At 42.1% G+C, this 57,505-nt stretch carries 50 protein-coding genes and 1 pseudogene; 30 read left to right on the top strand and 21 right to left on the bottom strand.

Translation table 11 applies throughout. The features are described 5' to 3' along the window. The 5 genes from traN to BN35_RS09880 form a co-directional block, all read left to right on the top strand. The coding region (gene traN, locus BN35_RS09900; protein ID WP_044071475.1) for a conjugative transposon protein TraN at positions 1 to 584 on the top strand (584 nt) is incomplete at its 5' end. Between the two features lie 2 nt (positions 585 to 586). Then, complete coding sequence (locus BN35_RS09895; protein WP_004371731.1) at positions 587 to 1,162, top strand: conjugal transfer protein TraO; 576 nt, start codon at positions 587 to 589, stop codon at positions 1,160 to 1,162. Positions 1,163 to 1,169: 7 nt separating this feature from the next. Next, complete coding sequence (locus BN35_RS09890) at positions 1,170 to 2,072, top strand: toprim domain-containing protein (RefSeq protein WP_004371733.1); 903 nt, start codon at positions 1,170 to 1,172, stop codon at positions 2,070 to 2,072. Beyond that, entirely contained in the window at positions 2,069 to 2,572 is a 504-nt protein-coding gene (locus BN35_RS09885) for a DUF3872 domain-containing protein (RefSeq protein WP_004371735.1), read from the top strand. The genes BN35_RS09890 and BN35_RS09885 overlap by 4 nt, the downstream gene beginning before the upstream one ends. Then, positions 2,569 to 3,096: a glycoside hydrolase family protein gene (locus BN35_RS09880; protein WP_004371737.1), complete on the top strand. Its 528-nt coding sequence runs from the start codon at positions 2,569 to 2,571 to the stop codon at positions 3,094 to 3,096. Before BN35_RS09885 ends, BN35_RS09880 begins: the two co-directional genes overlap by 4 nt. Before the next feature lie 51 nt (positions 3,097 to 3,147). On the opposite strand, the gene BN35_RS09875 is transcribed toward BN35_RS09880, so the two are convergent. The 9 genes from BN35_RS09875 to BN35_RS13240 form a co-directional block, all read right to left on the bottom strand. Beyond that, positions 3,148 to 3,369, bottom strand: coding sequence for a DUF7688 family protein (locus tag BN35_RS09875; protein WP_004371739.1), 222 nt, complete (start codon positions 3,367 to 3,369; stop codon positions 3,148 to 3,150). A 117-nt stretch (positions 3,370 to 3,486) separates the two neighbouring features. Then, the gene (locus tag BN35_RS09870) at positions 3,487 to 3,795 is read right to left on the bottom strand and encodes a hypothetical protein (protein WP_004371741.1); all 309 of its coding nucleotides are present in this window, start codon (positions 3,793 to 3,795) and stop codon (positions 3,487 to 3,489) included. A 54-nt stretch (positions 3,796 to 3,849) separates the two neighbouring features. After that, positions 3,850 to 4,095: a DUF6956 domain-containing protein gene (locus tag BN35_RS09865; protein ID WP_008126028.1), complete on the bottom strand. Its 246-nt coding sequence runs from the start codon at positions 4,093 to 4,095 to the stop codon at positions 3,850 to 3,852. Then, the gene (locus BN35_RS13245) at positions 4,092 to 4,322 is read right to left on the bottom strand and encodes a DUF3873 domain-containing protein (RefSeq protein WP_004293898.1); all 231 of its coding nucleotides are present in this window, start codon (positions 4,320 to 4,322) and stop codon (positions 4,092 to 4,094) included. Before BN35_RS13245 ends, BN35_RS09865 begins: the two co-directional genes overlap by 4 nt. A 19-nt stretch (positions 4,323 to 4,341) precedes the next feature. Continuing rightward, positions 4,342 to 4,599, bottom strand: a complete 258-nt coding sequence (locus BN35_RS09860) for a hypothetical protein (protein WP_004371745.1) — start codon at positions 4,597 to 4,599, stop codon at positions 4,342 to 4,344. A 24-nt stretch (positions 4,600 to 4,623) separates the two neighbouring features. Then, on the bottom strand, positions 4,624 to 5,955 hold the full coding sequence (locus BN35_RS09855) for a PcfJ domain-containing protein (RefSeq protein WP_028900990.1): 1,332 nt from the start codon (positions 5,953 to 5,955) through the stop codon (positions 4,624 to 4,626). After that, positions 5,952 to 6,368: a PcfK-like family protein gene (locus tag BN35_RS09850; protein WP_004371748.1), complete on the bottom strand. Its 417-nt coding sequence runs from the start codon at positions 6,366 to 6,368 to the stop codon at positions 5,952 to 5,954. The genes BN35_RS09855 and BN35_RS09850 overlap by 4 nt, the downstream gene beginning before the upstream one ends. A 13-nt stretch (positions 6,369 to 6,381) precedes the next feature. Continuing rightward, entirely contained in the window at positions 6,382 to 6,603 is a 222-nt protein-coding gene (locus tag BN35_RS09845) for a hypothetical protein (protein WP_004371749.1), read from the bottom strand. A gap of 11 nt (positions 6,604 to 6,614) precedes the next feature. Beyond that, positions 6,615 to 6,830, bottom strand: coding sequence for a hypothetical protein (locus tag BN35_RS13240; RefSeq protein ID WP_008126037.1), 216 nt, complete (start codon positions 6,828 to 6,830; stop codon positions 6,615 to 6,617). Between the two features lie 1,198 nt (positions 6,831 to 8,028). Here BN35_RS13240 and BN35_RS09835 point away from each other — a divergent pair. Further along, positions 8,029 to 10,272, top strand: coding sequence for an inorganic phosphate transporter (locus BN35_RS09835; protein ID WP_025072103.1), 2,244 nt, complete (start codon positions 8,029 to 8,031; stop codon positions 10,270 to 10,272). 422 nt (positions 10,273 to 10,694) lie between these two features. Here BN35_RS09835 and BN35_RS09830 read toward each other — a convergent pair whose 3' ends face one another. The 5 genes from BN35_RS09830 to BN35_RS09810 all read right to left on the bottom strand — a co-directional run bounded on the left by BN35_RS09830 (position 10,695) and on the right by BN35_RS09810 (position 14,076). Then, complete coding sequence (locus BN35_RS09830) at positions 10,695 to 11,480, bottom strand: outer membrane beta-barrel protein (protein ID WP_036893323.1); 786 nt, start codon at positions 11,478 to 11,480, stop codon at positions 10,695 to 10,697. A 157-nt stretch (positions 11,481 to 11,637) separates the two neighbouring features. After that, positions 11,638 to 12,474: a phosphatase PAP2 family protein gene (locus BN35_RS09825; protein ID WP_025072101.1), complete on the bottom strand. Its 837-nt coding sequence runs from the start codon at positions 12,472 to 12,474 to the stop codon at positions 11,638 to 11,640. Beyond that, positions 12,475 to 13,113, bottom strand: a complete 639-nt coding sequence (locus BN35_RS09820) for a CDP-alcohol phosphatidyltransferase family protein (protein ID WP_028900991.1) — start codon at positions 13,111 to 13,113, stop codon at positions 12,475 to 12,477. 31 nt (positions 13,114 to 13,144) lie between these two features. Next, complete coding sequence (locus BN35_RS09815; protein WP_025072100.1) at positions 13,145 to 13,618, bottom strand: GtrA family protein; 474 nt, start codon at positions 13,616 to 13,618, stop codon at positions 13,145 to 13,147. Further along, entirely contained in the window at positions 13,606 to 14,076 is a 471-nt protein-coding gene (locus tag BN35_RS09810) for a phosphatidylglycerophosphatase A family protein (RefSeq protein WP_025072099.1), read from the bottom strand. The genes BN35_RS09815 and BN35_RS09810 overlap by 13 nt, the downstream gene beginning before the upstream one ends. A 258-nt stretch (positions 14,077 to 14,334) precedes the next feature. Here BN35_RS09810 and BN35_RS09805 point away from each other — a divergent pair, with 258 nt between their 5' ends. Then, a complete protein-coding gene (locus BN35_RS09805) occupies positions 14,335 to 16,881 on the top strand; it encodes a DUF5686 family protein (RefSeq protein WP_174362021.1) in 2,547 nt (848 codons plus the stop codon). A gap of 3 nt (positions 16,882 to 16,884) precedes the next feature. Here BN35_RS09805 and BN35_RS09800 read toward each other — a convergent pair whose 3' ends face one another. Beyond that, the gene (locus tag BN35_RS09800) at positions 16,885 to 17,532 is read right to left on the bottom strand and encodes a DUF4230 domain-containing protein (protein ID WP_169337614.1); all 648 of its coding nucleotides are present in this window, start codon (positions 17,530 to 17,532) and stop codon (positions 16,885 to 16,887) included. Next, positions 17,513 to 18,190 carry a DUF4230 domain-containing protein gene (locus BN35_RS09795; RefSeq protein ID WP_025072096.1) on the bottom strand — a complete coding sequence of 226 codons (678 nt, stop codon included), beginning with the start codon at positions 18,188 to 18,190 and terminating at the stop codon, positions 17,513 to 17,515. Before BN35_RS09795 ends, BN35_RS09800 begins: the two co-directional genes overlap by 20 nt. Positions 18,191 to 18,488: 298 nt before the next feature. On the opposite strand from BN35_RS09795, the gene BN35_RS09790 reads away from it, so the two are divergent. The 8 genes from BN35_RS09790 to BN35_RS09750 all read left to right on the top strand — a co-directional run bounded on the left by BN35_RS09790 (position 18,489) and on the right by BN35_RS09750 (position 30,373). After that, the gene (locus BN35_RS09790; protein WP_025072095.1) at positions 18,489 to 20,051 is read left to right on the top strand and encodes a phosphatase PAP2 family protein; all 1,563 of its coding nucleotides are present in this window, start codon (positions 18,489 to 18,491) and stop codon (positions 20,049 to 20,051) included. An 823-nt stretch (positions 20,052 to 20,874) separates the two neighbouring features. Continuing rightward, positions 20,875 to 21,462 carry a DUF4738 domain-containing protein gene (locus BN35_RS09780; RefSeq protein ID WP_025072094.1) on the top strand — a complete coding sequence of 196 codons (588 nt, stop codon included), beginning with the start codon at positions 20,875 to 20,877 and terminating at the stop codon, positions 21,460 to 21,462. A 321-nt stretch (positions 21,463 to 21,783) separates the two neighbouring features. Further along, on the top strand, positions 21,784 to 23,277 hold the full coding sequence (locus BN35_RS09775; protein WP_025072093.1) for a hypothetical protein: 1,494 nt from the start codon (positions 21,784 to 21,786) through the stop codon (positions 23,275 to 23,277). Positions 23,278 to 23,351: 74 nt separating this feature from the next. Next, positions 23,352 to 23,798, top strand: a complete 447-nt coding sequence (locus tag BN35_RS09770; protein ID WP_025072092.1) for a hypothetical protein — start codon at positions 23,352 to 23,354, stop codon at positions 23,796 to 23,798. 104 nt (positions 23,799 to 23,902) lie between these two features. Next, on the top strand, positions 23,903 to 25,387 hold the full coding sequence (locus BN35_RS09765) for a hypothetical protein (protein ID WP_028900995.1): 1,485 nt from the start codon (positions 23,903 to 23,905) through the stop codon (positions 25,385 to 25,387). Positions 25,388 to 25,421: 34 nt separating this feature from the next. Then, complete coding sequence (locus tag BN35_RS09760) at positions 25,422 to 28,895, top strand: hypothetical protein (RefSeq protein WP_028900996.1); 3,474 nt, start codon at positions 25,422 to 25,424, stop codon at positions 28,893 to 28,895. A 27-nt stretch (positions 28,896 to 28,922) separates the two neighbouring features. Beyond that, positions 28,923 to 29,489, top strand: a complete 567-nt coding sequence (locus tag BN35_RS09755) for a hypothetical protein (RefSeq protein ID WP_036893317.1) — start codon at positions 28,923 to 28,925, stop codon at positions 29,487 to 29,489. Between the two features lie 29 nt (positions 29,490 to 29,518). Continuing rightward, positions 29,519 to 30,373: a hypothetical protein gene (locus BN35_RS09750; protein ID WP_025072090.1), complete on the top strand. Its 855-nt coding sequence runs from the start codon at positions 29,519 to 29,521 to the stop codon at positions 30,371 to 30,373. A 209-nt stretch (positions 30,374 to 30,582) separates the two neighbouring features. Here the strand turns inward: BN35_RS09750 and bcp are convergent, their stop codons facing one another. Further along, on the bottom strand, positions 30,583 to 31,032 hold the full coding sequence (bcp, locus tag BN35_RS09745) for a thioredoxin-dependent thiol peroxidase (protein ID WP_025072089.1): 450 nt from the start codon (positions 31,030 to 31,032) through the stop codon (positions 30,583 to 30,585). 821 nt (positions 31,033 to 31,853) lie between these two features. On the opposite strand from bcp, the gene BN35_RS09740 reads away from it, so the two are divergent. The 5 genes from BN35_RS09740 to BN35_RS09720 are packed head-to-tail and all read left to right on the top strand — an operon-like array spanning position 31,854 to position 37,759. After that, complete coding sequence (locus BN35_RS09740; protein WP_025072088.1) at positions 31,854 to 32,726, top strand: hypothetical protein; 873 nt, start codon at positions 31,854 to 31,856, stop codon at positions 32,724 to 32,726. A gap of 18 nt (positions 32,727 to 32,744) precedes the next feature. Beyond that, positions 32,745 to 34,232, top strand: coding sequence for a TolC family protein (locus BN35_RS09735; RefSeq protein WP_025072087.1), 1,488 nt, complete (start codon positions 32,745 to 32,747; stop codon positions 34,230 to 34,232). Positions 34,233 to 34,239: 7 nt separating this feature from the next. Next, positions 34,240 to 35,229, top strand: coding sequence for an HlyD family secretion protein (locus BN35_RS09730; protein ID WP_025072086.1), 990 nt, complete (start codon positions 34,240 to 34,242; stop codon positions 35,227 to 35,229). A gap of 45 nt (positions 35,230 to 35,274) precedes the next feature. Next, the gene (locus BN35_RS09725; protein WP_025072085.1) at positions 35,275 to 36,438 is read left to right on the top strand and encodes an ABC transporter permease; all 1,164 of its coding nucleotides are present in this window, start codon (positions 35,275 to 35,277) and stop codon (positions 36,436 to 36,438) included. Positions 36,439 to 36,496: 58 nt separating this feature from the next. Next, positions 36,497 to 37,759 carry an ABC transporter permease gene (locus BN35_RS09720; protein ID WP_025072084.1) on the top strand — a complete coding sequence of 421 codons (1,263 nt, stop codon included), beginning with the start codon at positions 36,497 to 36,499 and terminating at the stop codon, positions 37,757 to 37,759. 217 nt (positions 37,760 to 37,976) lie between these two features. Here BN35_RS09720 and BN35_RS09715 read toward each other — a convergent pair whose 3' ends face one another. The 3 genes from BN35_RS09715 to xseB form a co-directional block, all read right to left on the bottom strand. After that, positions 37,977 to 39,074, bottom strand: a complete 1,098-nt coding sequence (locus tag BN35_RS09715; protein ID WP_025072083.1) for an Mrp/NBP35 family ATP-binding protein — start codon at positions 39,072 to 39,074, stop codon at positions 37,977 to 37,979. Between the two features lie 37 nt (positions 39,075 to 39,111). Next, on the bottom strand, positions 39,112 to 39,882 hold the full coding sequence (trmB, locus tag BN35_RS09710) for a tRNA (guanosine(46)-N7)-methyltransferase TrmB (protein ID WP_025072082.1): 771 nt from the start codon (positions 39,880 to 39,882) through the stop codon (positions 39,112 to 39,114). Between the two features lie 256 nt (positions 39,883 to 40,138). After that, a complete protein-coding gene (gene xseB / locus BN35_RS09705) occupies positions 40,139 to 40,333 on the bottom strand; it encodes an exodeoxyribonuclease VII small subunit (protein ID WP_008124297.1) in 195 nt (64 codons plus the stop codon). Between the two features lie 891 nt (positions 40,334 to 41,224). On the opposite strand from xseB, the gene BN35_RS12850 reads away from it, so the two are divergent. The 3 genes from BN35_RS12850 (at position 41,225) to BN35_RS09690 (ending at position 44,945) form a co-directional block, all read left to right on the top strand. Then, a complete protein-coding gene (locus BN35_RS12850; protein ID WP_051275179.1) occupies positions 41,225 to 43,324 on the top strand; it encodes an ATP-binding protein in 2,100 nt (699 codons plus the stop codon). Positions 43,325 to 43,432: 108 nt separating this feature from the next. Beyond that, positions 43,433 to 44,392 (top strand): helix-turn-helix transcriptional regulator, encoded by a 960-nt coding sequence (locus BN35_RS09695; RefSeq protein ID WP_025072081.1) that lies wholly within the window; start codon positions 43,433 to 43,435, stop codon positions 44,390 to 44,392. Position 44,393: 1 nt separating this feature from the next. Continuing rightward, a complete protein-coding gene (locus BN35_RS09690; protein WP_008124289.1) occupies positions 44,394 to 44,945 on the top strand; it encodes a 3'-5' exonuclease in 552 nt (183 codons plus the stop codon). Positions 44,946 to 45,051: 106 nt separating this feature from the next. Here BN35_RS09690 and xseA read toward each other — a convergent pair whose 3' ends face one another. Continuing rightward, positions 45,052 to 46,347: an exodeoxyribonuclease VII large subunit gene (xseA, locus tag BN35_RS09685; protein ID WP_025072080.1), complete on the bottom strand. Its 1,296-nt coding sequence runs from the start codon at positions 46,345 to 46,347 to the stop codon at positions 45,052 to 45,054. 282 nt (positions 46,348 to 46,629) lie between these two features. Between xseA and BN35_RS09680 the strand changes: the two genes are divergently transcribed. The 7 genes and pseudogenes from BN35_RS09680 to BN35_RS09650 form a co-directional block, all read left to right on the top strand. Next, positions 46,630 to 47,529, top strand: coding sequence for a sirohydrochlorin chelatase (locus BN35_RS09680; RefSeq protein ID WP_025072079.1), 900 nt, complete (start codon positions 46,630 to 46,632; stop codon positions 47,527 to 47,529). An 87-nt stretch (positions 47,530 to 47,616) separates the two neighbouring features. Next, positions 47,617 to 50,688, top strand: coding sequence for a SusC/RagA family TonB-linked outer membrane protein (locus BN35_RS09675; protein ID WP_051275182.1), 3,072 nt, complete (start codon positions 47,617 to 47,619; stop codon positions 50,686 to 50,688). A gap of 4 nt (positions 50,689 to 50,692) precedes the next feature. Further along, positions 50,693 to 52,102, top strand: a complete 1,410-nt coding sequence (locus BN35_RS09670; protein ID WP_036893320.1) for a RagB/SusD family nutrient uptake outer membrane protein — start codon at positions 50,693 to 50,695, stop codon at positions 52,100 to 52,102. 102 nt (positions 52,103 to 52,204) lie between these two features. After that, positions 52,205 to 53,422 (top strand): DUF4929 family protein, encoded by a 1,218-nt coding sequence (locus tag BN35_RS09665; RefSeq protein ID WP_025072077.1) that lies wholly within the window; start codon positions 52,205 to 52,207, stop codon positions 53,420 to 53,422. A gap of 94 nt (positions 53,423 to 53,516) precedes the next feature. Continuing rightward, positions 53,517 to 56,360, top strand: coding sequence for a M16 family metallopeptidase (locus tag BN35_RS09660; protein WP_025072076.1), 2,844 nt, complete (start codon positions 53,517 to 53,519; stop codon positions 56,358 to 56,360). Beyond that, positions 56,344 to 57,237: a ChaN family lipoprotein gene (locus BN35_RS09655; RefSeq protein ID WP_025072075.1), complete on the top strand. Its 894-nt coding sequence runs from the start codon at positions 56,344 to 56,346 to the stop codon at positions 57,235 to 57,237. Before BN35_RS09660 ends, BN35_RS09655 begins: the two co-directional genes overlap by 17 nt. Before the next feature lie 34 nt (positions 57,238 to 57,271). Beyond that, positions 57,272 to 57,505 (top strand): annotated as a pseudogene (locus BN35_RS09650) (hypothetical protein); the annotation flags it as partial.

Genomic DNA, 57,505 nt, shown 5'->3' with positions numbered 1-57,505 from the left:
ACGTGAAGTACGCCGCCGAACCGCTGTTGCTCAATGTGGAGATGTGCGACTTCATCCATGACGGCAGCACGGTGAACCGCCCGAATAACGCACAGGAAATCTATCTGAAAGAGCTGGGCAGCGAAAGCCCGATGCTGGTGCGACTTATCATGAAGTCCATCCACAAACAGAACAAGCGCGAGGTGAAGCATATCGGCTGCAAGCGTTTCGGCATCCAGTATCTTCTCAAAGGCATCTACACGCACAACGGATTGCTCTATTTCCACACGGAGATAAAGAACCAGAGCAACGTGCCTTTCGATGTGGACTACATCACTTGGAAAATCGTGGACAAGAAGGTGGCGAAGCGTACCGCCGTGCAGGAGCAGATCATCCTGCCGCTCCGCGCGCAGAACTACGCCACCCTCGTGCCGGGCAAAAAGAGCGAGCGCACGGTCTTCACGATGGCGAAGTTCACCATCCCCGATGACAAGTGCCTCGTGGTGGAGCTGAACGAGAAGAACGGCGGCCGTCACCAGTCCTTCGTGATTGAGAACGAGGATTTGGTACGTGCGGGTACCATCAACGAACTTCAAGTGCGCTGACCATGAGAAAGTACATCGCAATAATCATCGCGTCGCTTGCCCTTTTTACAGGGCAGGCGCACGCCCAGCGGTGTCTGCCGAAGATGCAGGGCATCGAGGTGAGGGCGGACATGGCGGACGGCTTCAATCCCGGCGGCAAGGACGGCGGGTACAGTTTCGGGGCGGCTCTCTCCACTTACACGAAGAGGGGGAACAAGTGGGTGTTCGGTGGCGAATACCTCCTGAAAAACAATCCCTACAAGGATACCAAGATACCCGTGGCGCAGTTCACGGCGGAGGGCGGATATTACTTCAAGATACTGTCGGACGCCCGAAAAATCGTGTTCGTCTATGCCGGGGCTTCGGCTCTCGCCGGATATGAATCGGTGAATTGGGGGAATAAGGTGCTGCATGACGGCTCCACGCTGCACGACCGGGACGCCTTCATCTACGGCGGTGCGCTGACGCTCGATGTGGAGTGCTACGTGACAGACCGTATCGCCCTGCTTGCCAACCTGCGTGAGCGTTGCCTGTGGGGTGGCGACACGCGGAAGTTCCACACGCAGTTCGGGGTCGGCGTCAAGTTCATCATCAACTGACACGGGCATGGAACGGACGGAAATAGATGCTATCAGAAGGATGCCGCTTGCGGATTTTCTCGCACGGTTGGGGCATGAGCCTGTCAGAAGGAGCGGTAACGAGCTGTGGTATATCGCCCCGTACAGGGGCGAGCGCACCCCCTCTTTCCGTGTGAACGTGGCGAAACAGCTTTGGTACGACTTCGGTTTGGGCAAGGGCGGTGACATCTTCACGCTTGCCGGGGAGTTTCTGCAAAGCGATGACTTCATGAAGCAAGCGAAGTTCATAGCGGAAGCCGCCAATATGACGGTTGCCGGATGGGAAAAGCCCGCCTATCTCCCGAAGCCGACCGAACCTGTCTTTGAGGATGTGGAGGTCGCTCCGCTGTTTCGTTCACCGCTGACGGAGTATTTAGAGGAACGAGGCATACCAATCGGAGTAGCATCCCGCCACTGTTGCCGCCTGAACTACAGTGTGCGTGGAAAACGGTATTTCGCTGTCGGTTTCCTGAATATGGCAGGTGGATATGAAGTCCGAAGCCGATATTTCAAGGGGTGCATCCCGCCAAAAGATGTGTCTTTGGCAAGGACGAAGGAAATCCCGGCTGACGAGTGCCTCGTGTTTGAGGGCTTCATGGACTTTCTCTCCGCCGTGACGCTTGGCGTAACCGGTAACGCTGACTGCCTTGTACTGAACTCTGTCGCCAACGTGGAGAAGGCGGCGGGATTGCTGGACGGCTACGGGCGCATCGGATGCTTCCTTGACCGTGACGAAGCCGGACGGCGGACGCTTGACGCTCTTGCCAAACGGTATGGGGCGCATGTCGCCGACCGTTCCTCCCTCTATGGCGGTTGCAAGGACTTGAACGAGTATCTGCAACAGACAACGAAAAAACAGAAAAACAACCATCTAAAAATCGAAGAAAAATGAACATACTGAACAACAGAAACAAGAGAACAAATATCTTTAAGGTGGTGGCGTTATGCCTGATAGCCGCTGTGTCATTCACCATCGTGTCGTGCGATGACGACATGGACATCCAGCAGTCCTATCCCTTCACGGTGGAGGTCATGCCCGTGCCGAACAAGGTGACGAAGGGGCAGACGGTGGAAATCCGCTGTGAGCTGAAAAAGGAGGGCGACTTCGCTAACACGCTTTACACCATCCGCTATTTTCAGTTTGAGGGAGAAGGAAAGTTGAAAATGGATAACGGCATCACCTTCCTGCCTAACGACCGCTACCTGCTGGAGAACGAAAAGTTCCGCCTGTACTACACGGCGGAGGGCGAAGAGGCGCACAACTTTATTGTGGTGGTGGAGGACAACTTCGGCAACTCTTTCGAGTTGGAATTTGACTTCAACAACCGGAATGCAAAGGATGACGGTTTGACCATCGTTCCCATCGGCAACTTCAGCCCCTTGCTAAAATGATGCGTGTATTCATGACAATGCTCTGTTCGCTTCTGACGGTCTGTTTTGTGTCCGCACAGATCAGCCGCCAAGAGGGAACGGACGGGCAGGCGGCAATCTACCGGCTGTCTCTATTCGAGAGGGCGGTACGATGCACGAAGTATTTTGAGGGATGGCACTCGGAAAAGCACCACCCATACGTGGGTTGGGGTCACAAGATTTTGCCGGGCGAAAGGTACTCGGCACGAACCATGACGAAGCGGCAGGCGGACGCGCTCCTGCGGAAAGACCTGCGGAAGTTCTGCGCGATGTTCCGGCAGTTCGGGAAGGATAGTCTTTTACTTGCCACGCTTGCTTACAACGTGGGTCCATACCGGCTTTTGGGTAGCAAGACAATCCCTAAAAGCACCTTGATAAAGAAGCTGGAGGCTGGCGACAGGAACATCTACCGGGAGTATGTAGCCTTCTGCAACTACAAAGGAAAACGCCACGCCATGCTGCTCAAACGGAGAAAGGCGGAGTTTGCACTGCTGTATATCCCGTGACTGTAAATGAAAATCCGATGAAGCCGCCAACTTCATCGGATTTTCCGCTTTTCATACATTCGGGATTGTACCCGTATCTATCACGTCACCATCCCTGCAAAATTCGATGCTTCCGGGTGTAAATCCCATGCTCCCGATTGCGATGTGACGGATATAGTCCGCATACTCCCTACCTTGAAAATTCTTTCCCGTAAGGTTTTTGAAAATCATCTTTATGCTTATGCCGTCGTTGCCGTGCAAGATGATTTTTCCGTCCTGCCTGATTGTTTCCATAATAAAAACTTGTTTTTGTGAATAATATCGCAGATTGGCACAGAGGTTTCTTTGCTACTTTCTTTGTCCGCCATCATGCTCACCGAAAGAAAGTAGGGCGGCTCTCGCCGCCGCAACTCAAAAGCGTGTGTAAAGTCCCGTCACCATCGTGAATATTTCTTCCAGCATATCAAAATAGATGCCCTCGTGTACGGCAATGTACTTTTCCTTGCACTCGAAAGTCTTTTTGCTGAATGTCCTGCGGTAGAACCGCATATTGTAGAGGTCTGCCCCCGCATCATAGATGATGTCAAGGCGGTTGGCACTTGTCTTGTTCCGTGTAAGGCTCATCCGTAAGCCGTTGCCCATGTCGATGAAATCACGGCTACCCGTCATGGCGGTAAATCTTCTTCCGCCTATCTGCTGTAATATCGTCTGTGCTATCATTAACCGTTGTTTTTAGGGTTTTAAGTGTTGGCGGTGTCCGCACCGCCAACTTGTTCAAAATTCTCGCATCTCGGCAATGGGTGTCTGCCGTTGCAGCCACTCTTTCACACATTCCATATTATACTCGCTCGTGATGACTGCCGTATGGCTGTCGGTGGCGGTGAAACGTGTGCTTTCGTAATCATCTATCCACCCTTTGAGGGTGTCAGTTCCCCACGCTTGGGCATCGTCAAAGATACCGTCCAATGCCGTGATAGGTTCGCTGAATTTGACTATCAGCGTTTGATAGGTCGTGTTCATCGGTTGCCCTCCTTTCCCTGCTTTGCGTTCAGCCACTTGTCCCTTGCGGTTCGGCACTCGTCCAATGTGGTTTTTACACAAGCGAACAATTCTCCGTCCGTGTGGCGGTAGTCGTATTGCACAAGTGTCCGCCTGCGTCTGCCGATACCCGATTGGAAACGCTCGTATTTCTCCGTACCTGCTTCCGTGCAGGTACTTACTCCGTTGATGGTCATTCGTGTTGCCATAATGTTGCTTTTTAGATGGTTAAAAATGTACTGACAGAACTCTGTTCTTCATCACCATTTCGGGGTTGCTCGTGTAGCGTTGGTGCAGGTAGAAATGGTGTGAGCCGAAGCCGTAAAGGAAGAACTTGTCAAGTTCGTGCTTCTCGGCAAACTCCTTTACGCTCTTTCTCAATTCCCCCTCACTCGTTGTGAGAGTGAGGAGGTTTACAAATTCAAGGAACAATGCAGGGATTTTATCGTCCCACACACAAATCATGCTTTCAATTCTTACTTCCATATCAATGTTGTTTTAGGGTTGATGCTATGCCACTTTCATCCGCTCACGGATAAGGTTGGCGTTCTTATTCACAAGGTCTATGATGCGCTCGTGGTATTCGGTGTCTTGGTTGTACTTGCCGTGGCACTGCACCACCTTGAGTGTCCGCAAATCCACCTCTACGGTTTCAATTATCTCACCGCCAATCCTTGCCGAGAGTATGAGGGTGTCGGCTTTCTTGTAGTATTCACTGCCGAACACGCAGATGTTCTGTGCCTTGCCCTCGCTGTAATACTCGTCTATACTTTCAAGCACCTTGATGATTATTTCCTCGTCCGTGATTACCAATCCGAAGAATTTGGATTTGTTGGCGATGAAATCCTCCGCATCTTTTTCCCTTTGCAGTTGCCGCTGTTGCTCACGCTCACGCCTTTCAATCTCCCAGCGGCGGCGTTGCTCGGCTCGTTCCTTCTCGTGTATGGTTTCAATCTTTCGGGTTGCGTTGTCGTGTGCCGCCATGAAATCTTCGGGGCAGATGTTCTTCGGGTTGCGGAGGTCTTGACCGAGTTTGTTGAGCATACGCAGATAGTCGCACCACATGGAGAAGTTGTCTATCAGATACTTGTGACGCTTGGCAATCAGATATGATGCCCAGCATTCATCGGCAGTACGGGCATTGAAAAGAAAGTGTTTCATAACCTCAATCTCACCGCCTTTCATAAGGGTTTCAATTCTTGGGTCTGAAAGCAAGGCTTTGAAAAGACGCACGGGGGAAATGCCGTGGAAATCGCCCTTGAAGCCGTTGCGTCTGAGTTGGGGTAATACCCTCATTTTGGGATATGCACAGCTTCTTGCCACAACATCATCGTATAGGCTGTTGTGCGGTCTTATCTCCATCGCGCTGCACAATGCCCATACATCGCAGTAACAGAATGTGAAGCCACGGAGCAACGCCATGTCCGTAACCTTACCGTCGGGTGAAATCCAACGCTGCACAACCTCGTGGCAATAGAAGTGCATCGGCTCGCCTTTCCTGCTCTCGCATCTGACCTGCGCCACACGGATTACCTGATAGCCTTTGCAGGTGGTTATCACGCTGAAATACTGCGTTTCCTTGTAGATACGTTTGCGTGTGTCCTGCACTTTGAGTTCGGCATGGCATTTGGGGCAGGTGCAACCTTCAAGGGTGTCGCACAGTACGCTGTCGCTGTGCCACTCGTGACCGCAGTCGGAGCAGGTGATGTTCCCTTTCTTGGTGCGGTAGCCTATATGTTCAATGCAGTGGCGGTATGCCCATTCAATTTGTGTCGTTGATATGGGGCGGAGGTTGGCTGAAAGTCTTGCCACCTCTTTCTGTATCTTGGTCTTCGGTTTCATAAGCCTAAATCAAATAATGAGGGTTGGGGGTGGGTTTCTTTTCTCGCTGACGGTCTGTTGCGGTTCTGCAACTTGCGGAGTTCCTCCTCTTGGTATCTGCGGACTGCATTCTGACGTGCCTCCGCCTTTTCCTCTTCCGTGAGTTCCACAACATGGTTCACCACCACTTGGCAGTTCATAGGTTTGCCCACCTCTATCTCGTTTTCCTCATAGTAGTGGATGACTTGCCCGAATATCTCTCCGTCCGTGAAGCCGCTGCAACCGCTTTTCTGCACATAGTTCAGAATGTGGGTCACACACTCGTCTATGTTTTTGGCAGGGTTGCGGTACTTCTTCGCAAAGAGCGTATCTTCCTCCGCCCGCTGTTCCAGATACATTTGTATCGTTCTTTTGAAATGGTCTGTTCCTTTCATATCGCTGTCGTTTTTAGATTGTCTGTTTAAGTATCTCTCTCCAATAGGTCGGCTCTACCTCGCTGAGAAGGAAGTCCATGAAGTCCCTCCGTGCGTCCTTGTTCAGTTCGTGGTACAATCTTCGGAAAGTGCTAAAATTGCCGTTGATGTACGTTTCCACCATATACACGAAGATGTTGTCCACCTCGTAATATTTGCACTGCTGCGCTACCGTCTTGCAGTTTCTCTTTGCCATGTCGGTAAGGGTTAAAGGGTGAATAACCAAAGGATGAAGCCGAAGAAGGCAATGGTGAAAAGGATAGCCACGATTACACCTATCGCCACTCGGAACACTCCGTTTACAATCTCTCTGATGATGCCCCAAAGGATGCCGAACACCCCGAAGGCGGTGCGCATCATCAAGCCGCATATCGCCAACCCGATGTATTGCGCCACTTGTCTGAAATTTGCCGTTGCTGTCATATCTTCGCTGTTTTTGATTTTTTTGTTTTTTATGCGGATTCAAGAGCTGAGGGAGTTGAGTTTCAAACTATCTTATCTGCCTCTCGTTTATCCGACATTTTTTTTATGCGTCTTTCTGTCGCATCGGTCGTTTTCGTTTCGGGTGCTTGAAAAGGTAGGGATTAGGGAATGCAAGGTTTTTCGGTCAAAATACTACCCGCAGGGCTGGAGATTTTTACCGAAAACAGGAGGCTTGACCTTGCTTTCCCGTCCAATCCCGGAATTACCTTTGCGCCCAGAACGGAAATGACTGCCTGATGCGGCTCACTGAAAGGCGCAAAAATGGAGGTAAACGAAAACAGAGGCTGATTGGGTAGAAAAAACTTCAGGGAAAAATCCGTAAAAAAGGAATCACCAAAAGGAAAAAGACATCACCGGAAGCGTGAAAAGGGCAAACCACTACAAAGGAAGTATGATTGTTTTCCGATCCGACAGGACTTGTCCAGCCGGGCGACAACAATCATTCTTCCCGGATTGCCCGCTGTGTGTGGCTACCTGTTTCATTCATGGGGCAGGCGGACACACTCTGCATTCACTTTCCGCTTCCGGCAAAAGGGACAGCGAAAAAAAAAAATCATCTGAAAACCCGTAAAAGCACCTCTTGGCATAGGCGCAAAAGAAAGGGGCATTGCTTCATCTGTCTAAACATCGTTTAGGCGTGAGGCAATGCCCTTTTCTCCGGCTATGCGGTAGTTGGCACACGTTTGTTCCAAACTCGTTTTGGGCAATGGTGTGCCGACGGATAATACCGCTTTTACGGAAAAATCTTATGAATGAGGGGATAAAAATCTGGGAGTTTATATCAAAATCTCGGATTAAATAGCTACTTTTGCATACGAAGAGTTCTTTGAAGGTTACGCAACGCGCAGAAGGATAATGCAGTAGATAACTAACTAAATCGTAACCTATTACTATCAAGAGCGATTAACCAACGCTCATTTCCAATAAATTACACTCTTTTCGTAACTTCTGTGTACAAAGATACAATATAAAATTGAAATCATCCCATAGAGTAGTTAATATTTTAAATATTTTCATTCGTCACACAATTGTAATATGTGTTTAAAACTCTTGTAACATCGCTCTATTAGTTTTGCACCAGAAATCAGGATGTCCAATGGCAAACTGAACAAAGATTATTCATTTTTAACCGATATCAATGTTAACAATTTATTTGTGCATCGTCATTTTTCTGCTTTGTTTGGCAATATTTGACTTGTTTGTAGGTGTGTCCAACGATGCTGTCAACTTCTTGCAGTCGGCTGTTGGTGCTAAGGTTGCCACATTCCGCACCATTCTCATCGTTGCTTCTTGTGGTGTTATCTTGGGAGCGGTGATGTCCTCGGGTATGATGGATGTGGCTCGTCACGGCATTATGAACCCTGCCCAATACAGTTTTCACGAAGTGATGGTTATCTTTTTAGCCGTGATGGTGACCGATGTCATTGTGCTGGACATCTTCAATACCTTAGGAATGCCCACTTCCACCACGGTTTCTTTGGTCTTCGAGTTATTGGGAGCAACCTTTATGGTGGCAACCATTAAGATGATAGGGGATGACACTTTGGCATTTAGCGACTTGCTGAACACAGAAAAAGCCTTGCAAGTAATTATCGCCATCTTTGTGAGTGTTGCCATTGCCTTTGTGTTTGGTGTTGTTGTGCAGTACATCACACGTGTGGTGTTCACCTTTAATTACCAGAAACACTCACGTTACACCATTGCTATCTTTGGAGGAATTGCTTTTACAGCCCTTGCTTATTTCATTTTTATGAAAGGGGTTGGAAACTCTCCCTACATACCCGAAGATGCTCAATCTTGGATTAACGGACATATTGGTACATTGCTCATTTATACTTTTATAGGTTCGGCTATCGTGATGCAGTTCATGCATTTGGTTGGCGTGAATATCTTTAAGTTTGTGGTGTTGATGGGAACGTTTGCCTTGGCAATGGCTTTTGCAGGAAACGACTTGGTCAACTTCATTGGTGTTCCTCTCGCAGGACTTGATTCATACCAAACTTATATGGCACAAAGTAGCGGTGCTGCACCCACTTCTTTCTTGATGACCAGTTTGATAGAGAGTGCCAAGACGCCTCCTTTTTATTTGCTTTTGGCTGGTTTGGTGATGATTGTGGCGATGGCAACTTCTAAGAAAGCCCACCGTGTTATCAAAACTTCTGTGGATTTGTCGCGTCAAGACGAGGGCGATGAGATGTTCGGCTCGAGTGCGGCAGCCCGTAGTATTGTGCGTTTTACACAGAATAGCAACACCTATGTGAGCAATATCATTCCTGAGCGTGTGCAAGGTTGGCTGGATAACCGCTTCAACCAGCGTTCTGTGACACTCGATCATGGGGCAGCATTCGATGTGGTTCGTGCGGCAGTGAACTTAGTGTTGGCGTCTCTGCTCATCACCATCGGTACGAATTATAAGCTCCCTTTGTCAACAACCTACGTCACTTTCATGGTTGCCATGGGTTCCAGCCTTGCCGATCGTGCATGGAGTAGGGAGAGTGCAGTGTTCCGTGTCACTGGTGTTATATCCGTGATTGGTGGTTGGTTCATCACAGCAGGCGTAGCGTTTGTTGCTTCTGCCTTGGTTGGTTTGCTCATGTACTATGGCGGCATTGTCATTCAGGCAGCCTTTATGGGCTTGGTGGTTTATCGGTTGTTTAGAAATAACACCGGAAAATCGGTGGGGGATACTGACAAAGATAATAGTTTCCGCTTGATGATGCGAACGCAAGACCCCGTTATTTTGTGGGACTTGCTTAGCAAGCATGTGAGCAGAACCCAAAGTTATATGGCAAATTTTGCCATTGAACAATACAAAACGATTATTGAAGGCTTTGTGACAGACAAGCCCAGCTTGTTGCGACATGCCGCACGTGATTTGCACAACGAGAAAACCATTTTGTTGAAGTATCGTCGGCAAGAGTTACTGGCACTTCGTAAAGCACCGATGGACATTGCCATAGAGCGCAACACTTGGTTCCATGTTGGCATCAATGCCTCGCAACAGTATATTTATGTGCTGCGTCGTATGCTCGATCCGATTAAGGAGCACGTTGATAATAACTTCACACCTATTACACCTGAATTGGTGGAAGAATATCAACCTATTTACAGAAAGGTGATAGATTTGATATCACAAACAGAGAAAACCATCGCAACAGGGCGTTTTGAAAATTATCGACAGGTACTGGATGAGGCAGAACAGTTTGAAACCGAACTGAGTCGTATTCGTAAGCAACACATCGACCGCATACAAATGGCAGAAGGAAACGAAACATTCCAGCTATCATTGGTGTATCTCAACTTGTTACAAGAGAGCGAACAATTGTTAACCAATATGCGTCATCAGTTGCGTGCTGCCATGAAATTCATGGAAGGTCAATAGGGCATAGTACGAATAATGTGCTGTATGAAATACGGAAGAAATATAGGTGATATGTAAAAATAATTGATTTTTTGAAAGTTGCAAAATAGAAAATGAAGACCGAGAAAATGCCGTTAAAAATGTGTTTTTCGGTCTTCGTTTTTGTTATCCCATTGAGTTAATGCCGCTATTACATGCAAATTGTGCCTCTATTCGCATGCTTTAGTAGCCTTAATCCAATGACTTAATGCGCTTAAAGCATGCTTCTAATGAAGTTGCGAAAGGGTAAAAACAGCTTAATGTGTTGACAAACAGATGTTTGCAAAACTCGCATATTTGCGAGCAAATGTACAGTTGGTGACTAAAACGCTCGTATTTTGAACGTATGTAAAAATAATTCAAAGTTTTAAGCGTTGGCAAATAGCACTTTTTGATGTGACCATTTAACGTAAGTAAGGCGATTGATATCTATCTTGAGCTCTTGGTCCAGACAAGATACTGAAAAGCATCTCAAGCAGATTGTCAAGCTCGCCTGAGGTGAATTTGCGCATCGGAAAGTCTACTTTTACACCAATGGATATTCCCGGTTTTATGTTGCTTGTTGTTTGTGAACTGGATACACCTTGTAAAGGTCCACTGTTAAAGCGAAAGTCGCAACGCTGATGCCCCCACAAACCAAACTGATAGTTAAAATCTACACATAGAGAAACCGAACTAAAGATGCGTAGGTCTAAACCCACTTGTGGCACAATGCTTAATGCAGGACGCTGGATGTCGTAATTAACATCAAGTCCTGCTCCCCGATACTGATTGTTAGAAACGTAATATTTTTTACCTGTTGTGCGTTTTAAGTTAAGGAAGTTGGTTTGTGCAAAGGCTCCTGCGTATGCTTGAACCACCCACTTCTTAGGTAAAAAATAATATTTTGAACCGACTGTGAGACCTGCTGTGTTGACCCGTAGCAACCCGATATCTTGCGAAAAGTTATCCAGTAGTCCTGTTTGTTCAAAGTACACTCCACCCGAAAGCGTAAGTTTGGGCGTGAGATAATAATCGCCTTGAAGATAGAAGAGATTGCTCGATGCGTCAGGACTGCTGTAAAAAGTGCGGTTATTAGAACTTTCTGTTTCTGCCGTTGATGTTCCAATCCCCGCTTTTATGCTCCATTGTTGTTCCTTGTCGTTATCTTTGGTGGTAGTAGCCCATGTGGTAATAAACGTTGTCCACATGAGAAGTATAAAAAAGAACCGTTTGTCCATCTCTGAATAGTTACGTTAAAATGAGACTGCAAATTTATGAAAAATGTGTGTATGGTCTACGTTTTTGGAAAGAAATGTGACAGATAGAATAGCAATGATGTTTTAGAAAAGATTTAGGGTAGATGCGTTATTTTGGCGCAATAAGCTGCACATATTGCTTCATGAACTGCTGTACGGTCGGAATCTTTAGCAAGACAAATTCTAATATCCCTATTCCAACAAAGCAGGTGAGAATGCCTAACAGCACATCTATGACATAATGATGCGCACTGTAAATGGCGGTGAACCAAATGCCCACGCAAATAATGGCGAAAATACCAATGGTTGTCTTGCGCTGCTTGCTGATAATGGCATAAATAGTGGTGACTAACATGTAGGCTGCGTGCAAGGATGGAACGGCAGCAAACACGTTGGAGTTTTTGCCATAGAGTGTTTGGAATACTGGGATGCCCGTGAGTTGATCGAAGCGTCCTAAGCCAGCAACATTGCCAGGGGTATGTAGTATGGGTTCAAAACCATATTGCATCACGTACCAGGGTGGGGCAGCAGGGTGGATGTAATAACCTGCAAAGCCTACAAAGTTGATGAGAAGAAAGGCGGTAGAGAAACGAAGATAGTTTTTGCTATCACCTTTTATATAAAGGTATATGCTGAATCCAATGGGTACAGGCACCCAACAAATATAGAAAAAGCCTGCCAAGAGGTCGGCGACAGCGTGGTGGTGAAGTGCAAAAAACTCGTTGGGTGTCACGGTGTCAGCGGCTGTTACGATGCCAAACCACTGTTTCTCGGTTTCGTATAGTCCACGAATATCAATGGGATTTACCTCATAGTTGGGGAGGAGTCGCATGCAATCGTACGAACAACCAAAGATAGCCCAAGGCGTTAATACTAAGGCTATTTTGCGTGTCGGCTTATAGGCGAATAACGCAAGGTATAAGATGACGATGTAAATGCTGAACATTTATTGATTTTTGAGCAGCTTGTAGCAATGGGCTACACGCCAAAAAGCGGTGATGTTGGCTAATACGGCAATGAGAATCATGCCCCCTATGAGCCACCCATTGCTGTTAAAAATGCCTGTAAGAATGGCAACTACTGAGGTAACTACCACTCGTTCGGGACGTTGCATCAGTCCCACTTTGCACTCAATGTCAAGTCCTTCGGCTCTTGCACGTACATAACTCACCATGATAGAGCCAACCAATGCCAAGAAAGAGATAACGCCAGCCCATGTACCAACGGCATTGAGAAGATAAAGTGTGAGACCAAAGAGCGAAAAGAGTTCGCTATAACGATCCAAAGTGCTATCCCAAAAAGCACCAAAGGCAGTGGACATGTTGCCTAAGCGTGCCAATCGACCGTCCATCATATCGAACAATCCTGAGAAAATAAGAATAGCTCCGCCCCATCCTATCATGGCATAACCCGCTTCAGGAGTGGCTTGTTCGCTGGCAAGGATAAACATCGCGGTGGCTAATACGTTTCCTAAAAATCCGATGGTGGTTACCATGTTGGGGGTGATACCTATCTTTATCATTCCGTGAATGATGGGATTGATGATTTTATAGATGCGGTCTTGTAAATAATCTCTGTACTTCATTTTTGTTTTGTTTAAGAGCTGATGACACCAACTATTCTGATGTTGGTGCATCAGAAGTGTCACTATGGTGACGTTTTCTTCTAATTTTCTTTTTTAAGAGGATATAGTTGGACGAACGGAATACAAATAGTTTCTGTAATTGGTAATTCCATAGGATAGCAACAGCAATGGCAACAATGGCTTTGATAACGACAAAATTGACGCCAGTTAGCTCGGTTAAGGTCAATGTTCCAAAGGTATTGAGCCCAATGCTCCCTGCCCAGACTATCATGTAGCGTGTGACAATACTCTTTTTCTTAACATCATCTGGATGAAATACCCACTTATAGTTGATGAGACAGTTGATGATACCGCCCATCAGTGCTCCAGTAAACGTGCAGTAGCCATACCACAAGTTTACCAACTGAGACAGACCGACGGTGATGGAAAAGTCAACGATGGAAGCAATCCATGCCGACACTTGTGCCTTTCCGAACGTTACCATTGCAGTCTTTAGATAGCCCATTGTATAATTGCTAATACGATTAGACTATAAATACCTGCTAAGATGTCGTCTGCCATTACCCAAAAACCACCTTGTCGCTGGTCTAATTGTCGGATTCCCAATGGTTTCAGAATATCAAAAAAGCGGAATAAGCCGAACGCACCCAATGCAAACCATAAGTTGTTGGTGGGTGATATGAGTAATGGAATCCACACTCCCACCATTTCATCAATGACAACACGCTTGGGATCTGGTCCCCAAAAAGGTTCCAATTGATTCGTTGCCCATGTGCCAACGATAGTACCAAGAACAATCAATGCCAAAGTTAGGAGAAAAAGAGCAGTGGGAGAGAAGAAATGAATCATGCTTAGCCACATCAATGAGGCCAATAATGCACCTGCAGTTCCTGGTCCCCAAGGCCAGAATCCACTTCCGAATCCAGTGCCAAAGACTACGGCTAATAATGGCGGACGATTCATATTAGGGTGCAAAAATAACAGAAAAAATATTAATATCCAAAGAGTTTTCATTAAAATTGCAAGAATATGTTTACCTTTGTATGTAGTAGTCGATGGCTCAAGATCGTAAGAAAACTTGCATCGCTTTTAGCTTGAATGGCATCTACTATCGCAAGCAAATGTGCTGTTCTTCATCCATGATGTTGGAAGAACATGCTGCTGAGTAAGGAAAATAAAAGACAACGATACGTCTGTGCTATCAGATGAGGAAAGATATTGATGAAGGTGAGAAGATTAATTATATACATGGTATTGACGATGGCGATGGTGTTGACCGCCAACGCCCAGATTACAGGTGAAATTGTGGATACAGATGGCTATGCTATCCCGTTTGCCAGTGCCATGTATAAGGGCAACCATGTGGCTGCAGCCAGTGATATAGAAGGTAAATTTAGCATCCCCAGACACGAAGGGTGGGTGCTCACGTTTAGTTCTGTGGGCTTCAAATCGCAGACAGTCAAGGTAGATGCACACACTCCAACGTATCTTAAAATCGTATTAAAAGAAGATTCGAAAAGCTTAAATGAAGTTGTGGTGAAGAGCAAGAGAGGGAGATACTCTCGGAAGAATAATCCAGCAGTAGAATTGATGAAGCGGGTGATTGAAGCAAAGAAGCAGAGTCACCTCGACAATTACCCTTATTACCAGTACAATAGATATCAAAAACTCACTCTATCGCTAAATGATGTCAAACCTGAAGATATAGAGTCGGGTAGATTTGGCAAATCACAATGGGTGTTGGATCAGATAGAAACCAGTCCTTATAACAACAAGTTAGTGCTTCCTGTGTCTGTAGATGAAACGGTGACTCAGCACATTTACAGAAAAGAACCTAAATCAGAGAAGGAGATTATTAAAGGACAACAGAGTCAAGGAGTGAACAAACTCTTACAAACAGGCGATGCTTTGAATGTCATTTTGAAAGATGTTTTCCAGAGTGTAGATATCTATGACGATTACATCCGATTGCTCCAATATCCGTTTGTCAGTCCGATAGGTCGTACAGCCATTTCCTTTTACCGTTTTTATATAGAAGATACGGTGTATGTGGACAGGGACTTGTGCTATCATCTGCAATTCATTCCAAACAATCAGCAAGACTTTGGCTTTAGAGGAGAGCTGTATGTCTTGGCAGATTCATCATTACATGTAAAAAAATGTAAGCTGACTATGCCTAAAAAGAGCGATGTAAACTTTGTAGAAAATCTACATGTAGATCAGGAATTTACACGACTTGATAACGGTGAGTGGGTACTGACGAAGGACGATATGTGGGCAGAATTATCCCTAACGAGTTTCCTTTCCAAGGCATTGGTGGTGCGAAATACGCGCTTGCACGATTATGCATTTGATGAATTGCCTAACAAATTATTCAAAGGACGATTGAAAGTCCGGCACGAAGCCGATGCAATGGTCAGAGATGACAACTTCTGGAATCGTTATCGAGCAGTGGAATTGACCAAAGGAGAGTCGTCTATGGATGCGTTTGTGCATCGCATGGAGCAATCTAAAAACTTCAAATGGTTGATAATAGGCGTTAAGGCTTTGGTAGAAAACTATGTGGAAACCAGCAGTAGTCAGCGTCCAAGTAAGTTCGATTTGGGACCAGTGAATACGTTGATTTCATCGAATTTCGTGGACGGTCTTCGTTTTCGATTAAGTGGACGTACGATGGCAGCACTAAATCCTCACCTCTTTTGGAATGGTTATGCAGCTTATGGAACAAAATCTAAGAAAGCATATTATGGCACAGAACTCACCTATTCGTTGAATAAGAAGAAGAATTCGCCTTTCGAGTTTCCACAACGAAACCTTATTTTTGAAACAGCTTATGATGTGATGTCGCCTGCAGATAAGTTTTTAATTCACAACAAAGACAATGCTTTTATGGCTTTCAAGACGCAAAAGGTGCAGCAGATGTACTTTTATAACCGACAGAAACTCTCGTTTGTGTATGAAACTGATTGGGGTTTCAGCGTCAACAGTTCGATCAAAGCCGAAAGTAATGAAGTGGCAGGAGATTTACATTTCATTCGTTTGAAAGACGGTGAAGAAATGAACCAGATACGAACAACGGAATTGAAATTCGGAGTTAGATATTGTCCCGGGCAGACTTTTATCAATACAAAGCAGAAAAGAGTTCCCATCAACTTAGACAGTCCCGAGTTTACCTTATCACATACGGTAGGATTAAAAAACTTCTTAGGCGGACAATATCGCTTAAATTTTACGGAGTTAGGCATGTACAAGCGACAATGGTTGGGCAGCTGGGGCTATGTAGATGGCATCGTCAATGTGGGTGCACAGTGGGATTGGGTTCCTTTCCCCTTGCTAATCATGCCACCCGTCAACCTTTCTTTCTTCGAACATAAGGAGACTTTCTCGTTGATGCGTAACATGGAATTCCTCAATGATCGATATGCTTTCTGGTCTATCTCATGGGACTTGAACGGTAAAATCTTAAATCGAATACCTTTGATTAAGCGGTTGAAATGGCGCGAATACATTGCTTTCAAAGGAATGTTTGGTACAGTGACCGACAAGAATAATCCCTCATTGAGTAAAAACCAAAGTCAGGACAACCTTTTTGTCTTCCCTGAAGGTTCGTACATCATGGATAAAAAGGTGCCGTATATGGAGTTAGTGGCAGGTGTTCATAACGTTCTAAAAGTCTTCTCCATTGATTTTGTTCACAGGTTTAATTACAACGATCACCCAGGTGTAAACAAAAACGGCGTGAGATTTGGATTTATGATGAGTTTTTAGGTGTTACTTCTTGGACTTCTGCATGTAGGGCGTATTCCTGATAATCACATTCTCATGCCCCATGGCTTTCATCAAACGGAAGAATTGTTGATTGGCATTGCGTTCAGCACTTTTGATATTTTGTTCTACAAGACATCTTTCTAACATCGCTTCATACGCTCTTTGGTACATATCATCGCGGTCTTTTGCGGTCCAGTCACCTTTTTCGAAGAACGAGGTGGTGCGGGCTTCGTCAATAAACTGATGATCCAACAGCTTTATAGGAGGGAGTTGAACGAGAATAGAGTCGCCCTGAACACGGATGAAGTCCTTATCTGTGTCTTGCAAATCAATTCCTAAACGTAATGTTCCGTAATAAATGCGTACCAATTCGGCATCTCCAAAGAAGCCATGTCTCACCGTATCAATAATTTCTTCATTATTGATAGCCAAAAACTCCCATTGCCCAATGTCCCGAATGCTCTGTATTTGAGTAGGAGTAATGTTGATATCGTTATTGGGAGAGAGTGAGAAACCATTCTTGCTGGAGAAGAGTTTCCAGACAAAAATGCCCAAACACACCACCACGACTATTGCGATTGCAATCTTGAGTCGCGTCATCAATGAAAATCTATGGTTACGATTGAACTGCTTATTTGGCATTGTTTCCATGTTCTATGGTCGTTTTGTCAAGTAAAGACTTGATGTCATTAAGTGTATAATGCTTACGAAAAGAGATGGTAATGTTTGACTCTTCAAACCCCATCTGTTCTATCATCGGGATAAGTGTCCTTGCTGCACTCTCACGTGCCATATCCATCATGCCCATGGAAGGAATGTCTTTGATAATTGCCTCTCGTCCTTGCCGTTCGTAGGACGATAGCTCTTCATCGCTGAATCTGCTCCGAGTGAGGGCAACATATTGCTTTATTTCGTCGTGATTGATTCGTGTAGAGGTGAGAGTAACATGAGGGTCTGGTAGGATAATCTCGATTTTGTCACCTTGTCTTTTCACATTGTCCTCATTAAAGTCAGCGAAATCGATATAAGCCTTCAGTGTTGCATCCATCGGAATGGCTATCTTTCGACTTCCCAATGGCAGATTAATGCTAAAATCTTTTTTCATAAAAGAGCCATTTAGCTTCATCTTGTCATCATGGGTGATGATTTTATGAACCTTATATTCTGCGGTATATAGTTTTGAGCATTTCTGTATTTGCATCACCATCATGGGAATGGTGTCTATGTTTACCGTCTCTTGTTCTGTTTTGTGGCGAGAGCAAGAGCAGCATAGCATGAAGATAGAAAAGAGAATGAGATGTAACCTCATAACAATGAATTAATAGTCATTAAAAAGAAATGGATAATGAACCAAACAATGGCTTGTATTGCTGGCTTATATCCCTAATTCCTTGCACAAAGATAGAAAAATAATTTGATATCTGTCAATAACTTAAACGAATTTCGTCAATGCTGAATAAAAAAACTTTGTGTAAAACAGAAAGATACTGTACCTTTGCACTTTATTTTGAAACAAATGTATGATGTGTAGAAAGTATCTACTAATAAATTTATTTTTTTATTCGTCTTCTCTTTTTCGGGTGGTTATTTTCATTCTGATGCTTTGTATGTTGGGTTTACGGACGCAAGCACTTTATGCCCAAAACCTCGACTCCACTGCCAGTATGGTGCCTCCACGTCCGTACGTAAACGATAGCGTTACAACAAAAAAAGATTACAAGATTGACATCACCTATCAAGGGTTGGGATTCGTTGCCGCAGGACTTCTTATCAAATCACGGCAACATGATTTTAGAGAGATGCGGAACTTGTTTCAGAAGGACTATCATCAACCATGGGATAATTTTACACAATATGCTCCGCTCGTTGCCACTTGGGGACTTCATGCAGCGGGTGTTGAAGGACAAAGTTCGTGGAAACGTTTAGCTGCGAGTAATGCTATCTCTGCGATGTTCATGGCAGGTCTTACGAATACACTGAAGTACACCGTTCGTGAAAGACGTCCCGACGGTTCTTCCAGCAATTCTTTTCCGTCTGGACATACTGCAACAGCTTTTATGGCGGCCACCATTTTACACAAAGAATACGGACAAACGCAGAGCCCATGGTATAGTGTTGCTGGATATTCTATGGCTACCGCAACCGCTGTTGGACGCGTATTAAACAATCGTCACTGGGTGACAGATGTGTTGGTAGGTGCTGGCGTGGGTATTATAGCCACGGATTTGGGTTATTTCGTGACAGACTTACTGATGAAAGGAAAAGGTAAAAAACGTAGTGTGCTAAAAGCTTTCTCTTCCAACGAACAGCAAAATCCGTCTTTTTTGGGCATCACTGTAGATGCTGGCATGGGTACTGAACAGCTTTCTGTTTCGCACGTTGCCGTTCAGTCTTCTACTTCTAAAAACTATCAAGTTGATGATCACGCTTTCGATTTACACCTGCATTTAGGAACAAATGTCAGTGTGAGTATGGAGGGAGCGTACTTCTTGAACAATTATGTGGGATTAGGAGGACAGATACGAGCTACCGCAATCCCTATCAAAGCAACCTTTGATGTCAATCCAGACAACTATCTGTCCATCGAAGGGGTAGATAAGCAGTTAATTGCCTCTTATATGAAGCTGATAGGAACAGAAGCTTATCCCATGGGATTGTTTGATTTTAGTGGGGGAGTGTATTTCTCTTATCCTATTTTTAATCGTTTGCGAGTAGGAAGTAAGCTCCTTGTTGGACGTAGAGTGATAACCGATCAACACGTTTATGCTGTTGCGCAAGTGGATGTAGATGATTTAAGAGCGCAAATCAACTCCATTCCAGACAACAACAAATTGGCGTTTGCCACTCCCGAAATCAAAGCTCGATTGTTGAAAACGCTTGATAGTTGGGGCGACGGTCAGCAAGCTCGTGTCTCCGAATTGATGTCACAGGAGTCAACTCGTGCGATGGTTTATTCCACTGAGGCATCTCTAACTTGGGCTTATCGTCCCGGTTTGTCTTTTAAGGGATATATCGGTTACGATTATTCTTCACCCAAGTACACCTTCCAAGCGAAGCACTCATTGCAGCAACAGGGAGAGCCAGTGGAATTAAGTCACACGCATACCTTTAAAAACAAGATTGCGTTGCATCTCTTTCATGCAGGATTTGGTATGTTTTTGTCATTCTGAACAGGAATAAAGCGTATAACTAACTCGTTGTAAAAATAAAATTTGGCGTCATTATGTTTCGTTGGTAGTTGCGTCATAAATGACATTTCCCTCATTTTTTGATGGTAAATTGATGCGTACTCTTCGAGAAAAACGGCCCCAACAACACAGCGTTTGTAAACTTGGAGACATGCTGTTTGGACTGATTATAAATGCTGAATTATCTTTACAAAGTGCCTCTCAAAACTCGCGTGAAAACATCCAACGGCAAAGTTGGTCGCAAATACGCGAAATTTGAGAAAGTTTCATAACCTCCTGTTATTAAACTTGTTACGTTTAGTCCTGCTCTTTTTCTTTCTGTTTTCACCATCTTTTTGCGATTAAAGCATTGAGATAAGCCTGCAATTTGCATGCTTTAAGGCTGCTGAAGCATGTGAACAGCACCTCTAATACATGTTTACAAGACTGTTAAGTTAATGTTTCAACTTGAAAAGTCATTTATTTTGCTCAAATCAGCCCATTTTTGCAGTTCGTTTGCCTATTAATTTTTTCTATTTTGAAGATTTTAGATGGTCGTTTTTTGGTAAAATAACAGGACAAAACTCTTGTTTTACAAGTACCTTCGTAGGTTCGTTTGAAACAACCGAAAAACTTGTTTTTACAGTAAAACAGCATTTTTTAAGTGAATGAGTCGTGAACCAACAAGTTATAAATAGGTGTTGATAGCAGATAGTTTCGCTTTTTCTTATTACCTTTGCAAAATAATAAATCTATGAATGTGCGCTGTGCCAGTCTTGGAAAGCGTGTCTGAATGCGTGCATATTCAATTTAGGAAAAAGAAGAAATGAAAAATTTGATAGGTCTCTTGATGCTACTCTTGCTAAGCAATGGGTTGTCTTCTTGCACTGAAAAAAAGCAAAACACCAATATTATTGCTACGAAACCGAAGCCAGCACAGAAGAAGGAAACGCAGTCGATGGGCGATTACCACCAATCAATGCCTGTAGAGTGGTTGGGCACCAACTATGTTGTTGAGGTGAGTAGACAGTCGGATAAGGCTTTACCATTGGCAGATGACGGCATGGGAAACAAGTATTATGACAATCAAATTACGCTCAAAATTCTTCGACACGACCACTCTGAGTTTTTTAATCGCACGTTTTCTAAGGCAGATTTCGTGTCGTATGTAGATGAAGCGTATCGAAAAAATAGCGCTCTTCTTGGTATTGTGTTCGACAAAGCCGAAGGTAATTATATTCAATTTGCGGTTAGTGTAGGCTCTCCCGACAAGATGAGCGACGAGTATGTACCCTTAGTGATGAAGGTTTCTAACTTGGGTGCAATCACTATTCATAAAGACACGCAACTGGATACGCGCAATACGAGGTTGGATGATACAGACTCGGATCCAGAAGAAGAGGATGATATTTAGCTCTTAAGCCGTTGAGTACGCTTTTTTGCGTGCCTTCGTAGTCAACTCACTCTCATGATTTGAGGCATTGAACCTCTATTGGGAAGTGTGTTTTTTGTTTCATGAAAACCAAGCGTTTAGAAAAAATAAAAAAGACTTAATTTATTTGTAAGTCCGCTCTCTTTACATTATCTTTGCAAGGAATAGGCACTTTGTAGAGAACACAATGGAAGATTTAGGTTTACCTTATCTATCATTACTTTATGTACTTGTTTATATAAAGGGAGATTCTGCTTCACAGTGCTACGACCTTTTGTATAAAATATCACAAAGATAAAGAGAATGAAGAAGATATTATGCTCATGGGTTATCCTTTCTTTCATGACGGTTACCGCCTTTTTAGTAAGTTGCGGAAATAGTGCAAAGAAAGATTTGAACCACCTACTCCTTGAACTTGCTGGAGACGATGCTGTCATTGATCACGATGACTGGATGACGATAGAGTCGTTCCTTGATAGTCAGAAAGCACATTTTAAGGAGTTTTATGAGGGAGGAAAGCTTGATAAAGACGAAGTCAAAGAGTATATAGAAGACTTTTTTAGTCGTGGTCGTGAGGCGAAGAAGATAGATTTCGTAGGGATGAATGATGAACCCATCAAAATTAATTTCTTCTTAGAACGGTCTGGCTCCATGATTGCTTACGACTCTCCACAAGGTGACGGCTCATTCAAGGCTGCAATTGTACAGATGCTGAACAACTTGCCTGGCAATAATTCGCAACATAAAATTTATGTGGTAAATAGTTCTATCAATCCTTATCCACAAGGAATCCAGCAGTTTGTGAACGACAATGACATCTTTGCTACTACAAAGGGCATTGGCGACCCAAGCTACACGGACTTCGGAGCCATATTTAATCAGATACTCAACAAGACGAAAGACGACGAAATTAGTATCTTGATGACTGACATGATTTATTCTACAAAGAATATGGTGGGCGTCAATCCGCAGAAAGTTTTCGCTGAAGCTCAGAGCATGACCAATACAGTTTTCAAAGATGAAGTAAAGAAAAAGTCCATGCTCATTGTCAAGATGATGGGGTCTTACGATGGGTTGTACTATCCATATAATTCTCCCAGTAAGGGAACGGCTTATCATGGAAAGCGACCTTATTATATTGTGATAGTAGGAAATAATGAGAACATCGCTCGTCTGACCACTGATCCCGACTACGGATCGTTTGCTAAACTGTCCGAACTCAAAGGATATCAGAACATGTATCTATTCGAATCCGATGATGTTTACGAGCCTTATTATTCCTTGTTGTTAAGTCATCCGAAGATACGAGGACGCTTCCAACCAGAGAGAGGGCAAGGAACACAGATTAAAGACATAGAAGGTGTTAAGCAAGACAGGAACAGTGGCGACGTTCGGTTAGTGTTAGCGGTTGATTTAAGTAAAATGCTTATTGACGAAGATTACTTGACAGATATTCGCAACTATAAGATTGAGTCGGACGACAAAATAACCATTGAAGAAATCCGTCCTATCACTAAAGCGGATATCACACCAGCCGAGAAGAAATATATCGGTTCTGCTACACACCTATTTATATTATCCTTAGAGAAATTATCGAATAATCAGGATGTTGATATCAAGCTGATGAATCATTTGCCAGCATGGGTAGCAGCTTCATCGAGTGATGATGACACCACTGTTGACAGTAAAACCACCTTTGGACTGAAATACTTATTACAAGGAATATATAACAGTTATCAAAAAAAATCGGATGGAGAACCCTATTATTTTGAGTTGGAATTGGAATTTAAGAGATAATTGATAGCTCAAAAAATCCACCAAATAGAATGCTCATAGGTACTTGCCACAATTGAAGAACAATCATTTGAAATATGAAAAAGAATACCATATTATTAATTACAGGAGCCGTATTGACACTCCTTTTCATTATTTTTTCTACTCCTCTGTTTGAATCTCTCTTTTATTCTCGGGAGTTTTCTAACGAGATGTATGCCGCCAACTTGTATTTGGTGGTAGCTATTATCAGTGCAGTGGTAGCATGGGGGCTATCTGGAGTTTACTATTATGTCATCAATTCGGTGAGTTTTTCACGTTGGTATCATTGGTTAATCATGTTATGTGTTGCCATGGTCATCGTCCCCCTCATTACCTATGTCTACGCAGATCATGTATTTGCAGATGATGGGTTGGACTTTAGTGGACAACTCTCAGCCTTCTGTATCATCAATCTTGCAGTTGAGGCGGTACTATTCATCATTGCGAGCTACTCCATGCGTTGGTGGTCTTCCAATTGCAGACACACGCCAATACCAGAATAGTAGATAGAAGTTAGTGAAGTTTATGAATTATTAGAAATATTATTGTGAGACTATTTTTGTTTTTAGTAGGTGGAACAGGATCGCGTGTCATGCGACCTCTTATCATGCAGTTTGCTGCTGGGGTACATCCTACAACCGAATCGGGCAAACCGATGCCACTGGAAGTCATTCCTATCATCGTAGATCCACATAAAGCAAATGAAGATTTGAAGCGTACCGACAACCTTTTGCGCTGGTATAAACAGATACGGAAATCTCTGTATGGCGAATCGGTAGACGTAACGCATGGCTTTTATTCCGTGAAGATATCAACATTGAGCGACATCCTGCCTAATGGAAGTAACCTAAGTGATACTTTCATCTTCAATATGGGCTCCATTGCTTCCCAGAAGTTTCAGGATTTTATTTCTTATGCTACGTTAGATTCTGGCAATCAAGCTTTATGTTCGATGTTGTTTTCAAATGACCAGCTCAACACAAAGATGGACATTGGTTTCGTTGGATCGCCCAATATCGGCTCTGTTGCCTTGAATCAGTTCAAAGATTCAGAAGAGTTTCGACAATTCTCCAATGTGTTCCAAAAGAATGACCGCATATTTGTAGTGAGCAGCATCTTTGGTGGAACGGGAGCAGCTGGTTATCCTATTATTGTGAAGAATATCCGAAACGCAGGGAACAACATTCAGATTAACAACCGTGGTGATTTGCGTGATGCAAAAATAGGAACGCTTACCGTGCTTCCTTACTTTAATGTGCAGCAAGACGAGAATAGTCCTATCTCGCGAGCAGACTTCATTTCTAAAACAAAGTCGGCTCTATTCTATTATCATGATAACTTGACAGGGATTCGACAAGGGGGAGTTGATTTGCCTAAGTCGAAGGTGAATGTATGTTATTATTTGGGGGATGAAGTACCGAGTAATCCATATTTTAATGATCCCGGTGGGAATGGTCAGCGGAATGATGCGCATGTAGTAGAATATGTTGGTGCATTATCCATCTTAGACTTCTTGCAGATACCCGATAGTCAAATGGAAACAATTGATGGAATGGCACTCAATCCTATTTTTAAGGAGTATGGATTGGCAAACGACAAGCGAACACTCTCATTGAAAGATTTTGGTATCTCTACTCGAAACCAAATCAATAAGCAAATGGCAAAGTTTTATTTAGCTTATCTGTATATAACCAATCAACTGCAAAATGATATAGGACGAGGGTACACAGAAGACAAACCAGAGATAGGAAAGAGTTTTGTGTCGACAAGTTTTTATAATACATTGACCAGTAATTTCTTTGTTGCCTATCGCACATGGTTAAAAGAACTCAAAGTAAATCAACGGAGTTTCATTCCTTTCAATCTTACAACAGATAAACTTTCTGACGCTCTAACGGATATAGCTCCAAAGACTGGTCTGTTTAAGTCAACCATTGATTACAAGACAGTGCTCTCTATGCTTAATAAAACGAGCCAACAAGCTACGAAATCTCATAAGTATGGTGAAGAGCAAGTGGCATATAAACTCATGGATTTGTTGGATCAATCCTTGGATAAACTGTTGGATGAAAAATACAACTCCATAGTGTAACATAAGTTGAGCCGTCATATAGAAACGATATTTCATGTCAAAGATATTATCATATAATAAGAAAACAACGGGAGAAGGATGGACTCCTCTCACCAGTCAGTATAATGCAGACGAGATAGCAATGATAGAAGACCCTAATGATGGGCTATCTCAACAACCTCGTACCGCTATCCCGTCTCCATTTGCACAAATGGATTTGGTAAAAAACGCATTCAAACGGCTCTCCATGCACGAACGTCTACAAGGAGAAGCGATGGATGAAAAGCTTGTTGCAAATGCGTTAGACGTTGCACAGTTGTTTTTCAATTATTCCGAATTGCGTAATCAATTGCATATTATTGAATGGAATCGTAGTACAGAACTACAGAGATTAAAGGACTCACCACAGCACCAATTGTTGGGTGAAACACTTGAGATGTTCCTGCAACAAGACCAAGAAGCCTTTAATTTTGATTCTATGGATAGACTTTATTTCTTGGTTTATGGAAATCAAGTCATCGGATCAACCTCTCCAGTCACTCTCTTTATGGCTTCGCCGAATGCGAAGGAGGGGATGTATGATTTGCCTGTGGAGCAAAATGTCAATTTGTTTGAGCTTTGGCGACCACTCTATATGCGTGATACACGGTTCATCAAATATATCTATGCGCTGTTTACAGCATATCCAAACTTGAAGAATCAATGCGAGGAAGTGAACAGTTATCTGATTACTAATTTCTCTCTTTTATCGAAAACGGTACAAGATGAAATACTACGTGAAATAGGTAATCCTGCTGCCATGGATTTAGGGCATGTGGAAAACGCTCGCTCATTCTTGGAAAACAATTTCATGCCCCTTGATGAAGGCATACAAGCGCTGGGCGTACCCTTCTATTCAGCTCGCCCAGAGGACATCCAACAGGCAATAGCCGAAAGTGATTTTAAGATGATTCCTTCACGTTCGGTCGAGGATGTAATTCCACTGGTGTTGCAAAATCATCTTCTTGCCACGCAAGTAGATTCTTTCAAATACATCACAGGCACTTGGGATGACAACACTCAAATAACACCTGCAGACTATGCTGTTGCTCCAGAAAAGCGTATCCTACCTGCAACGACTCATCAGTATCCTTGGTTAACCGACGATGATTTCTTCCAACCGTCCTTAATCAAGTTGGATTATACGCTTGACAAGGATTGTTTCTTCGAAGGAAATCTTACAGTTGGTTCACGAGAAACCGATCAGTGCAGCTTTGTTTTACCATTGAAGCCTCTATATTTTAAGTATTTTGATGTACAAGACCTTTGGGGAACCATTCAAGGAAGACCTCGTTTCGAACTTCAACATACGGTTTCAGGAAGTATAGAAAAGGTGACAGCTATCTTGCGAATACCAGTTAAAAAAGAAAGACACTTCATCACGCTTCAACGTACGTATGTATCTACCTCTAACATTGATTTTACTTACGATGAGAAGAACAATTATGGACACTTTATCACAGTGCCTTTTGCCTTGAGTGTTTTTCCTTTTGTTCGAGCTCAGGGGCTGAAACAATACAACGTGCAACTGGTAGATAGGGCTTTGGGTGCTTTGGAGAATTTCAATATTGACTTGACTTTCCTTAAAAATGGCTATCGAAATGGAATGCAAGAAGATGAAGTTCTTATCCGTAATCGTTCTTTGAAGTCAGAAAAGCGTGTTGGTTCTACTTATTATCGTTTGCAAAGTGATTTTGATTATATTGCTATCACCCTATCAGATGATCACGGAAACACCTCCGCACAAGGTGTTCTTTGTCCTCGTTGGCCATCTTATGTCCCTGGACATGATGCGTACACCTTTTCCGTTGACTTTGGAACAACCAACACTCATGTTGAATCTATGAAGGCTGATAACATGCCCGAACCTCTTTCTATTAGTTCTACGGCCCGTGAACGTCTTATTGCCACGTCCTATAATGGAGAGAGTATTTTATACGATGTCATCATGAAGCAAGAATTCTTGCCCAAGGTGATTGGCGAAAGTTATGGATTTCCACAACGAACAGTATTGTCAGAATGTGAGCGATTAGATGCGATGAATGTCGATCAGATTGTTGCTTTGGGCGATGCCAACATTCCTTTCATTTACGAAAAAGAATCTATAGGCTATGGCAATCGCATAGTTCCTAATCTGAAATGGTCTACGGAGATGGCTAATAGCAAGCGAATTAGGGCTTATCTCATGGAGTTGGCGTTGTTGATGCGTACCAAAGTTTTATTGGAAAATGGCGACATTACAAAAACTCGACTGGTGTGGTTCTATCCGCTATCTATGAAAGTGGGCAATGTGCGCAAGTTGGGCGAAATGTGGGCAAAAACTTTCACTGAAGTTTTTGGCATTCCAGTGACGAATAACAATCTCATTCAGATGCCTGAAAGTGTGGCTCCTTACTATTTCTATAAGAGTTCGAGTTCGTTTAAGGGTGCCGCCAACACCGTGGCAAGTATTGATATCGGTGGCGGCTCAAGCGACATCGTTGTTTATGAGAGCAATGCGCAGCAACCAACTATCCTCACTTCGTTCCGTTTTGCAGCGAATGTCCTGTTTGGAGATGGCTTCTCAGATGTGCCGCAGGGCGACACAAACCCCATGTTGATTAAGTATGTGGATTACTTCAAACGCTTGTTCGATAGCGATGATGACAGATATGGAGAGCTAAATGGTATTTTGGACGATATTACCGCTAAGCGTAAATCGGAAGACATCAATGCTTTTTTGTTTTCGGTCATTAACAATAAAGTGGTTGCCCAAAATGATGTGTTCTCCTATAATATGCGATTGAATGAGGACGAACAGCGTAAAATAATTTTTATCTACTTCTTTGTCACCCTCATCTATTATGTCGCAAAGATGATGAAGCATCGAAATTTGGATATGCCACGTAGTATTATGTTTTCTGGTACAGGTTCAAAAGTCCTTGATATCGTTGGAACGCAGCGAGATTTGGATTTGATTTCGCAGGCTGTTATTGAGCGTGTATATGGTCAGAAGTACAATGCAGACGGCTTTAATATCGTCATGGAAAAGAATGAGCCAAAGCAAATCACTTGTCGTGGCGCATTGATGCAGGTGAATGACAGTAGGGGTGTGGAAGAAGTGATGCAGCTCAATCGTTTAATGGATAGCTTTGACAATTCCATTAAGTACAACTATTCAATGATAGAGAAAGAAACTGTGCGCTATGAAGACATGGAAAATCCTCAGGTGCGAGCACAGATAATCGCGCAAGTGCGTGAATTTAATGATTTCTTTTGCCAGTTGTGTGAGGACATTCACGTTGTAGATCGTTTCTTGGTGGATAACCGAAGCCTACAGATGTTCAAAGAGTTGGTGAATAAAGACTTGGAACATCATCTCATCAATGGTTGGAATTTCGTTAATAAGAACCAAGAAGAGAAGAATGGAAGTGATGCAATAGAGGATACACTCTTCTTTTATCCTATTATCGGAAGTATCCGTGACAATCTTATCAATCATCTGCATTAGTGCAATGTGAACAATAGAAAAATCAATATGTTTGAAAGTAAGATAGAACGGCAAATACAGTCTTTGCTCGAACCCTATGAAGATAGAATCCAAGAATTGGAAAGACATCTTATTCAACTGAATAAACGGGTAGAATCTTTAGAACAGCAAATCGAGGCACATTCATCCCATCCGATAGAAATCTCTACGGACAAGGAAAACAAAGAGACGGTGGCTGTTCAGGCATCTATTGTCAATTCCGCCCCGACAGATATACAGACAGAGGGGAAAGCGCCTCAACATCGCATCTTGTTTATGACAGCTCCCAACGATGAAGGTGTCTTTACAGGAAGTTCGGAAACCGAACAGGTAGGAAAAAGCATCTACCAGTTGAGCACCACCGATGGTGTTCATGGAACGTTTATCATGCTCGACACGCCCGATGCCATTGCTACTGCCATGATTAGTGTGTCTCAATTTGTGAAAACCGCATGCAAGGTTCAGGGAAATTTGTCGCCTTATCCTCAACAAATTCAGACCCTTGAAGAAGGAACTGCCGTCTTGGAAAATGATTCTTGGCGAATCACGAACAAGGCAATTGTAAAATTTGGTTAAGCCCCTGCAGGTGCTTATGTCCTAAAAACGTGAAAGAGAATATGCAAGTAAAGTGTCCGAAGTGTAGGTTGCGATATGAGACAAACATTCCATTTGGCATGACGGAGGTGTCGTGTGTATGCCCCAGATGTGGAACTCCGTTTACTCATCTTGTAAACTCTCAACAAGAGGAGGATTCTGTCGGCGAATTTGATCGAAAGGAAGGAGTCCAAAACCAGCAAACTCCAACCGACTCTCCACAGGGAGGTGCTTTGGATAATGAAGAAACCTCAAGTGATACGCCTGCTGGCAGGATTACAACGACTTCACGTCAGTCGTCATCAGAAATATTAGATTGGCAAAAACCGAACGCTTCCACAGCATCAAAGCCGAATCGCCCTTCCTCTATAACGGGTAAAACAACGCCCACACAACAACAAAAACAGCAGGGGCATTTTTATACTTCTTGCACTTTTATCTTTTTTGTCGTGCTCATTATGGTTGTATTTAGCATCAGAAGTTGTTGGAAGTCGGCTAAGACGCATGAGTATAATGGTGCATCTTTGTCAGAAACGACAATGGGGGTGCCTTCTCAAGATGATAATTTAACAGCCGTGCAGGACGAATCTGTCGATCCTTATGATGAAATTCATCCAGGCAAAGCACCCAGTTGGATTCAGGGAAACTGGAAGTTTACGACCGAATATGGCGACATTCTGTTGTCCATTCATGGAAACAAAATCACAGAGAGCATTGACGGAGAAAAATCTTCGGGAACGTTTTACTACGAAAATCGAAAGTTGGTATGTGATTTTGGCGATCCTAACAATATCATGATTTATCGTTTGGACGTTGAGCGACAGCAGATTGATGCAGGCAACGGCATGTTGATGACGAAAGAGTAGGAAGAGCAATGACTCTCTCAGCTCCACCGAAAGCGGGGGAACTAAGATGATTGGACTACTTATCTATGTGACAAGTGCAGGTATAAAACACTGAAGTTTGTGCTCGTGCTTTCTTATACCGCAAAGAACTTCCCGCTTTTTTGATTGTTGCGGGAAGATTCAGTCGTTACATTTGCATCCCCCTTGTTCGGAAGAGTAAGGGGAAAATTTTATCCCAATATCTGTTCAGCGTGTTCTTTCACCTTGATTTCTTTCGGTGTAATAATACGCTCCACTTTACCTTCTTCATCGATGATGAATGTGGTGCGGAAAGTTCCCATGTATTTTCTGCCGCACATGCTCTTCTCACCCCATACGCCAAAGGCATTGTTTAATGTCTTCTCTGTGTCGGCAATCAGTGGGAATGGAAGTTCGTGCTTCTCAATAAACTTCTTGTGCGATTTCTCGTCTTGCACGCTCACGCCCACTACGGCATAGCCTGCACCCAGAAAACGTTGATAATTGTCGCGCAGATTGCATGCTTCTGTCGTGCAACCGGGCGTATTATCTTTCGGATAAAAGTACAACACTAATTTCTTACCTTTGAAGTCTGCCAACTTCACTTCCTTTCCGTCTTGGTCGCATCCTAATATCTCGGGCGCCTTATCTCCTATGTTCATTTGCTTTTAGTTTTGTGCCTACTTTTTAGTTCATTGCTGTTAGTGGGCTAAGTTATTACTCTACGAAGATAAGAAAAAATATCCAACTATCATTATCTTTTTCCAAATTTTCATTTTTTCAGATAAAATGTTTAGAGGTTTTTGTCCTGTTATTTTACCAAAAAACGGTCATCTAAAATCTTCAAAATAGAAAAAATCAATAGGCAAACGAACTGCAAAAATGGGCTGATTTGAGCAAAAAAGATGTCTTTTCAAGTTGAAACATTGATTTAACGCGCTTGGAAACACGTATTAGAGGTGTTGTTCACATGCTTCAGCAGCCTTAAAGCATGCAAATTGCAGGCTTATCTCAATGCTTTAATCGCCAAAAAAGGATGAAAATAGAAAGAAAAAGAGCAGGATTAAACGTAACAACTTCAATACCAAGATGTTATGAAACTTTCTTATATTTCGCGTATTTGCGACCAACTTTGCCGTTGGATGATTTTACGCGAGTTATGAAAGGCACTTTGTAAAGAAAATTCAGTATTGGTAACTTAGTCATGTTCCGCACCAATAATTTTCGAATAGAATGTTTTTTTGTTGTAAAAATAGGAGTCTTCAAAGAAAGAATCGTAAGTGTTGAAGGGGACTATCACTTACAAATTTCGATTTTTTCTATTGAGGGTTAGTTCGGTAATTATCAGAGATTTTGACGAATAACTATTCATTTTTTAACTTAAAAAGACGAAATAATGAACTTAACATATTTACCAGCACTAATTGTTTTGTTGTTCAAGATATATTCATTAAATTTGCATCATATTAATAAGTGATTAGTGATGAATAAAAAGGTTGTAATTCCAATTCTTGTTTTTATAATCCTATTGCTGACGGGCGTAGGCATTTTAACCTATTATTTGTTTGAGCAAAAAGAGCAAAACAAAGAAATGCAAGCCTTAGCAGAGTTGGATAAGAAAGAAATGGAAAACGAATACCAGCGTTTCGCCAACCAATATAGCGAGATGAAGACGCAAATCAGCAACGACTCTATTATTGCACAACTCACCAAAGAACAACAGCGAACCCAACAATTACTCAACGAACTACGACAAGTGAAAAGCAATGATGCGAGAGAAATTGCACGCTTAAAAAGAGAGTTGGCAACAGTTCGTGCAGTATTGCGTAGTTATGTGCTCGAAATAGACTCGCTCAATCGTCTTAATCAGAATCTCACAGCTGAGAATACTCGTATTAAAGGAGAATATGAAGCTGCCAACCGACAGATTGAAGGACTTAGCACAGAGAAGCAAAATCTTTCTGAAAAAGTAGCAATAGCCGCACAGTTAGATGCCATCAACATCAATATGTCTTTGCGTGATAAAAGAGGTCGTTCTACTTCAAAGATGAAAAAAGCGAAAACTCTACAAGTTGATTTTAGCATTGCAAAAAACGTTACTGCAACCAATGGCATGCGAACGCTCTACGTTAGAATTGTCTCACCGACAGGAACTGTTCTTGGTGGGGCAGGAACGTTCCCATACGAAAATAAGAATTTACAAGCTTCTATGAAGAAAACTGTTGAATATGGTGGCGCCCAAACAAATGTCACAACTTACTGGAATATAGATCAGGCGTTAGTGGCAGGGAGTTATCAAGTGAGTATCTTCGCAGAAGGGAATATGATAGGATCAAGAAGTTTCACATTTAATTAAAGGTATTACATATTTATCATGAACAGATTGCTTACTATATTCATGCTTGTGGGTACGGTGCTACCCCTTAGCGCACAAACCAAGCTCACACTGGACAGCTGTCGAGCGATGGCACTGCGCAACAACAAGCAACTGAATGTAGCCAGACTTCAGCAAGACGTTGCAAAGAACACTCGCAAGGCACTGCGTACGAAATACCTTCCCAAGGTAGATGCTATCGGTGGATACACATACTTCAGTCGAGAGATTTCCTTACTCAACGACCAGCAAAAGGCAGGATTTGGGAGCATGGGTACGCAGCTCAATAATGCTATTGGCGGAAAAATCTCTGGGAACATTGCAACGTTGGTACAGCAGGGAGTACTTTCTCCTCAAATGGCACAGCACATGGGTGCTCTGCTTGGAACGATTGGGGAATCGGTTGCTCAGACTGGCAACACTATTGGCAGTAGCATCAACGATGCACTTCGAACCGATACTCGACAAGTATGGGCTGGTTCTGTGGTGGTGAAACAACCCATTTATTTAGGTGGAGCCATCATAGCAGCAAACAATATTGCTGATATCACGGAACAATTGGCTGCCAACGACCTAACATTGCGTACACAAACGACCATCTACGACATTGACCATGCGTACTGGCTGGTGGTATCACTCAACCAGAAACTAAAGTTGGCGAATAGCTATCGTCAATTAGTGGGCAAACTCAACGACGATGTTCATCAAATGATAGAACAGGGAGTGGCGACACGTGCTGACGGTCTAAAAGTAGAAGTGAAAGTGAACGAGGCTGACATGCAAATCACACAAGCACAAAATGGCGTATCACTCGCTAAGATGTTGCTATGTCAACTCTGTGGTTTATCTTTAGAAAACGACATCACACTGGCAGATGAAGACAATGAAATGTTAGGAACGGTGATGACACCAACCAGCTATCCTAACACTGATCTTCTCAGCACTCGTCCAGAATTAAGAATGCTACAAAATACCATTGATATAAGCAAGGAAAATACCAAGCTCGTTCGAGCTGCTTACTTGCCACACGTAGCCCTTACAGGAGGATATATCATCTCAAATCCCAATATGTTTAACGGATTTCAAAGAAAGTTCTCTGGAATGTGGAACGTGGGATTGATGGTGCAAATTCCTGTATGGAACTGGTTTGAGTGCGATTACAAAGTGCGCGCCACACGTACGTCTACCCAAATAGCTGAACTCAACATGAGTGATGTACAAGAGAAAATTGAACTGCAAGTTACACAAAGTAAATTTAAGTTCAAGGAGGCTCGTAAAAAGCTTGCCATGGCGTTAAAGAATATTTCAAGTGCAGAAGAAAACCTGCGATGCGCCAACTTGGGATTCAAAGAAGGCATTATGAACGCAACGGAAATCATGGCAGCACAAACAGCTTGGCAAAAAGCACAAACACAGAAAATAGACGCAGAAGTAGAAGTTAAACTTGCCGAAGTTGACCTCAAAAAGGCACTGGGCATCTTACAATAATAACATCATGTCGACAAAAACACAACACAACAATATCTTGCTGGCAATCTTAGGATTTGCCGCAGCCGTTATCCTCGTGGCTATCATCGGTTTCTTCACACTTGGAAGAACGCCAGAGATTGTTCAAGGAGAAGTAGAAGTATCTGAATACCGGGTATCAAGCAAGATACCAGGACGTATTTTAGAACTCAGGGTGAAAGAAGGTGACTATGTTCGAGTGGGCGACACCCTTGCTATACTCGAAGCACCCGAAATGAATGCTCAAGAGCAAGCGGCTTCAGCGACGCAACAGGCTGCTGCTGCAATGAGCGACATGGCTGACAACGGCGCACGAAAGGAGCAAATACAAGGAGCTTACCAACTGTGGCAACAAGCGCTTGCAGCATGCGACATAGCACAAAAGTCTTATCAGCGAGTACAAAATCTTTTCGATCAAGGTGTGATGAGTGCTCAAAAACGTGACGAAGCTTTTGCAGCCTATAAGGCTCGTGAAGCGCAGGTAAAGGCAGCAAAGAGTCAATATGATTTGGCAAAGAATGGTGCACGAACTGAAGAAAAACGTGCCGCTGCTAAACAAGCACAGGCTGCCCAAGGTGCTGTAAACGTAGTAAAATCGCTCTTGAGAGAAACCGTACAAATAGCAAAGGTAGAGGGTGAGGTAAGTACTATCTATCCTAAAGAAGGAGAATTGGTAGGAACAGGGTCGCCAATCATGAGCATTTCTGTGATGAAAGACCTTTGGGGCACGTTCAATGTACGCGAAGATCAACTCAAAGGCTTGAAAGTTGGTGACACCTTCAAGGCTTACTCGCCTGCTTTCGATAAAGAAATCAACATGAAGGTGTATTACATTAAAGATCAAGGGTCGTATGCTGTATGGAAAGCAACGAAGACTAATGGACAATATGATTTGAAGACATTCGAGGTAAAGGCTCGCCCTATTCAGAAATTTGAAGGTCTTCGCCCTGGTATGTCTCTCATCATACGCGAATCGTAGACGTATTTTTCCGCCTATTCAACATAAATTTTTTCTGTCAAAACAATGGTAAAAAGAATATTGCAAATAGCCTTGCGCGAATGTGGAATACTGATTAAAAACCCCATGTACGGGTTTTGCATGGTCATATTCCCTCTGCTCATCATATTCTTTTTCACCTCTTTAATGAATGAAGGGCAACCTGTAGAGATGCCAGTAGGTGTTGTAGATCAGGATAACACACCCACTTCTCGCCGTTTGATACGAAACTTGGATGCTTTTCAAGCGACGAAAGTGGTGGCACATTATCCAAACATGAACGATGCCCGACAAGCTATACAACGCAATGAAATATATGCGTTCCTACTCATACCCAATGGGACAACCGAAGGCATGGTGAGTGCGCGCCAACCAAAGATTTCTTTTTATTACAGTAGTGTGACACTCGTTGCTGGTTCTACCTTGTTTAAGGATCTCAAGACCATTGCCACATTAGGCTCGGCAGGCGTGTCAGCAGCCAAACTATCAGCGATGGGGAAAACTGAAGGCGAGATACGAACCTTTTTGCAACCCATTGCTCTCGACCTACACATGGTCAACAACCCATGGGCGAACTACAATGTCTACCTCAGTACCACGATGATTCCAGGCGTGCTTATGCTTTTTATCTTCCTCATTTCTGCTTACTCGATAGGAACAGAACTTAAGTTTAAGGAGTCGAAGAAGTGGTTGGGGATGGCTGACAATAACATCTATGTGGCAATGATGGGTAAGATGTTACCGCAAACCATCATCTTCCTCACCATATTCTATGCCTTTGAGATTTATATTTATTATGTGCTTCAATTTCCACACACAGGAGGTTTGCTGACAATTTTATTCACAGGACTGCTTGCCGTGCTTGCTTCACAAGCGTTCGGAATCTTCATTTTCGGACTTGTTCCTTCGCTTCGAATGTCAATGAGCGTTTGTTCTTTATGGGGAGTGCTGAGCTTTACCACCAGTGGTGCTACCTTCCCAGTATTTTCCATGAATCCTATGATAGAGGCAATGGCACAGCTTTTCCCGCTTAGGCATTATTACATGCTCTACCAGATGTGCATCTTCAATGGATTTCCGTTAACCGATGCATGGTTCAACCTGTTGGCATTGGGCATCTTCATCATTCTGCCCGTGTTCACGATGCGAAACATCAAACGAGCCATGCTTATTTACAAATACATTCCATAAAACATTTCAGGGCAAAAACCTACAACCTGTTAAATCATTCAAGGAGCAAAAAATTACAATGAACGACGGCTTATTATATAGAATCAAAGAAGGCATACAGGATATGTGCTACATCTGGATGAAGGAAATCCGTTCATCGTTCACCGACGAGGGCGTTTTGATATTCTGCATCTTGGTACCACTTCTCTATCCTCTGCTCTATTCTTGGGCCTACAACAATGAAGTGACAAGAAACGTTCCTGTGGCTATCGTCGACTATGCCAACTCACAGTTAAGCCGAGATTTCATTCGTACTATCGACGCATCACCAGAAACCAAGGTTGCTTACTACTGCAACAGTCTCCCTGAAGCGCAAGATTTGGTAGCCAAACAGGTGGTACATGGCATTGTTTACATACCAGAGGATTTTTCAAAAAAGATATATAGAGGTGAGCAAGCGCACGTGAGTGTGTACTGCGATATGAGTCTTATGCTCACTTATAAAGCCATTTTACAAAGCGCACAAGCTGCAGCCAGTAGTCAAAACACAAAACTCCAAGTACAACAAACTGGAGGATATACGCAGCGAGATGATGAAATTGCCACCCAACCTCTTGCTGTAGACGAAGTACAAATCTACAACTCAACGGGAGGATATGGCAATGCCATCATTCCAGGAGTGTTGATGATGATTATTCAGCAAACGCTACTCTTGGGCATTGGCTTAGCTGCTGGTACTGCAAGAGAGAATAACAGATATCAAGACTTGGTTCCAATCAGCCGCCATTATAATGGCATCTTTCGTATTGTGTTAGGGAAATCCATGGCCTATTTCATGCTTTACATCGTACTCGGTACTTATTTAGCACTGGCGGTACCCAAGTTTTTTGGTTTTACCTCATTAGCCACAGAGAGTTCCCTCATCGGATTACTTGTACCTTATATACTCGCTTGTATATTTTTTGGTATGACATTATCGTGTCTCGTACGTTATAGAGAAAATGTGATTCTATTGGTTGTCTTCACATCCATACCCCTTTTGTTCATGACAGGGATATCATGGCCGCAGCATAACATACCAGGAATGTGGCAAGGAGTATCTACTCTTTTCCCCTCTACCTTTGGTGTACGGGGATTCTTACGTGTTCATAGTATGGGAGCTACGTTAGCTGACATCCGTACCGAATATCAAGCACTGTGGATACAGGTGTTAGTTTACTTCATACTCACTTGCCTTGTGTATCGTTATCAAATCATTCATACCCGTCGACAAGCGATTAACCGCTTCGAGTATTTGAAGAATAAGGCAAAAGCAGCTAAAGAAAGTAAGGGAAACGACTAAACCTTGGAGAAATTCTCTTTACGAATTCTTCTCCTGAAACAAACATCTATCAAGAACAGAAACGATAAAGAGGAGGTTCGTTAGTTCAGAATTGACACGAATCCCTCTCGGGGGAACTGTCCTTGTAAAGTGGAGATACAATTCTTCTGAATGATATCACCTGCCCCATGTGTTGGTGCAACCATCAATCGCCCAGTAGAGATGCACCTCTTTTGAATTATTTCACCTGCACTCTCTTTGTGGGATTCTGTTCTTTATTGCGACGATTTGTTACCGTCACCACTGCTTGCGCTAAGTTCAGAAAGGCTTGTCCTGTCATCGTGTTCACATCAACAGCCGACGGTTCACCACCATCTCCATGCTCACAAATGCTTTGTACCAAAGGAATTTGTGCCAAGAGCGGCGTGTTCATCTCTGCTGCAAGCTTCTTACATCCTTCTTTTCCAAAGATATAATATTTGTTCTCTGGAAGTTCTGCAGGTGTAAACCAAGCCATATTTTCTACCAATCCTAAAATCGGAACATTCACCTTTTCATTACGATACATATCAATTCCCTTGCGTGCATCAGCTAAAGCAACGTCTTGCGGTGTACTCACTATCACTGCTCCTGTGATAGCAAGGGTTTGTAATAATGTGAGATGAATATCGCTCGTACCCGGAGGTGTATCTAAAATAAAATAATCAAGGTCTCCCCAATCAGCATCAGCAATCAATTGTTTTAAGGCATTCGAAGCCATTGCGCCACGCCACAACGTTGCTGTGTCAGCATTTACAAAGAAACCAACACTTAAAAGTTTGACACCATATTTCTGTATAGGCTCTATCAACTGTCTTCCATCTTTCTCTATCGAATATACGTGTGCATCTTCTACCCCAAACATCTTTGGAACTGACGGACCAAAGATGTCTGCATCCAACAACCCAACTTTATATCCCAATTGAGCTAAGGCGATAGCCAGATTGGCAGAGACCGTGGACTTTCCCACACCTCCTTTCCCAGAACTTACAGCTATAATATTTTTTACTTGTGGTAAAAGTTTATCAACCGTTGGGCGTGGCGTAGACTTAAATGCCGTTTTGATAGTCACTTCAACCTCTTTCGAAACGTGATAATGAATAGCAGCTTCAGCAGCCTTGAGCGTTGATTTCAGAAATGGGTCCGTCTCTCGAGGGAATAGTAAAGTAAACTCCACTTTCATGCCGTCAATTCTCACATCATCTTCCAGCATTTCGCTGTCTATCAAGTTCTTTTTCGTACCAGCATACACTACCGTTGCCAGTGCGTCTGTAATCAGTTTAGGATATATGGTCATCATTATTTATATCAAATCATTCTATTATTTAACATGTTTATTTACCCACTGTCTTATCGCTTCGCTTGCTTCGGTGATAGCTGCGATAGTCGTCAAGGGGTATTTCTATATCGGGTTCTTCCAGCATGCCATTTCGGGGAAGCTTAAACTTCAAGTACTTAATGTTTAGACCTCTTGCTATCCACATCGATTCGTAATAAGTCTGGATAGACAATATTTGCTTTGTCGCTTCATCCATATCTGTGGTATGATACAAATCTTCTGTACTTTGAACGATGGGCAGCCGATTGTTATCCACCATGGCAAGGGTATATGTAAAAAGAAAGTTAGAGTCTGTCTTCAGGTGTATCAATCCACCATCTACCAAAAAGCATCGATAGCGGTTCATAAAATATGTACTTGTGAGTCGCTTCCGTACGTTTTTCATTTGCGGATCTGAAAATGTGAGCCATATTTCCTGTACCTCGTCTTGACCGAAGAAACGATCTATCAGTTCGATATTGGTACGCAGAAATGCCACATTTGCCAGTCCTTGTTCTATCGCTTGCTTGGCACCAGTCCACATACGTGCGCCCTTGATGTCAACTCCTATGAAGTTGATGTAGGGAAATAGTTTTGCCAATCCCACCGTATATTCGCCCTTTCCACATCCCAGTTCTAACACTATCGGATGATTGTTCTTGAAATATTGGTCTCGCCAGTGCCCTTTCATTTCAAACGGCACTTGCTCTATCACTGAATGCGGATATTGGAAAACATTTTCAAACGTTTCCATCTCAGCAAATTTTGCTAATTTTCCTTTGCCCATATTGGTTGTTGCTATACTGCAAAGGTAAGCAATTATTTATTTTCAGCCAAACGACTATTATGCTTATTGCGGTGCATCCTTTTAGACGGCAAACACATTTTTACAATGCGCTGATTGTCTGCAATATATAAATTCATTATACTTTTCCTTGCTCATCCATGTAGACAAGCCTGTCAAGGCATTGCATCAATTTCCACGAGTCATAGAGTTATAAAAAATAGGGTGGGTAACACCTCTCAAAAGCACATTTACAAGCTTAATCGTCTTGCGAAAGTATCTTCTTAATATCTTCGTCCACCTTGGTGAGTTTCGCTTTACACATCTTGATAAGTTGTTGGGCTTTCTTAAGTTCCGTGGTCAGTTCATCAATGTCCAACTCATCATTTTCCATGCGCTGCACAATACTTTCCAACTGTTGCACAGCCTCTTCGTAGTTCATTTCCTTTGCCATTTTTCTGTTCTGCTATATGATAAAAGATATTACCATGGCGCCTTGCACGACACGACCCTCGACATGAGACGCGGCGCACCATGTGATTTGCACAGTCTGATGTCCCTTCCTGTCCCATGGTTGATATGGCAAAAATACGAATAAAATCAGAAATAAGCACATTAGTAGTCATATATATAATGGTTAAGGCACGGCTCTTGTCATTAAATAGCGTTTGTCTCTTTTATACAATAGCAATCCAATCACAAACAGGTTACAGGTGAAGACACACATTTTCGCATCATCAAGAGAAACAATCTTGCGAGATTTGCAGACTTAAAAGCCGCTCTTCAATTCTTTTTTATTCTTGATTTTAAGTGTTTATTGATGCTGAATTTTCTTTACAAAGTGCCTCTCAAAACTCGCGTGAAATCATCCAACGGCTAAGTTGGTCGCAAATATGCGAATTATACGAAAGTTTTATAACCTCTTGTTACTGAACTTATTACGTTTAGTCCTAATCTTTTTCTTCCTATTTTCATCCTTTTTTGGCGATTAAAGCATTGAGATAAGCGTGCAATTTGCATGCTTTAAGGCTGCTGAAGCATGCAAATAACAGCCCTAATACATGTTTCCAAGGGCATTAAATCAATGTTTCAACTTGAAAAGGCATCGATTTTGACAAAATCAGCTCATTTTTGCAGTTCGTTTGCCTATTGATTTTTTCTATTTTGAAGATTTTAGATGACCGTTTTTTGGTAAAATAACAGGACAAAAACAGCGGTTGCCTTTATCAAGAATGAGCAGGAAAAAATAACGCAACACTTTTCAACTTTTTGGCAACCTATACACTTTTTTGGCATACCCTGCACCGTATCTTTGCCACATCAACACAAAAAATAGTATAGAATAATGGAAAAAACAAGCATTCAGTACATCAAAGAGGCTGCAAAGAAATTGGTAGATAGCAAATTACAGCGGTTAGGTGCAGCTAAGACTCAAGAGATTTTCAAAGGTGTGATGCAATCGGTTGGATTGGAAACAATGGGAGAAGTGTACTTGTTCGTTGCTCAGTTTGACCTGACTTGTCGCGATAGAATATCCGATATGGACGATCTTGCCAGCTATTTCGAATGCTCGTCATTAGACATGATAGAGTATGTGCCAGCACTCACATCGCTCGAAAGCAAAGGTATCCTCGTGCGTAGGGGTAGGAATGAGGAAAACATTTTGAAGCAGAATTATAGCGTATGCGATGCTGTAGTATCTGCTGTGATTGACAACAAGCCTGTTGAGATCCGTCATGACACGATAGAAGAGGTGCAGATGGATAAGTATGAGTTTTGCAAACGAATAGCAGAAAAGGTAGAAAGCCCGAACATTGTTGCCAATGAACTGATATTGTTTGCTGAAAAATTAGAGAAATGTTGCCAGCATCTTACGTTTATACGCCAACTAACGGATAAAGTAGGGAACATTGTGGACCGAATTCTGTTCTACGATATATGTCATGACAATTTCCAAGACGATGGAGATGGAACTTCAGATCTAAATACTACCTTGAAAGATTTGTACAGCAACATCAGCGAACGCATTGCCACACGAAAGAAGATTGTTGAGCGAAAGCATATTCTCTTCACCTTGGAACTGATAGAGTTGGATGACAATTATGACGAAGACCTGTTACTAACGGATAAAGGGAAGGAATTTTTTTACGATGAAGACCTCGTCGCATTCTCCAAGTTGTATAAATACCGCGACATCTATTCGTTCGTCAACGGCATATACGAGTTCTTTCATTCCTCAAAACGTTACAACAGCAACCGACCTAATGAGATGGTGACTCGCATTATCAACAAAACAGTGCATAGTTATGAGCAGACAAACCAGCATTTAACTGAGGTAAAAAGAATACAGAACCTCATACCCGACGCCTTCGAAAAGATGCTTTTCTACACCGTGGCAAAAGAAATGATAGACGGTGAAGAAACATCTTTATCACTTGCGGTTAAGACTATCTACCCTCGTCAGATGCGGAAAAAGGTGTTGCAAGACTTCAAGGACAAAAGAAGTGAACTACAGAAAAAGGAATTGGTTGTGATTGAGACAAACTTCTCCTTATTTGGAGAGGACACACTATTGGTCATGACCGACAAAGCAAAAGAGATGTTGCTGGGCGAAGATGCGGAACTATTTATGAGTGAGGTGTCTGACAAGCAACTAATCCCTTGCAACAAGATAACGAAAAAGAAACTATTTTTCTCTCCAGCACTTGAAAAACAGTTGTCGCTTCTGCGCAATAGTTTAGAGGAAGCGTACTATCAAAGACTTTGCAACAGGATAAAAAAGAACAATTTGCCTACGGGCATTGCCGTTTTGCTGTATGGAGAGCCTGGCACAGGCAAGACCGAAAGCGTGCTACAGATAGCCAAAGCTACAGGGCGCGCTATCATGCACGTGGACATCAGTGCTACGAAAACATGCTGGTTTGGCGAAAGCGAGAAACTCATAAAGAAGGTTTTTACCGACTATCGGCGATTGTGCACCAAGAGCAAGCTAAAACCTATCCTGCTATTCAACGAGGCTGATGCCATCTTCTCCAAGCGTAAAGATGTGAACAATGGAAGCGTTGCACAGACAGAGAATGCCATTCAAAACATTATTCTTGAAGAGATGGAAAACCTCGATGGCATCCTCATCGCAACCACCAACTTGGCGGACAACCTTGATAGGGCTTTCGAGCGGAGATTCTTATTCAAGATTCATTTTGATAAACCTACCATCGAAGCAAAGAAAAACATCTGGATGAGTAAGTTGCCTACGCTCTTGGCTACCGATGCGCAAACGTTAGCGGCAGCTTATGAGTTGAGTGGCGGACAGATAGACAACATTGTGAGGAAGGCTGTGATGCAAGAAATCGTTAATGGCAACAAGCCTACGCTCCAATCGCTTGTGGAGATATGTAACGAAGAGAGTATCAAACGAAACAGAGCAAGACGTATAGGATTTTGATAACGATGTTTGACGACGATACAAGTGAGAAAACAAATAACAAACAAGCAGGGTGACAAATGTCAGCAGCTATTTGTATCTTTGCAATCAATAAAAACCTAATGCATTATGCCAGCAAACCAATTTGGAAGATATGTATGGCTTGTGGATACGCTTCGACGCTACAAACACCTTTCCTATAAGGAGATTAACGCCAAGTGGCAGCAAAGCGGACTAAGCTATGGTGAAGGGGATGAGCTGCCTCTTCGCACTTTTCACAATCACAGGAAAGCCATTTACGACATATTTAATATTGCCATTGAGCTTGACCCTGATGTGAAAGGTTATAAATATCATATAGAAAACCCAATCGAACTGGAAGATGACAGCCTTCGTAGTTGGCTCATCGACTCGTATGCTACTTTGAACCAAATTCAAGTAGATAGCAAGTTGAAAGACCGAATAGTGTTTGAGGATATCCCATCAGGAAACACTTGGCTTACCACTTTCATGCAGGCGATGCGTGAGAATAAAGTCATGAAGATTACACACCAAGGCTTTGGCAAGGACTTCCCAAACACCTTCGAGATTGAGCCATATTGTCTGAAAGTAGTAAAGCGACGTTGGTATATCATTGCCAACAACCCTTACTACACGGCACTTAATAAGAAACATAAAGAAGAAGAGGGGTATTCACCACGAAAGGAAATACGCACCTACGGACTTGACCGTATCATAGAGGCAACGATTCTTGACAAAACCTTTGAAATGAAAACTGATTTTGACATCAAGAAGTTCTATGAAGGTTGTGCAGGCATCATTCCAAGCGACGAACCAATAGAACGTGTCGTCTTAAAAGCCTACGATCAAGCACCTGACTACCTTCGCACGCTACCGCTGCACGAATCTCAAAATGAAATAGAAACCTGCGAAGAGTCTGCCACTTTCTCATACCACGTAAGGTTGACATACGACTTCGTGCAACTTGTTATGCAACAGGGAGATCAGATAGAAGTGTTGGAGCCAAAGAAATTGCGTGACCAAATACGAAATATGGCAAACACCTTACTCTCATATTACAAAGACTGACATGGAAGGATTGAACTTTATAGCAATAGATTTTGAAACAGCAACAGGCAAACGAGCATCTGTTTGCGAAGCTGGAATATGTGTGGTGAAAGACGGAAAGATTGTCGAAACCAAGTCGTGGTTAATCCGTCCCGAAGACAATGCCTACTCATATTGGAACATTCAGATACATGGCATTCATCCCGAAGATACGGAGAATGCGCCCAGTTTTCCATGCGTATGGCAAGAAATATTGACCTATCTAAAGGAAACGCCTATACTCGTAGCTCACAATGCAGCCTTCGACATCTCCTGTATTCGCAAATCATTAGAGTTGTACCACCTCGATACACTTGATGTTGACTATTATTGCACACTTCGTGCCGCACGTCATCACTACGATTTTGAATGCCATACGCTCGGTTATCTCTGTGAACAGTTTGAAATTCCCGAAGGTACACACCATCGGGCTGGCGATGATGCCGAGATGTGTGCACGTCTATTCCTTCGAGAAATAAAAGATGCAGGCTGGTGCGAACTTACAGAAATGACGTATTGTAACGGGAAGTTATAGTGACATGTTCGTCCAACGAACGAGCGCCCACACGAAAGTGTCAGCACGATTTGGTTGACTTTCTCCGTATATTCTTGAAAAAAGAGCAGCAATTCTCTTTTGTTTCCTACTTCACTGTTGATTTGATGATGCCATTCTCTACACGTGTTTCTATCTCATCTCCAGCCTTTAATTGGTGTGCATTGCGCACTGCCCGCCCTTGATGCAGGGTGATACTATAGCCACGCTTGAGTAAAAGTTGAGGGTCGAGCAACGAGCAACGCTGTTCCAACAAGTCGATATGATGACGAGTATCAAGGAGCAGACGTTGGACAGTGGGAGATAATCTGGCAGAGTGAACCTCTATGTGTTGCTGTGCCTGATGTACGTGGAGCCTTGCGGAAGTAGTTAAACGCTGTTGGCACTGCTGCAAATGCGTCAATTGTTGGAGCTTAACACGAGAAAAGAGAAAGGGTATTTTACTCGTAAGAAGGTCAAAACGGTTCTTCTCAAGTTCCATGGCATGCCTTACAGTTTGTATAATTTCCTGTTCTGCATCATCAATGCGATGCCAAGTATTTCTCAAATGTTCAACCAAGTAGGCAGCTGCAGCGGTAGGTGTCTTTACTCGTTGAAAGGAAATCATGTCAAGTACGCTCTCATCTCTATCGTGTCCAATTCCTGTGATAATGGGCAAAGGGAAATTAGCTACGTTCTCGGCTAATAAAATGGTGTCGAAACCACTCAAATCACTGGTAGCACCGCCCCCACGGATGATGACCACCACATCGAACTTGTCTACCTGATCATTGATTTGGTTCAAAGCATTAATCACACTCTGCTCAACTTTTTCGCCTTGCATCACAGCAGGGAAGAGCTGTACATCGAAAGAAAGCCCTGCATCATTGTCTTGTAGCTGGCGCAGGAAATCGCCATAGCCTGCCGCCTGTTCGCTGGAAACGACAGCAACACGCTGAGCAAAGAGTGGTAAGGTGAGTTCTTTTTGTAAATCAAAGACGCCCTCTGCCTTTAATTGGGCAATGATTTCTTGTCTTTTTCTTGCCATATCACCCATCGTGTAAACGGGGTCAATTTCTGTGATAATCCATGAGAACCCATACGCCTCGTGAAAATTAGCATAGACCTTCAGTAACACTTTCATGCCAGCTCGTAAGGATTGCCCCGTCATGCGCTCGAAATACGGTCGCATCAGCATCCACTTATTCTTCCAGCATTTAGCGGAAGCCTTGGCTATGGGCGTATTGGTTTGCTCATCTTTCTGCACTAACTCCATGTAACAGTGCCCTCTCACCTCACGTACCTCAGACAATTCGGCCTCTACCCAATATTCATCGGGCATGACAGTTTGGAGAGTTTCACTCACTATTTCGTTGAGTTCATAAAGCGTTAATTTTTGTTTCATTTGCTTTGACATTTCACGTACAAAAATACAATTTTATTTTGAAAGGCGATGTATGACAATAAAAATGAACTTGCAGATAACTCCGATAGCTAGGGTTCTTAAATGAACTTACTGCTGGAGCTACAAGAGAAACTAACCAACAATAATTTAGAGAAAAATCATCATATTTAGGTATTGCCTTGACAATTAGGAGCTGTTACCTTTGCAAACTTACAAGAGACATGCAAAGCATGTTGTTGAACGAAAAAAAATTAAATAACTAATTTATATATCATCTTGAAAATGAAAAATTTAAGAAAAAAACTTTTGGCATTAATATTTTTATTGACAATAGTAGGTAGCATGCAAGCCAAAAATGCGTTAATTGTAATAGCGCATGGCTCACCTATGCCCAGTTGGCGTAAACCTGTCTTGGATTTAGAACAAATCGTACGGCAAAAATTAGCAACTCATCCCGTAAAAGGCATCGACTATATGCGTGTGGCACTCATGGAATATACAGAACCTTCGATAGCCAATGTAGTAAAGGATTGTTTGGAACAAGGAGCTGATACCATCTTTGCGTTACCTTTATTCATAGCCCCATCAAGTCACACGGAAGAAGATTTACCTAACATTCTTGGCATGAAGTATAATAGATATGTACGCGAAGAGTTGGCAGAGGAAAATACCGAGATGGTTCATACCAATGTTCCTATCGTCATGGGACCAACATTCTATTATAGCTACGTGTTAGAAAAGACGATGTTACAACGAATAAAAGCGATGTCGAAAGATGAGGCAAACGAAGCCGTAGTATTTCTTGCACATGGCGACCCAGAACGTATTGGATTTTGGAACATGATGTTAGAACATGTACAAAAATACATCAAAGACAACAGCAAGATAACTTATACTGATGCACGACAGATAGAGATGGGACATGACTTCGCAAATGAACTACTACCTATATTAAAACGTGCCGCACAACAAAAAAAGCGAATATTGGTACAGGGTATTTATCTTACTTCAGACGTGAAACGTATGGCAGATAGGCACAACATGCAGGAAAAACAAGCGGAGCTAACCAGAGATGATGTAGAAATAGTTTACAGCAATGAGGGAATTTTGCCTGCATCATCTGATTTAATTGCCAATTGGGTAATAGAAGAAACGACACAATGGTTGAAGAGCAAGAAATAGCTCTTCAATCTTATCCGTTAATAAAATAGTGCATACATGTTACGTATTAAGCCAAAACACACAGCCAAAACAACCAAAATCGTACAGATGACTTTGCTGCTATTTGGGAACACATCATGCAAGAAAAGTATTTTTGTCTTGCTGTGTATGATAGGGGGCATTCTCAACACTCATGCTCAAACAAGTAAGGTTTTTGGTTATGTTACTGACACAAATAACGAGCCTCTAATAGGCGTGTCTGTGAAAGTGGATGGCACTAATACGATGACTGTTACAAATAACGAAGGACGATTTTTATTAAGTATTCCACGACAAAACTCATTTACTGTAACATTCTCATATGTGGGATATGCCACAAAAAAAGTGAAATGTAAAGATAACACACCATGCCTAAACGTGAAGTTGTCAGAAGATGTAAATCAAATAAATGAAGTTGTAATACGTGCGAAAAGCAATATCAATGCGATTGACTTGCGAGCTAAATCGGGTGCAGTGGTTAATGTAGACATGAGAGCACTTAAAGATAAGCCAATGATTGATATGGGATTGGCTCTGCAAGGAATGGTACCTGGTTTAATGGTTTCTAATACGGGGGAATTGGGTAAAGCCCCTGAAATACGCATACGTGGAAACTCTTCATTTAGAAAGGGGAATATGACCAATGAACCATTGTATGTTTTAGACGGAAAAATAATAGCTGCCGAAACCTTTTATAACCTTCCCCCACAAGATATTGCAAGTATTAAGGTACTAAAGAACGCATCAGCATGTGCCTTATACGGTGTTAAAGCCGCTAATGGGGTTTTGGAAATAACGTCACAACGTGGATATAGTGGCAAACTTACCATATCCTACAGCAACAATATCGGAATTACGGGACGCGGAAAACGAGGAGTTCGGCTAATGAATTCCAGTGAAAAATTGGAATTCGAACGACTTTTACAAAATCCTGCCACACCAGGTTATCGCTTTAGTGCCGACTATTATAACAAGTATGAGGCAGATAATCCTGATAGGGCTCAACTTATCAAAGAAGGAGAAGTATATCTCAATGAATTACGGAAAATTGACACAGACTGGTTTAACGAACTGATACATAATAATATCTACCAACGCCACAGCTTCAGCTTGAAAGGCGGAAATAATTCAACGACATATTATGTTTCTGCGAACTATGCCAATCAAGGTGGAAGAATGAAAGGAAATGACAAACAACGTTATAGTGTACGTCTTAGCTTAGACCAAAGGTTAGGAAAGATTGGCTATATGATGTTGGGAGTAAATGGCGCATACGCAAAAACGAATACGCCAACTGGCACAACCTTCGATCCAACTTCATTGGTGTATAACCTTAATCCTTACGAAACAACTTCATCGCAACTTTATTCATACCCAGGACAAAGGTTTAATGACTTGCTTTACCAATTCCAACAAGACCATACAGATAAAGACGTAGGGTTTTCCGCCAACCTCACTCTTACTCCCTTTGCAGGACTAACATTGGCATACATTGCAGGTGCAGACTTGAGCTTTGGCAATAATCATCGATTTACTCCTGCTACCTCTTACAGTGAACAGCATCAAGGTATCCCTCTCCTAAGACGCGGGATATACAGCAAATCTCAAAATGCGACAACAAACATATCGAGCAACTTTAGAGCAACATATAATCAAGTAATCAATGACATACACGACCTTACTCTTGGTGCGAATATAGATTATTACTTTTACGACAATGAAGGAGTAGGCATCACAGGATATGGTGTGGGTAATATAGACTCACCTTCTGCCATAAACCATTCGCTACAAGGGCTTAGGCAACCTGAGATACGAAACCCACATGACAGGAATGCACAATTGGGTATAGGAGTGGTAGGTGGCTATTCCCTTAAAAACATCTACGACTTTTACGCTACCTTCAAAGCGGATGCGTCATCCGTTCTTCCTAAAGAGAAGCGTTGGAACTCTGCTTGGGCAACGGGAATAGGGTGGACGCCAACCAATTATTCATTTTTGAAGGGGAATAAGATAATATCTGCACTGAACCTAAAAGCATCTTATGGCGTAACAGCTAATCTTAATGGTGTTTCGGTATCACAAACGATTGGCACATTCTCATTTTCCAATAAAGGCTATGATGAGGTAAGGCCATTGGAACTACTTATGCTTTATAATAAAGACTTGAAAGCAGAGCAAAATAAATCAATGGATGCTGGTCTAACCCTTGAACTATTTCACCGCATTACATTTGATGCGAATTGGTATAATCGCATTACAGAAGAAGCCCTGTTGGATGTACCTATTGCAACAAGCACAGGATTTCAATTGATGAAACGCAACGTTGGAATTCTACAAAACAACGGCATAGAATTGGGCTTTAACGTTAGGATTATTGACAATTATGACAGCAGGTTAAATTTGCGTGCCAACTTTTGCTATAATCGCAACAAAGTTATTGATCTATATGACGGCAATCGATTATATACGAACGAAGATGATATACTGCCAACTTACGAGGTAGGTAAATCATACGATATGCTGTATGGGCTTCATTCATTAGGCATTAATCCTCTTACTGGTTATCCAGTATTCAAGACTCCTGACGGCAAGGAAAAACAAGCAAGCGAATTTCTTACGAAGTCTGATTTCCAATCCTTAGGTCATCTCACGCCACCATACAACGGAGGATTGAATGTTGATTTTCAATACAAAGAATTTGAAATGAATGTTGGCTTTTACTACACGCTTTCGGGTGTTCGTCAATTTGATTACAAGTACGTACGTAATAAAGACAATGCAAACAAGAATGCTATTGCTGGACTTACTGAGCACATGTGGTTTAAGCAAGGAGATGAGCACAAAATTTATCCCACACCCTATTACGCAAACAGTGTGGCTGAAGAAAACATGGCTTTGTATGCAACCTCTCGCACAGTTGGATCAAGCAACATGTTAAAATTATCCATGGTGTCATTGAGATACCGCATTGCAGGAAAATGGTTAGAAAAGCATTTACCTTTTTTACAATTCGCCTCAGTGGGATTTCAAGGTTCAAATCTCTATACATGGACATCCTTTAAGGAGTCGGATCCGGAAAGCGGAAAACTTTCTGGAACACTTCAACCTGTGTTCACATTTAACATGAATCTAACATTTTGAAGTTATGTTTAAGATAACACGCAAAAATATATTATTGTTTCATTATATCATTTCTGCGATGATATTTACATCGTGTTCGCTCAACATTCCGCCAATGGATATGTTTTCAGACCCCGATGCGATTACCAATGTTCAAAATGCACGTTCACTCTTAACTTCAGCATATAGGGCATACCCTCATTACGAATTGGAGTTTTCAATCTTAGGCAATGACTTTTGCCCTACGTCACTCTCTCACAGCAATGTTGAATTAATAAACCTGTATGCGTGGCGTCCTAAAGAAATCACACAACTTTCCACGAATCTTTGGCTTGGATATTATAACGTCATTGCTATCTGTGATGCTTTAGATGAACGACTACCACAAGTGCAGATAGAAAAAGAAGGTGACAAGCAGGAAATTATTAATATTTCCTCGGAAAGCAAACTACTAAAAGCTTGGTGCTATTTGCAATTACTCAAGATATATGCTCCAGCTTACGACAGAAACCCAGACGACATGGGAATCATACTAAAGTCGACACTCGGAATAGAAAACAAACAGCGTAGTTCTATCAAAGAATGTACGAGTTATATCGAGGATTTATTACTACAAACAGCACAACATCCCTTTAACAACAAAAATCAGGTGTGGATGTCGAACGATGCAGCCCATTACTTATTAGCCGATCTCTACCTTTATATGGGACAATGGGATAAAGTTCTCGAGTATGCTGTCCCACAGCTTTCTACAATGCCAAAGGCAGAGTCGGACTCCTATGAAAAAGAATACCATTCTTTATGGACTGACAAGAACTCAACAGAACGTATTTTTGCTTTTTATATGGATAGTCCTGTTTTCACTAATTTGGAATACGATAGAAACAAAGGAGATTTATTTGCCATCAACCCAAACTTTGCAATTGACAAATCAGACAAACGTTATGACATGGCGATTATACCCAAAAAGATGTACAACAAACAGGTCATGCTCTTGGGTAAATATAACAAGTTACAAAAAGACAACATGGTTGTTTCCTACCTTAACAAAATGCGGCGGGCAGGTCTTATCTTCATGGTGGCTGAAGCTTATGCACAAATAGGAAATAATCATAAGGCTATTGCAACGATAAATAGTTATCGAAAATTAACTGGAAAGAACATGCTCACAGAAAATTTGAATGGCAGGAATTTAATGGATTCTATCCTTCACGACAAATACGAAGAGTTTGCTGGAGAAGGCACTAATTACTTTGACTTAAAACGTACACATAACAAACCGCTTGCTCGCTTAACTCTATGGGGCGAGGGACATTCCGCTTATATATCTGAAGACGACTATCGGTGGACTTTCCCTATACCAAAAGCAGAATACCGCTTTAATCTTGCCGAAATCAACCAAAACAAAGGCTGGTATTATACAAATGACAAATGAAAAGTAGGTGATATCGTCTAACATGACATCACACTAAAAGACATCACACGGAACTGGCAAATATCTCATAAAAATAACTCAATTTTTTATAACAATTACACAATGAAAACCATTAAATTTACATTAGCAGCCCTTTTGGCACTTTTTCTTATTCCTTCTTGTACAGAGGATAAGGATGAGCAAATGACAAATCATCTAAATCTTGAACTGCAAGGAGTTCATGAGATTGCAGAAGATGATAATACCACGATCACGATTAAGGCAAGTCTGTCCTTTACACCAGAGGAAGACGTTACTGCCAATTTGATGGTCACAGGAAACGACGACAAGATTGTAGAACTTTCTACGCAAAATCTTGTTTTCAAGAAAGGTGAAAAGGTTCAAACCTTTACTATCAAATCCAACAACAAACATTTAGTTAAAGGAGTTCGTTCTATTACCATCAATGTGGGTCACATAAACAATGATAACGTAAAATTATTAAAGCCTGTGACTATTAATGTTCGACAAGATAGTGATATTCCAGTCTTAACAGAAGCACAACAATCTTTAATCAAGGGATATAAAGAAAAGTTTGGAGTTGACCTCACAAGCATCCTTGGTAAAATAAAGGTAAAAGCAACTGTTAGTTATAATGCCAGTGACAAAGAACAATACTTTGGAGGTAAAGAGAAAGAAACATTCAACGGTTACACCATTATTACACTCAGCGAAAAAGCCACTGCCGACAAACCCGTTTTAAAGATGATATCCAATGCAATGGGACTTAACGACTTTTTCTACATGGTACTTAAAAAGAAGACGGTTGAGGATACAGAATTCTTCCAACAACAACCTAATGGCTTGGCTGTTGTGAAAGCAGTAAAGTTTGATCCTAAGGAAGATACATTCACGACAGCTCTTGACAATATTGAACTCAATATTAAAGATGGAAAAATTAAATTCTTAGGAACGGGAAAGGATGTATATGGAGACGAAATAACAGTGGTGCCTTTTTCATACAAGTTCTCTGCATGGGACCGTTTGCAGAACATTGTAAAGCAAGGAAATGTCTCCGTTACCATCAAATTGCCTTATGAAGACCATGAGCAAACGATATTGATCAATCAAGATGTAATTGATGCAGGTGGAAGTATTTCCCCAAATAGATGGCTCGGATATAGCACCATAGACAAGGATTCATATAAGAACGATCCGTCTGACTACATCAAGCCGACCTCTGTTCTTGACTTCAAGGGAGGGAAGATGTCTTTTACATTCCCATGGGACTTTGATGAGGCGAATGGCTACACACAAATAAATGTAGAATATACCTTTTAATATTGGTTAAAAAACAGAATCATCTCCTCTTCTATTAAGAAGCGGTGGCAACTATTAAGAATAAGAATTTCACAACATCATACCCTAAAGGTATATGCACATAAAACTAACAACTTGTAAAATAAGCTTATTATCACTTCTACTTGTTATTTCTATTTCTATATCAAGGGCGAGGGGCACAACGTTCCCTCCCCTTTCCCCCAATGCTGTTGAGGGGAAACTCACCAATGGCTTACGTTACATCCTTGTTCCTACTACAAACCAATCGCATAAAATAGAAATGCGGATGATTATGCGAATTGGTTCGTTAGTTGAAGATGAAGAACAAAGAGGATGCGCACATTTTTTGGAACATTTAGCGTTTGAAGGAACTAAACATTTTCCCAATCGCACTATGATACAGGCTTTCGAGGCGCAAGGAATGAAATATGGGCGAGATATTAATGCGTTTACGGGATTCGACCGTACCATTTATTCCTTATCTCTACCAATCACCAGTGCCCAACAACGTTCTAAAATACTGCAATTAGCACTTCATTCGACAAGCGATTGGCTTGGTGCTATTGAAATATCAACATCTCATGTTGAAAATGAGAAAGGCACCATTATAGAAGAACTTCGCAGTTATACCCTGCCTGATGATTTTTATACGCTAAAAATAGGAACAGGAAGATATTCTAAGCGTATGCCTTTGGGTTCAGAACAAGAAATTAAAGCTGTAACGCCTAAAGCATTACTTCAATATTACAACAAATGGTACAAGCCTCATAATGCAACTATTATTATTGTTGGAGATGTAGACGTTAAGGAGGCTAAACATTTGATATCAACAACATTGGGACATCTTCCAAAAACAAACAAGCAAACTACACCTCCCACCTATCCTTTAACTTACAGCAAAGGCACCAATTACATGGTGTTAACCGATAGTTTACAAACCACTCAAAAAATTGATTGGATAATTCCACATGTCATGCCTTTTACCACCAACCTGCACAACATGCTTGAACGTAAACGTATGGACATTGTGTGTTCTTTACTCAACACCAGATTAAAGGAAAGCGGAACAAGGTGCGAAGTCTATGACTCGTGGTATTTAGCAAATAAAAATCACTTTACATTCTCATTTTCATCAACGCATAACAGCACATTGCTACAATCCATAAGAGCTGCCTCAGCAGAATGTAGACGTATTGTCAAGCAAGGTATCTGCTCCATAGAACTTCAACATCTCATCAAAAAGCAACAAGAAAAAATGATTGTTGAAAAAGAAGACAAAACAGCTACTGAGATTTGCGATGATCTAATTGATTATGTTATTTTTGGAGAAAGACGAATTAACTCTAATCAAGAAGCCAATCAGCTGAAAGTGCTATTAAGTAAAACTACGAGTAAAGATATCGTAAAGCGTTTAAGCTTCCTGTTGAAACACATGCGAAAATCAAGCCTAATAGCTTACAATAGTCATAGTGACAACTCGTTGTCCAAGCAAGCAATCATACAAGCATGGCAACAAGGACAACGGCAAAACATGGAAAGATACACATTCCATCCACCTCATCCAAGTTCTCCATGTGCGGCCATACAACGCCCTGAATGCGATCTGAAAAAGTATGAGATTGCAAACGGAGCAATAACAAAGCAAAACTATCATGAAAAGTTGGGCGTAACCGACATAAAACTTTCCAATGGAATACGCTTATTGCTCAAACCTACCAATACTGCCGACTCTACCATTTACATCGCATGGATAGGACGTGGCGGAATGGCAGACCTTACAACTCTACAACAAAAGCGCTACTACGATGCTATTGCTTATGTGGATCTGGGTGGTATACAAGGATTGCCAAACGACACGCTGTCTGACATCATGATGCAAAAATCACTCTCAATGGCTTTGGGAGTAGACCAATATTGGCATCAATTATTAGCTTCTGGACCAGTCTGCTATAGCTCTTCTTTATTTCGTTTGATTAGAGAAAAAATAATGCATCCAGGCTTAGATTACCCACTATTCGAAAATCTGAAACAATCAGAAATAACGAATAATGGAAAAGAGACCTTGTTACAGCGTATGATGAAACGAGATATTAACCGACTCATAGATATTTGCATTGATTCATTGGTTGGAAACGGAAGAGATAAAACCTCTTTAATGAATAAAGCAGATTGGCAACAGCTTAATTTAGATACGTTGGCAACCTACTATAAGCGTACATTTGGTGATTTGCGCAATACAACAATCATCCTAACAGGGGGATTTGATTTGACAAAAATCATACCGCAAGCTGTCGCTATCTTTTCTGAAATGCCTCAACAAGATGCCATGCCTTTGGACAATCGACCTATAAGCTTACCGCACAATGAGGTGCGAAAAGTATTTATAGACAATGATAGTCATCAAAAGGGAACACTCTATATGGTACTTCCCTTCAACTATCATCCTGGGTTGAGAACGTCTCTCTGCATCAAACTAATGCGTGACTTGTTGCAAGAGCGTGTTATCGATATCCTACGAGAAAAGCTTCACATCGTATATTCGCCTTACGTCGACCTATTTTACGATGGATACCCACAACAACGAGCATATTTACAACTTACCATTGATGCAGAAAAGAACAATCTGGAAACGGTTGAACAAACTCTCTGCAACATCGTCACGCAATTTCAAGACACTGCAGTAAGCACAGCTAATCTTGAAAAAATGAAGCGATCGTTTTTAGTAGCTAAGCAGCAAGCTCTATCTAACGACACGCCCGTAGAGTGGAAAAATGCACTCACATCATTGATTAAGAATGATGAGAGCATTGCTGACTTCAACCATTACGAATCTATTTTACAACAAATTACACCACAGGAAATACAACAAATGTTTAAGCAACATATCAAATTAAACCAACGAATAGTACTAATAAAGACAGATGAAACAAAAAAATAAATTTCTATTCCTTCTACTTGTTATAGTAGCAGCAGGATCCATGTTCGTAAATGCGCAACAGAAAACCTATGATGCGTATCGATTATACGACAACAATGGCAAAGCTATCGATTATCAACAAATGGTACGACAACTATCAAAGGCAGACGTTGTATTTTTAGGCGAGATACATAATTGTGCCATTACTCACTGGTTTGAGTTACGCATTCTGCAATCACTCTATTTGGCACATGGAAACAATTTGGCATTAGGCATGGAGATGTTCGAAGCCGACAATCAACTCATTCTTAATGAATATCTGCAAGGACTTATTTTCTCTGACAGATTCGAAGAAGAGGCGCGTATATGGCCCAATTACGTTACAGACTATGCGCCAATAGTCAACTTCGCTCGTGAAAACAAGATACCAACTGTGGCAACAAATGTGCCAAGAAGATATGCGGCAATGGTAAAAGAACACGGATTAGCATTCATTGATTCACTTTCTAAAGAAGCTAAGCAGTATTTCCCTCCATTACCCATTCCCTACGAACCAAACCCACAAGCCGAACAAGGATTTGCCATGATGAGAATGTTGGGTGGTGGAAAATCGAATAAGGATAACAACCACCTTTCTGAAGCGCAAGCACTCAAAGATGCAACAATGGCATGGCATATCGCACAAACCTCCAAGCCTAAGATGTTGCATATAAATGGAAACATCCACTCTGATGGCAACAATGGCATTATCACCTACCTAAGGAAATATGCCCCCAAGAAAATAATAATTACACTACGTACTGTACGACAAGAAGATATTACATTTTTAGATGATACATACAAGGGATTAGCAGATTATTACCTTTGTGTGCCGGAGGATATGACAAATACTTATTAGATAAACAATTATAATAAAATAAACAACGTATAAAATGAAAATTAATTACAAGCTCGTATTGTCATGCGTTTTGTTCATGATTATGCCTTTCCGAACAATGGCAACAGAATATTTGACCATTGAGTTTAAGGACAAAAGTTTTGTTACCTTTGGTATGGACAAACAACCTGTCATTTCTTTTAAGGATGGAAATTTGGTGATTACTGACAATTCCAATGAAACAAAAGAAATGGTCACCAATCAAGTCGTACGCTATTATTTCTCAAAA

Origin of the sequence: Hoylesella timonensis 4401737 = DSM 22865 = JCM 15640 (assembly GCF_000455445.1) — a bacterium.
In the GTDB taxonomy this organism is placed as follows: Bacteria; Bacteroidota; Bacteroidia; order Bacteroidales; family Bacteroidaceae; genus Prevotella; species Prevotella timonensis.
The sequence above is the reverse complement of the archived record's forward strand: the minus strand, read 5'-3'. Positions and strand labels throughout refer to the sequence as shown.

Excerpts from the sequence above, each read along its gene's own strand:
- BN35_RS09895 (WP_004371731.1), top strand. The coding sequence starts at position 587 with ATGAGAAAGTACATCGCAATAATCATCGCGTCGCTTGCCCTTTTTACA.
- BN35_RS09890 (WP_004371733.1), top strand. The coding sequence starts at position 1,170 with ATGGAACGGACGGAAATAGATGCTATCAGAAGGATGCCGCTTGCGGAT.
- BN35_RS09885 (WP_004371735.1), top strand. The coding sequence starts at position 2,069 with ATGAACATACTGAACAACAGAAACAAGAGAACAAATATCTTTAAGGTG.
- BN35_RS09880 (WP_004371737.1), top strand. The coding sequence starts at position 2,569 with ATGATGCGTGTATTCATGACAATGCTCTGTTCGCTTCTGACGGTCTGT.
- BN35_RS09875 (WP_004371739.1), bottom strand. The coding sequence starts at position 3,369 with ATGGAAACAATCAGGCAGGACGGAAAAATCATCTTGCACGGCAACGAC.
- BN35_RS09870 (WP_004371741.1), bottom strand. The coding sequence starts at position 3,795 with ATGATAGCACAGACGATATTACAGCAGATAGGCGGAAGAAGATTTACC.
- BN35_RS09865 (WP_008126028.1), bottom strand. The coding sequence starts at position 4,095 with ATGAACACGACCTATCAAACGCTGATAGTCAAATTCAGCGAACCTATC.
- BN35_RS13245 (WP_004293898.1), bottom strand. The coding sequence starts at position 4,322 with ATGGCAACACGAATGACCATCAACGGAGTAAGTACCTGCACGGAAGCA.
- BN35_RS09860 (WP_004371745.1), bottom strand. The coding sequence starts at position 4,599 with ATGGAAGTAAGAATTGAAAGCATGATTTGTGTGTGGGACGATAAAATC.
- BN35_RS09855 (WP_028900990.1), bottom strand. The coding sequence starts at position 5,955 with ATGAAACCGAAGACCAAGATACAGAAAGAGGTGGCAAGACTTTCAGCC.
- BN35_RS09850 (WP_004371748.1), bottom strand. The coding sequence starts at position 6,368 with ATGAAAGGAACAGACCATTTCAAAAGAACGATACAAATGTATCTGGAA.
- BN35_RS09845 (WP_004371749.1), bottom strand. The coding sequence starts at position 6,603 with ATGGCAAAGAGAAACTGCAAGACGGTAGCGCAGCAGTGCAAATATTAC.
- BN35_RS13240 (WP_008126037.1), bottom strand. The coding sequence starts at position 6,830 with ATGACAGCAACGGCAAATTTCAGACAAGTGGCGCAATACATCGGGTTG.
- BN35_RS09835 (WP_025072103.1), top strand. The coding sequence starts at position 8,029 with ATGTTAACAATTTATTTGTGCATCGTCATTTTTCTGCTTTGTTTGGCA.
- BN35_RS09830 (WP_036893323.1), bottom strand. The coding sequence starts at position 11,480 with ATGTGGACAACGTTTATTACCACATGGGCTACTACCACCAAAGATAAC.
- BN35_RS09825 (WP_025072101.1), bottom strand. The coding sequence starts at position 12,474 with ATGTTCAGCATTTACATCGTCATCTTATACCTTGCGTTATTCGCCTAT.
- BN35_RS09820 (WP_028900991.1), bottom strand. The coding sequence starts at position 13,113 with ATGAAGTACAGAGATTATTTACAAGACCGCATCTATAAAATCATCAAT.
- BN35_RS09815 (WP_025072100.1), bottom strand. The coding sequence starts at position 13,618 with ATGGGCTATCTAAAGACTGCAATGGTAACGTTCGGAAAGGCACAAGTG.
- BN35_RS09810 (WP_025072099.1), bottom strand. The coding sequence starts at position 14,076 with ATGAATCGTCCGCCATTATTAGCCGTAGTCTTTGGCACTGGATTCGGA.
- BN35_RS09805 (WP_174362021.1), top strand. The coding sequence starts at position 14,335 with ATGAAGGTGAGAAGATTAATTATATACATGGTATTGACGATGGCGATG.
- BN35_RS09800 (WP_169337614.1), bottom strand. The coding sequence starts at position 17,532 with ATGGAAACAATGCCAAATAAGCAGTTCAATCGTAACCATAGATTTTCA.
- BN35_RS09795 (WP_025072096.1), bottom strand. The coding sequence starts at position 18,190 with ATGAGGTTACATCTCATTCTCTTTTCTATCTTCATGCTATGCTGCTCT.
- BN35_RS09790 (WP_025072095.1), top strand. The coding sequence starts at position 18,489 with ATGTTGGGTTTACGGACGCAAGCACTTTATGCCCAAAACCTCGACTCC.
- BN35_RS09780 (WP_025072094.1), top strand. The coding sequence starts at position 20,875 with ATGAAAAATTTGATAGGTCTCTTGATGCTACTCTTGCTAAGCAATGGG.
- BN35_RS09775 (WP_025072093.1), top strand. The coding sequence starts at position 21,784 with ATGAAGAAGATATTATGCTCATGGGTTATCCTTTCTTTCATGACGGTT.
- BN35_RS09770 (WP_025072092.1), top strand. The coding sequence starts at position 23,352 with ATGAAAAAGAATACCATATTATTAATTACAGGAGCCGTATTGACACTC.
- BN35_RS09765 (WP_028900995.1), top strand. The coding sequence starts at position 23,903 with ATGCAGTTTGCTGCTGGGGTACATCCTACAACCGAATCGGGCAAACCG.
- BN35_RS09760 (WP_028900996.1), top strand. The coding sequence starts at position 25,422 with ATGTCAAAGATATTATCATATAATAAGAAAACAACGGGAGAAGGATGG.
- BN35_RS09755 (WP_036893317.1), top strand. The coding sequence starts at position 28,923 with ATGTTTGAAAGTAAGATAGAACGGCAAATACAGTCTTTGCTCGAACCC.
- bcp (WP_025072089.1), bottom strand. The coding sequence starts at position 31,032 with ATGAACATAGGAGATAAGGCGCCCGAGATATTAGGATGCGACCAAGAC.
- BN35_RS09740 (WP_025072088.1), top strand. The coding sequence starts at position 31,854 with ATGAATAAAAAGGTTGTAATTCCAATTCTTGTTTTTATAATCCTATTG.
- BN35_RS09735 (WP_025072087.1), top strand. The coding sequence starts at position 32,745 with ATGAACAGATTGCTTACTATATTCATGCTTGTGGGTACGGTGCTACCC.
- BN35_RS09730 (WP_025072086.1), top strand. The coding sequence starts at position 34,240 with ATGTCGACAAAAACACAACACAACAATATCTTGCTGGCAATCTTAGGA.
- BN35_RS09725 (WP_025072085.1), top strand. The coding sequence starts at position 35,275 with ATGGTAAAAAGAATATTGCAAATAGCCTTGCGCGAATGTGGAATACTG.
- BN35_RS09720 (WP_025072084.1), top strand. The coding sequence starts at position 36,497 with ATGAACGACGGCTTATTATATAGAATCAAAGAAGGCATACAGGATATG.
- BN35_RS09715 (WP_025072083.1), bottom strand. The coding sequence starts at position 39,074 with ATGACCATATATCCTAAACTGATTACAGACGCACTGGCAACGGTAGTG.
- trmB (WP_025072082.1), bottom strand. The coding sequence starts at position 39,882 with ATGGGCAAAGGAAAATTAGCAAAATTTGCTGAGATGGAAACGTTTGAA.
- xseB (WP_008124297.1), bottom strand. The coding sequence starts at position 40,333 with ATGGCAAAGGAAATGAACTACGAAGAGGCTGTGCAACAGTTGGAAAGT.
- BN35_RS12850 (WP_051275179.1), top strand. The coding sequence starts at position 41,225 with ATGGAAAAAACAAGCATTCAGTACATCAAAGAGGCTGCAAAGAAATTG.
- BN35_RS09695 (WP_025072081.1), top strand. The coding sequence starts at position 43,433 with ATGCCAGCAAACCAATTTGGAAGATATGTATGGCTTGTGGATACGCTT.
- BN35_RS09690 (WP_008124289.1), top strand. The coding sequence starts at position 44,394 with ATGGAAGGATTGAACTTTATAGCAATAGATTTTGAAACAGCAACAGGC.
- xseA (WP_025072080.1), bottom strand. The coding sequence starts at position 46,347 with ATGAAACAAAAATTAACGCTTTATGAACTCAACGAAATAGTGAGTGAA.
- BN35_RS09680 (WP_025072079.1), top strand. The coding sequence starts at position 46,630 with ATGAAAAATTTAAGAAAAAAACTTTTGGCATTAATATTTTTATTGACA.
- BN35_RS09675 (WP_051275182.1), top strand. The coding sequence starts at position 47,617 with ATGACTTTGCTGCTATTTGGGAACACATCATGCAAGAAAAGTATTTTT.
- BN35_RS09670 (WP_036893320.1), top strand. The coding sequence starts at position 50,693 with ATGTTTAAGATAACACGCAAAAATATATTATTGTTTCATTATATCATT.
- BN35_RS09665 (WP_025072077.1), top strand. The coding sequence starts at position 52,205 with ATGAAAACCATTAAATTTACATTAGCAGCCCTTTTGGCACTTTTTCTT.
- BN35_RS09660 (WP_025072076.1), top strand. The coding sequence starts at position 53,517 with ATGCACATAAAACTAACAACTTGTAAAATAAGCTTATTATCACTTCTA.
- BN35_RS09655 (WP_025072075.1), top strand. The coding sequence starts at position 56,344 with ATGAAACAAAAAAATAAATTTCTATTCCTTCTACTTGTTATAGTAGCA.